Origin of the sequence: Pelomonas sp. Root1217, from assembly GCF_001425705.1 — a bacterium.
In the GTDB taxonomy this organism is placed as follows: domain Bacteria; phylum Pseudomonadota; class Gammaproteobacteria; order Burkholderiales; family Burkholderiaceae_C; genus Pelomonas.
The window spans coordinates 826643-884073 of the sequence record NZ_LMDC01000028.1; the positions used below are offsets into that span (position 1 = coordinate 826643).

Genomic DNA, 57431 nt, shown 5'->3' on the forward strand with positions numbered 1-57431 from the left:
TCGAAGGCCTGGGGCTACCCAGCCTGGAGCTGGACGACCCGGCTGCGCCGATCTGGCATGAGCTGGCTGCCTGGGCCGGCAGCGCCAACACCGAGCAGCTCCTCGTCGACATTGGCGCTGGCCGCAAGATTGCCACCATCATTGCCAAGAAGCTGGCCCGCCTGATGGCCGAGCAGGGGCAAAAACCCGACGCGCTGGCGCTGACGCTCGGCCGCTTCGCCGAGGCGCCGTCCAACCAGGGCAGCGTGACCATCGACGGCAACGAGGGCGCTTCCGTGCAGCTGGCCAGCTGCTGCCGACCCATTCCCGGCGACGAGGTACGCGGCTACCTCGGGCGCGGCGAAGGACTCATCGTGCACACCTGCGAATGCGCCATCGGCCGGCGCCTCTTCCAGCGCGACAGCGAGCACTGGATCCAGGTCGAATGGGCCGAGGAGCTGGGCCGCAGCTTCGAGGCCGGCATCGCGCTGCTGATGACCAACGGCAAGGGTGTGCTCGCCCAGGTGGCCCAGGCGGTGGCCCAGGCTGAGGCCGACATCACCCACATTTCGATGAGCGACGAGGCCCAGTTGCGGGAAACGGCGGAGATGACCCTGCTCATCGCCGTGCGGGACCGCCTGCACTTGGCCGACGTGCTGCGCGTGCTGCGCCGCACCGCGCCCGTTCAGCGCGTCTGGCGCGTCAAGCCGTAGGACGCGCGTCCGAGGGCGTTGCGGCCAATCACGGCCGTGACTGTTTCTATTCGCTTCCTGGGGTTAACCAGTGTTTCTGGGCCCGGTATTTCTTTTCGGGATAGCAAACGAGACAAAACGAATTTCTCCGAGTTACGGCGGCTGCTTAAGGTCGCGCCGCGGCCCGGGAAGACGGTGCAAAAGCGCCTCTATCCGGCCCGCAGCGACCGACCCACAACAAGCCCGGGATCCCACCGGAGCGCGGAGAAGACACGTGAACAAGTTCAACAAGCCTGCGGTGGCAACCGCCGTTTCCATGGCCCTGGCCCTGATGGCCCAGCAGTCCGCCCTCGCCCAGCAAAGCGGCGACGGCGCCAAGCCCGAAGACGCCAAGCCGGCCGCGCGCAAGCCGGGCGCCCCGGTGCAGGAACTTGAGACCGTGCTGGTGGTTGGCACGCGCCAGTCGCAGCAGTCCAGCATCAACCGCAAGAAGAACGCGGCGACGGCCCAGGATTCCATCGTGGCCGAGGACGTCGGCGCCTTCCCGGACCGCAACATCGGCGAGGCCATCTCCCGCATCGCTGGCGTGGCGCTGGACCGAGGCGATTACGGCGAGGGCGTCACCGTGTCCATCCGCGGGAACGGCCCGGAACTGACCCGCGTGGAACTGGACGGCATGGGCGTGAACTCCGGCGCCGGCACCAACCTACTGGGCCGCGGTCTCGAAGGCGGCGACGGCCGCGGCACAGAGTTCCGCGAGTTGCCCTCCGACCTCATCAAGAGCGTCGACGTCATCAAGGGATCCACGGCAGCCATGACCGAAGGCTCGCTGGGCGGCGGCATCATCATCACGACCCGCACCGGCCTGGACTTCGACAAGCCCTTCTACATGATCAAGGCCGAGGCCACGCAGAGCGACCTGGTCAAGAAGACCACGCCTCGCTACAACGTGATCCTGGCCGACAAGTTCCTCGACAAGAAGCTGGGCGTGCTGCTCAACTGGAGCAAGGCGCGCACGGTGAGCGAGAACCACTCGATCTCGCAGGGCGGCAGCAACAACAACCAGGGCCTCCTGCGTCTGGCCGACTTCGACAATTCGCCCGAGAAGACCTTCGCGTTCAACCCCAACACGCTGTTGCAGTCCGACCCGACGGCGACGGTGACGCTGCTGGCCTCGCCCAAGACGACCGCCGCCGGCGGTGGCTTCTTCAATGCCGCCACGCCGCTGGAGATCCTGACTCAGTCGGCCGCCGCGCAGACCAAGGCGGACTGCTTCACCGCTTTCCCCAACCTGACTGCGGCGCAAATCGCCTCCATCCAGCCAGGCACGCGCAACGCGACCGTCAACGCCGCGATCAACCAGCGCAACTCAGAGCAGATGACCTGCCTGAACCAGTGGAACGACTACCACCCGTCCAACGCGGGTGGCTTCCGCTACAACTTGCGTGGCCAGGATGACCGCCGCGACAACGCCGACATCCGCTTCGACTTCAAGGTCAACGACAAGCTGACCGTCTATACCAAGCTGGCCGCGGCCAAGCGCCATGTGGACGACACGGTGGGCTTCCTGGGTGTGGGCAGCACCCCGCTCTTCAACACCGCCGTCACCGACAACCTCACCACCGGCATCCGCACGATGACGCCGGGCGCCTCCGGCAGCACCCTGGCGAGCACTTATTCATTTCCGCTGGCCACGGCCAACAACGGTGTGACCCGGCCGCTGATGACCGGCGCGATGACCACCATCCTGCCGGGCTACACCGTCGACTCCTCGCACCATGTGACCAGCTATTCGGTGGACAACGGCAGCTACGGCACCGACACCATCTTCAGCACCATCGACACCGACTCGAAAACGCTGCTTGCCGGTGGCGAATACAACGATGGCCGGCTGAAGGCCCAGTTCATGGCCGGCCTGGTCAAGTCCACCGCCATGCGCTACGACCGACGCGCGTCGTTCGGCTACAACTACGGCATCGGCAACTTCGCCGTCCAGCCCAACGGCATCTGGGCTTTCACGCTGCCTGAGGGCAGCCAGAACGACCAGCTCAACTTCCCGCGGTACGCAACGCTGAACCCGGCCGTCGCTGGTGCGGCCTTCAACGCTTCCGCGACCAATCCGGTCAGCGTGCCGGCCTACACGGCCGCGCAGATGCCGCAGTACACCAACAGCACGCTGCTGAACGTCATCCGGTCCTTCGACAGCGAGAATTCCGAGAAGCAGGGCAAGCTCGACCTGTCGTACAACCTTGTCGACAAGGTGCCCTTCCTGACCGCGCTGAAGGGCGGCGTCCAGGTCCGCAAGAACGCCAGCGATTTCTGGACCGGCGCGGGCAGCACCATCAAGGAGCCCGTTGGCACCTACGGCACGGCCGGCTTCGTGCCGGGCGTCTACATGCCGCAGGTCAACACGCGCTTCAATCTCATCGGTTGCGAGAACACTCCCGGCTCCCTGGCTGCCGGCGGCAACCCCTGCGCGCCGTATGGCTACGTGCCCAGCAACCAGCTCAACCGCGGCATCGGCGGCGGCGTGGCAGGCACGACCACACTGACCCGCGCTCAGTACGAGGAGATCATCCGCCAGACGATGACGCTGGCGCCGGCCAGCCAGTACTACGCCAATGCCAAGGACCGGCCCGAATCGCTGCTGGATGGCTGGAACCAGATCGACGTCAACAAGCTCTTCAACCTGGCCGGCGTCCCGGTGCGCCTGGACTGCTTCCGCCAGTGCACGGCCACCGACGGCAAGGTCTACGACATGCCGGTGAGCCACGCGGTAGAAAAGGTGACGGCCGCCTACCTGATGACCGATTTCGAGGTCGACCGCGTGCCGTTCACGAACTGGTCCCTGCCCTTCGGCATGGAAATCGCCGGCAATATCGGGGTGCGTGTCGTGAAGACGGATGTGGAAGGCACGGGCTACGTGACGGTCCGCTCGAACCGCATCATCGCGGGCAGCTTCAACCCGGCAAACCCCTACGCCGCTGGCGGCCTGCAGGCCTACTCGCAGACCATGAACACGTCCGTCAAGGACAGCAACACCGATGTGATGCCCTCGCTGAACCTGGCGCTGTGGCCCATCGCGGACAAGCTGGTGCTGCGCTACAGCATCGGCAAGACCGTCGCGCGTCCACCGATCTCCAAGCTGCTGCCCGAGGGCACCTGCAACACGTACGAGTTCGCCACGGGAACCACGGAAGATGACGGCTCGGAAACAGACCAGGGCTGCGGCCGTTTCGGCAACCCGGCACTCAAGCCCCAGACCAACGTCAACCAGAACCTGTCGCTGGAGTGGTTCCCCAACCGCGACACGATGTTCTCGGCCGCCCTCTACAAGCAGCGGGGTCTGATCGGCGCGCCGACGTTGATCGCGTCGCGCAACGACGTCAAGCTGTTCAAGGACAGTAGCGCCTTGGACCCCTTCACCGGCAAGCCGCTGGCCGACTCGGAGTTCACGTACACCACCTGGGACAACCAGCCTGCCGCCACCCGCAGGGGCTTTGAAGTCGGCATGAAGACGGCGTTCACCTTCCTGCCCTCGGTCCTGCGCTACACGGGCCTCGACGCCAACTTCACCAAGGCCAAGTCCACGCAAGGCCAGCCGGTGCTGGACCTGATCAGCGGTGATGTGATGCCTGTCGCCGGCGAGCCCAAGTACTCGTGGAACGCCTCGCTGTGGTACGACGACGGCGGCTTCCAGGCTCGCGTCGCGATGCAGGTGGTCGCCAAGCGCTACGTAGGCTTCACGCCGGGCCAGAGCAACAGCGGCATTGCCGTCAACAACTACCCGTCCGTCGGCACCATCAACTGGCGCCTGCCCTACAACCCCGGCGCGCCGATCTTTGCTCCCCGCACGGCCTTCGTCGATGCCAAGATCTCCTACAAGTTCAAGAACGGCCTGGAGATCTTTGCCGACGCGCGCAACCTGACCGGCGAGCGCGGGCAGTCGAATACGGGCGGCTACCAGGACTACGCCGACGGCATCCCGAGCATCTATTCCGACAACTACAACGGCCGTCGCTACACCGTAGGCTTCACCCTCCGCAGCCCACGCTAAGTAGAACCAGGCAGACACGATGACCGGCAGCCACCGCCCACTCCTTCAACCGAACTGGGCGGCGGCACGTGCCGCCCTCGCCCTGCTCTTTGCAGCGCCGCTGGCCGGCGCACAACAGGCCGAGGTCGCTCAACCGGCGGCAGCACCCACGCAGAGCCTGGGCTCGGTCAGGGTGGCCGGGCAGCGCAACGGCGGTGTCGACCCCACGATCATCACCGCCGCCAAGGACAAGATCCTGGGCCGCCAGTTCGCGTCGTCCTGCGGCTTCCTGAGCGGCTACTCGGCCGCCGACGACGAGGTGACGCTGGCCTATATGCGCGACATGGGGATGATGGACAGCCCGTCCAACGAAACCGAGCGCTTCAGCGACCTGAGCCCAGCTGGCAATGCCAAGACGGGCACAGTCGGCAGCCCACTGGACGCCGCCACTCCCGACCCCAATGACATCAGCGGCACGTCCCCAGCCGTCGCCTGTGGTGGCGCCGACCGCCGCTTCTCCGCCGGCCGCAACTGGATCGCGCGCAAGGACAAGTCGCTGACCCAGGCCTTCGAAGCCTACGAGAACGGCAATTACGCCGAGGCACGCACCCGCTTCGAGGAAGGCTGGAAGAAGGTCGGCTACGAGGAAGCAGCCATGATGCTGGGTCGCATCCATCTGCTGGGACTCGGCACACCGGCCAGCACGCCCAAGGCCGTCGAATGGCTGCGGCAGGTCATCGACGCGCGCTACGACCCCGTCAATGACCGCCTGAGGTTCGATCCGAAGAAGCCCGACAACATCAACACTCGCGTCGAAGCCTCGCTGCTGCTGGCTCGCATCTATCTGAGCGGCCAGGGCATCAAGCGAGACCCCGAGCAAGCCTACAGGTGGTGGAGCAAAGCGCTGGACTACGGCTTCGAGCCTGCTGGAACACTGCTGGCCCAGGCCCATTTGAGCGGCGTCGGCGCAAAGCCCGATGCCAAGCGCGCACTAGCCTATCTGGAGACCGCCGGCGAGGCCGGCCACGTGCCCGCGCTCTACATGCTGGGCCAGCTCTACCACCACCAGGTGCCCCGCCAACCCGAAGGAGTGCCGTTGGACCTGAAGCGCGCCGGCGCCTACTACGGCGCCGCGGCCAAGGCCGGCAACATGGACGCCACATTGGCCGCCGCCCGCATGATGGACCTCGGCGAAGGCCTGCCGGCACCGGCGCCCGAACGCGCTGTGGTGCTCTACAAGGACGCCGCCCTGAAGGGCAACGCTGACGCGCAGAACGCACTGGCCACCTACTTCTATCGCGGCGAGGTCGTGCCGCAGAACCTCACCACGGCCCGCCAGTTCTTCCAGGCCGCGGCTCAGCGCCGCCAGCCCGATGCGATGTTCAACCTTGCCGTCATGCTGGCCCAGGGCCAGGGTGGCGACAAGGACATGGCTGCGGCCTACGCCTGGTGCAGCCTCAGCAAATCCATGGGCCACGAGCAGGCCGCGGTGGCCCTGCCCAGCATCGCGGCGCGGTTGAGCCCGGACGAAAAGGCCCGCGCCGACGCGATGCTCAAGCCGCCGGCCAAGAAGTCCTGATCAACCGCCTGCCGGCGCCGGATAGACGACCTCGACGACCTCGATCTTCTCCACGCCCACCGGCGTCACGAGATTGAGTTCGTCGCCAACGCGCGCCTTCAGCAGCGTGCGCGCGATGGGTGAGATCCAGCTGACCTCGCCGGCCAGGCTGTCGGACTCGTCGATGCCCTTGATCGTGATCGTCTTCTCCTCGCCCTTGGCGTTGGCATAGGTCACCGTCGCGCCAAAGAAGATCTGTTCGCTGCCGTAATGCACGCTCGGGTCGGCGACCTCGGCGATATCCAGCCGCTTGGTCAAGAAGCGCAGCCGGCGGTCGATTTCGCGCAGCCGCTTCTTGCCATAAAGGTAGTCGCCGTTCTCCGAGCGGTCGCCGTTCTTTGCCGCCCAGGACACCACCTCCACGACGCGCGGCCGCTCCACGTCCAGCAACTCCATGAACTCGGCGCGCAGCCGCGCATAGCCGGCCGGCGTCAGGTAGTTGCGCGTGCCGGCAGGAAGCGCCGGCAGCGATGGGCCGTCGCCATCGTCATCGTCGGCCGCGTCGGATTCCTTGGTGAAGGCCTTGTTCATGACAACATTGTCCGATGCAAGCTCCTCCCTCCGCCGGCCCGCTTGCCGGTCTGCGCGTCATTGAAATGGCCGGCATCGGCCCTTGCCCGCTGGCTGGCATGCTGCTGGCCGACCATGGCGCCGACGTCCTCGTCATCGAGCGCCCCGGCGGCCAGGTGCTCGACACCGGCGTGGGACTGGACCGGGGCAAACGACGCACCTGTCTGGACTTGAAGACCGCGGGAGGGCTGGCAGAAGCGCGTGCGTTGATCGAGGGCGCGGATGCGCTGATCGAAGGCTTTCGCCCGGGCGTCATGGAGCGCCTGGGCCTCGGGCCGGAGGTCTTCCAGGCCAGCCACCCGCGCCTGGTCTACGGCCGCGTCACGGGCTGGGGCCAGACAGGGCCGCTGGCCCAGGCTGCCGGCCATGACATCAACTACGTCGCGGTGACGGGCGTGCTGTCGGCAGCCACGCGTGCGGGCGTCGCTCCGAGCATTCCGGCCACACTGATCGGCGACATGGGTGGCGGCGCGATGTTCCTCGCCTTTGGCCTGATGGCCGCTTTATGGGAGGCCCAACGCAGCGGCCGCGGCCAGGTGGTGGACGCGGCCATGGTGGACGGCGTGAGCCTGCTGTCCAGCCTGCTGCACTCGCTGCACGCCGCGGGCCGCTGGAGCGACAAGCCCGAACAGAACTTCTTCCTGCACAGCTCGCCCTTCTACGACTGCTTCGAATGCGCCGACGGACGCTTCGTGTCGATCGGCGCGCTGGAGCCGCAGTTCTATGCCGAGTTGCTGCAGCGCCTGGGGCTGGATGACGTCGACCCCGCTGCCCAACAGGATCGCAGCCAGTGGCCAGCGCTGCGCGAGCGTGTGGCCGCTCGCATACGCGAGAAGTCGCGGGACGAATGGTCTGCCCAGCTGGAGGGGAGCAACGTCTGCTTCGCGCCGGTGCTTACCCTGACCGAAGCGCCGCTGCATCCGCATGCCTTGGCGCGCGGCAGCTTCACGCAGACCGAGGGCGGCCATTGGCAACCGGCCGCTGCACCGCGCTTTTCGCGCAGCCGCTGATTCGGCGCCACAAAGAAAAACACCTCAGAGGCTTGACCCTCTGAGGTGTTTCCATTTCTTCTTGTTTTGGTGCGGCTGGCAGGATTCGAACCCACGACCCCTTGGTTCGTAGCCAAGTACTCTATCCAACTGAGCTACAGCCGCTGAAGCCTCACAGTATAGCCAGATTTTCAGGGGTCCGACAAGACTTCGGCGCTTTTTTAGAAATAGTTTGAGCAGCCGCGATCAGGGCAGGCGTGCGGCGGCCTCGAAGCAGCGCGCACGGCGACTTTCATCGCCTTCCTGCTCGGCCAGCGCCGCCAGCGCCAGCCAGCTGCGACGGCGGGCCGGGCCGGGCATCGTCACGTCGTCGGCGGCGGCTTCGAGCATGAGCCGCGCCTTGCCCCAGAGCTGGCGCTCCGCAAGCGCATGGCCCAGCGCATAGGCCAGAGCGCGCTCGCGTGGGAAACGCGACTGCGCAGACTCGAGGCGCTGCAGCCAGTCAGGCCCGCAGCCAGCCAGCACCGGTACGAGCGCATTGGCAAGCGCGGCACGGTCGTCGGACTGCAATTCGGCCAGATCGTCGAAGAAGGGACGCAGCCAGCCGCGGCCGTCGTCCGGTGCGCCGAGCTGGCCGGCGCATTGCGCCGCACGTGCGGCAACGAGGGGATCACGGCGATCGGCCGGATCGAGCTGTTGCCAGATCGAGCGCAGTTGGTCGACATCACGCGCGCCGTCCAGCGCTTCGAAGGCCAGCGAGCGCAACAGTCCCTGGGCAGCCACCTTGGAGAAGGCCTGATGCTTGGCAAGCAGGCGTGCCGTGCGCAGTGCATCCAGCGGCTGGCGGGCCAGGCGCGACGCTTGCAGCCGCAGGCGCAGGGCCTGGGTGCGCCGGGCGACACCAGGAGCCAGCTCGCCAAGCACGCTGAGCGCACGCGTGGCGTCCCGGTCGTCCAGGGCCCATTCGGCGGCGAGCAGGCGGGCGCCGTCCTCCTGGGCACGCGCGCCGGCAGTGCGATGCGCGAGGTCGAGGGCACGCGCGAGCTGCTCGTCGCGATGGCGGCGGTCCTGCAGACGGTGAGCGCTGGCCGCGGCGAGCAGATGCGCCAGCGCCATGAAGGACTGGTCGGCCGCCAGTTCCGGCGTGGCGGATTGGATGTTGAGAGCCTTCTGCGCCGCCTTTTGCGCACGGCTGAAGCGGGCGCCGAAGAGTTCGACCAGGGCCTCACGCAGGGCGAGCTGGGCGCTGCGTTCACGCTGCGCCAGCCGCCACTCGCGGGCGCGTCTGGGCAGGGTTGTCAGCGCCTCGATGGCCTGGATAGCCGTGACGAGGGCGAAGCAGCCCGCCACCAGCAGCAGCAGGAAGAGGTTGAGGGAGATGTCCAACCGCCAGCCGCGCACGTAGAAGCTGGCGAGGCCGTCGTTGGCCCCCAGGTACAGCGCCGCGACGACGGCGGCGACGAAAAGCAGGACCAGCCAGATCACCAAGCGCATGATCAGCGCCCCGCGGCGGCAGCGGTCAGGGCAGCCAGCGTGTCATCCGGCCGCGGCACGCTGACATGGCGCGCCTGGCCCGACACCTGGCGCAGCAGCTCGGCCACGCTGGCAACCTTGCGCGAACGGGTGTCGAAGTAGCGGTTCAGCATTTCCTGGCTGTCACGCAGGTCGGACTGTGCGGTGTCGAACTGGCGGCTCAGCAGCGCCAGGCGGGCATTCAGCAGGCGCAGCTTGAGGTTCTCGCGCAGGAAAAAGCTCTGGTCGGGCGAGACCAGCGCCGCCTCGGGGTGGTCGATGCGGGTCACCCGCAGCAGCGTGCGGGCTTCGCCCCAGACCACACCGGTCCAGTTGGAAAGTTGTTGCGTGGCCTGCCACCACCACAACGAGACCTTGCCGTCCGCCGCTGCGGCGGCCTGCTCGCGTTGCAGCTTCAGTGCACGCTCGCGCTCCTTGGCGGCATCGCCATTGCGCTCGTCGCGCTGCTTGGGTGCGGCCTCGTTGCCCGAGATCAGCGGCAGTTCGTCGGCCATGCGCACGACTTCGTCGAGCTTGATGGTCAGCGTGGACACGTCGACGACGGCAATCGCCTTCACGCGGTCCAGGTCACGCGCGACGGCACGGCGTATGCCCTCCATGCGCGGTTGCTTGTAGCGCAGCAGGCGCTCGTCGGCCTGCTTGAGCGTAGCGACAAGAGGCTCGGCGCTGCCCGTGATCTGGGTCTGCTGAAGGGCCACACGGATGGCCGCCTCGATGTCACCGACGACGTTCTCGTCCCGCGAGCGGGACATCGACTGGATCAGCTCCTCCAACTGACCGCGCTGCAAGGCCACCTCGGCCAGGCGGGCGTCCAGCAGCGAGACCTTGGCGGCCGTGTCGCGCACCAGCTCGGCGGATTGCTTGGCAGCCAGCCGCGCCTCAGTGGCCTGGGCCTGGCTGACCTCCTGGCGACGCACCAGCTCCTGTTCCAGCGACTGTTGGCGCGACAGGCTCTGCCAGGCCAGCACGACGCAAAGCAGCACGGCGGCGCCCAAGAAGGCCAGCAGCCATGGCAACCAGACCGGCAGCGCGGGGGCGGATGCGGGCGGTGGCGGCGCGGCGGACTCGGCCGCGGCGACAACAGGGGGATTCAGCGCAGGCTCACTCACAGTGCGATGGATTCTGTCAGAGGCCTTTCAGGGCCTGAGTCACCGCTTCAGGGGCCGGTCGCGCCAAAACCACAGGCGCAAAACCCGCGGCGCGGGCGGCTTCGGCAATGCGGGCATGGGTGGCGATGGCGCGCTGCTGGGTCATGCCCATGCCTTGCAGATGGCCAACGGCCTCGGCACTGCTGAACAGCCATACAAAGGCTGAGGGCTCTGCGCGGATGGCGTCCAGCAACGCCTGCTCGGTCATGTCAAAGCGGGGGCCGGCACGGTGGTAGGTCGTCACGGCTTCGACACGGGCGCCGGCGGTGGTCAGTTGCTCGGCCAACCATTCGCGGCCGCCGTCACCGCGCAGCAGCAGCACTTGAGCGCCGGCCCAGGCTCGACGGGGTGACAGTTGTTGCCAGAGGTGTTCGGAATCCAGGCTGTCCGCGTCAGCGGCAGGTTGGACGATCTGGCCAGCGGGCACGCCGCGTTCGATCAGAGCCTGGGCGCTGCCCGGTCCGACGCAGGCGGCCAGCGTGTTAGCAGGCCAGGGGCGGTCGGCATGGCAAAAGAACTGTTCGACGGCGTTGGGGCTGACGAAGACGGCCAGATCCACGTCGGACAGGCTGGCCCAGGCCGCGACGACTGGTGCGGGATCGCGGGCCGGCAGGATCTCGATAAGAGGCAGCGCCACCGCCTCGACGCCGAGTTCGGCCAAGCGCGCCAGCCAGGCCGCGCACTGCGGTCGCGGGCGCGTGACGATGAGGGTCGTCATCCAGGAAGGTAAGAGCCGGCGCCCAGCTCGCGCAGGCGGGCGGCGGCCTGCTGGCCGAGGGCCCGGGCGGCTTCGACGTCCATCACGTCGCCGGCGACGCCGGTACGCAGCAACGCCGAGGTGTAGGCCTCGGCATGGCCCAGCGCTGCGTCCAGGCACAGCGTCGCGCCCTGCCAGCGGGCGTGGGCCGCCAGCGGCAGGCTGCAGCTGCCGCCCAGCGCACGCGACACGGCGCGCTCAGCCTCGCAGGCCAGCAGCGTTGGTCGATGGATGAGTTTGGCCAGGGTTTCGGCCAGGGCACCGTCATCGGCGCGGATCTCCAGGCCCAGGGCACCCTGCCCCGCGCACGGCAGCATCTGGTCGACCTCGAAGAACCCGCGTACGCGCTGTGCCAGACCCAGGCGCTTGAGCCCGGCCGCCGCCAGCACGATGGCGTGGTAGCCGCCCTCGTCGAGCTTGCGCAGCCGCGTGTCGAGGTTGCCGCGCAGCGGCTCGACGCGCAGGTCGGGCCGCAGGCTCAGCAGCTGGGTCACGCGGCGTAGGCTGGAGCTGCCCACCGCCGCGCCCTCGGGCAGTTCGGCCAGCGACGCGTAGTCGTTGGAGACAAAGGCGTCGCGCGCGTCTTCGCGCTCCAGCACCGCCGCGAGCATGAAGCCTTCGGGCAGCTCCATCGGCACGTCCTTCAGCGAATGCACGGCGAGCTGGGCGCGGCCTTCGGCCAGCGCCGTCTCCAGCTCCTTCACGAACAGGCCCTTGCCGCCGATCTTGGACAGCGTGCGGTCCAGGATCTGGTCGCCGCGCGTCGTCATGCCCAGCAGCGTGGCGGTGATGCCGAGTTCGTCGGCGAGGCGGGCCTGCACATGCTCGGCCTGCCACAGCGCCAGGCGGCTCTCGCGCGTGGCGATGGTGATGGAAGTGGTCATTCGGCGATTATCGAGGCGGGCTGCGGTAGGCCTGCGGCGGCTTGCCCACCAGGCGGCTGAAGTCGCGGGTCAGATGGGCCTGGTCGTAATAGCCCAGGCGTTGGGCCAGGTCGGCCAGGTCCAGCTCAGCGCCGTGGGCGAGCTGGTCGGCGGCCTCGTGCAGGCGGTAGCGGCGGATGACCCATTTGGGGCTGACGCCGATATAGTCGCTGAACCAGGCCTGCAAGGTGCGCATGCCGACACCCGCGTGCTCGGCCAGCTCGTCCACGCGGGTCAGCGTGGGGTCGTTCTGGGCCACGGCCAGGATGGCGTTGAGCCGGTCCACCTTGGGGTCGGGCTCGCCCAGCAGCGGGCGTAGTAAGCTTTCAGCGGCGGCGATCATGCCGGCGTCGTCGGGCTGGCTGAGCACCGAGTGTTCGGCCGCGGCGTCGTCCATCGGCAGCACGGCCGACAGCGGCAGGTGGATGTCGGTGATGGTGTGTAGCGGGCGCTTGAGCAGGCCTCGAAAGCCGCCTGGCCGAAAGCGCAGGCCCAGGCCGCGGTTGGCGCCCGTGAGCCGGTGCTCATACGAACCGCTGACGACACCAAAGATGGCGGTCAGCTCGGCGTCAAAGACGATGTTGACGACCGGATAGGGCAAGGTGCGCTGCACGAAGTCGGGCTGGCCGCGCAGGTCCCATTCGACGATCCAGTGGTAGTCCAGGAACGGCGCGAGATCGGGTGCCGGCTCATAGCGGGCGAGACGGAATTTGCGCTGCGCGGTCGCCGGGTCGACGACGCCCTTGGCCCGGCCGGTCACGGCGCGCAAGGGGGCGGTGGCTGTCATGCGTGTTTTTCCAAGACGTCGACGGGGGCCGCAGCCTACAACAGCGCCTCCTTCACTCCATCTCACGTTGCCATGAGCCGCTTCGTCACCCTCTTCCACGCACCCAACAGCCGCTCCGCCGGCGTGCGCATCCTCATCGAGGAGCTGCAGGCCGAACACGAGCTGCAGGTGCTCGACCTGACCAGGAAGCAGCAGCGCGAGCCTGCCTATCTTGACGTCAATCCGATGGGCAAGGTGCCGGCCCTGCTGCACAAGGATGTCCTCATCACCGAGCAGGCGGCCATCTATCTCTACCTGGCCGAGCTCTATCCCGAAAGCGGCCTGGTGCCACCGGTGGGCGACCCGCTGCGTGGCGCCTTGCTGCGCTGGATGGTGTTCTACGGCTCCTGCTTCGAGCCGGCGATGACGGACCGGGCGCTCAAGCGCGAGGACTGCCAGCCGTCCTGGTCGCCCTACGGCGACTTCGACAGCGTCGTACGCCTCGTGCAGCAACAGCTCGAAGACGGCCGCAACTGGTGGCTCGGCGAGCAAATGACGGTCGCCGACTTCCTGTGGGGCCATGCGCTCGCCGACATGCTGGCGTTCCAGATGATGCCGGCGACGCCGGCCGTGGAGGCTTACGCGGCGCGCCTGCGGTCCCACCCGGCAGCGCAGCGCTCCCTGGCGCTGGATGCCGAGCTGGCGGCTAGGCAGGCTGGCGGCTCTTGAAGAAGGCGTTGATGGTGAGGCGGCCCATGCCGGTCTGGTAGCCGGCCTTGGCAGCGGGCCAGTTGATGTCGCCGGTATGGAAGATGCTGCCGCTGTAGAAGATGGCTCGGTTCCATTTGGCGGGCACCCGGCCGATGACCTCGAAGTAGCGGTTGCTCTCGGTCATGTAGCCCGGCGCGATGCCGTACTTGTCGCTGAAGGCGCTGCCGTTCAGCATGTTGGAGTCACGCATGAACTGGCGCGTCTCGACGTCGGACATCAGCGAACGGAAGAACACGGTGCCACCCAATTGCTCGTCCTTGAACAGGTAGAGCACGGACGCCGAGATCACCTCGCCCGGCTCGATGGCGGAATCGTCCCGGTGGCAGATGCGCTGACGCGGGTCCAGCGTCGCGGCATCCTGCACGACACGCGAGAAACGGCCGAACATGCCCACCCCTGGGCCGGCGCCCAGTCGAGGACGCAGGTGCTGGTCGAAGAAGGCACCGAGCGGGCCGGCGACGCCGTCCGGCAGTGCCAGCTGCGGGCCGGGATAGGGATGGCCCGCAGGCGCCTGGAACTGGCCGGCCTGAGCTTGAGCGAACGCAACGAGGGCGTCGGGGTCTTGCGCGAAGTCGTCGATGACGTAGACCGCCGCGCCGTTGGACAGCTGCACCGTCTCCAGGCGGGCGTTGGGGTTGATGCACAGCTCAGGCCCTGCAGCCGGCTTGGCCATGGCCGCTTCGATCTTGGGCGCCGGGCAGAACTGATCGATGAACTGCTGGTGCTTGGGCAGCTTCATCAGCGTCCGTGCCACGTCCTTGCGGATGTCGCCTAGGAACTCCGCCAGGCTGCGGTCATCCATGTTGCGGGTGATCGGGTGGTGGCTGGCTGGAACGATGCCCTGCCCCATCATGACCTGCACCCACGAGTTCTCGGCGAACAGTTCGCCCTGGCTCAGCATGATGCGTGCGGTGTCGCGGAAATGCTGGATGCGGTGCTTGAGCAGCGGCGGCACGTCCATCTCGCGGCAGTCGCGCCAGAAGGTCGAGTCGGTGCGGTTGTTGACGTGGTAGTGCAGGATGATGAAGTCGCGGACGATCTCGATCGCCTCCTGCGACTGCCGGTTGTATTCGTCGATATCGCTCTGGCGCACGCCATCGGTCGGGAACAGTTCGATCAGACGGGTCAGGCCCTTCTGGATCAGATGAATGCTGGTGGATTCGATCGGCTCCAGGAAGCCGCTGGCCAGGCCGATCGCGACGCAATTCTTCTTCCAGACCTGCTCGCGCTGGCCCGGGGTGAACTTGATGACGCGCGGCTGGCGCAGTACCTCGCCCTCGATGTTGGCGAGCAGCGCCGCCTTGGCTTCGTCGTCGCTGATGTGCTTGCTGCTGAACACGACGCCGTTGCCGACGCGATGCTGCAGCGGGATGCGCCACTGCCAGCCCCAGGGGTGGGCGATGGCGCGGGTGTAGGGCACCGGCTCGCCGACCCGCGTGGTCTGCACGGCCAGCGCGCTGTCGCAAGGCAGCCAGTGCGACCAGCTTTCATAGGGCACGCCCAGCGTCTCGCCGATGAGCAACGCGCGCATGCCGGTGCAGTCGATGAAGAAGTCGCCTTCGATGAGCGCCCCGCCGTCGAGCTGCAGGCCGGTGATGTCGCCGCTGGCGGCATCGGTATGGACCTTGGCGATCTTGCCTTCGATGCGCTGCACGCCGAGGTTCTCGGAGAAGCGGCGCAGGTACTGGCCGTACAGCGTGGCGTCGAAGTGGTAGGCGTAGCTGATGCCGTTGTCGGGCAGCAGCGCAAAGCGCTTGTCCAGGCCCGCGCGCAGCTCCAGGCAGTAGTCGCCGTAGTCGCTCGCCAGGCCGCGCTTGCGGCCCTCCAGCCAGAAATGGTGGAAGCCGGCGGTCCAATGGCCCTTGCCGGTCTTGCCGAAGGAGTGGAAGTAGTTCTGGCCGACGTCGCGCCAGTTCTCGAAGCTGATGCCGAGCTTGAAGGTGGCCTGCGTGGCCTGGATGAACTCGCGCTCGTCCAGGTCCAGGATCTGGTGCATCAGGTGCAGCGTGGGGATCGTGGCCTCGCCGACGCCGACGGTGCCGATCTCCTCGGACTCGACGAGGCGGATGTCGTAGTGCTTGCCCAGGCACTTGGACAGGCCGGCGGCCACCATCCAGCCGGCGGTGCCACCGCCGGCAATGACGACGCGCCGAATGGGTTTGGGTACAGAGGTCATGGCTGGGATGAGCCTTATCGTTTGAGTCGATTCAACAGCATGCCGCGCAGCTGGCGGGCGCTGTCGTCGGTCATCGGCGCGAGGATGCCGCGCGCGTCGGATGGGATGTGAGCAGCCGTCTGTTCATCGGCATCGAAGACGTAGTGGTCGAACAGCACGCGCCAGGCATCGCGCTGGGCCGGCGGCAGGTCGCGCAGCGACAGCAGCGCCATCAGCAGCGTGTTCAGCGGCGTGTCCATGAAAGCGGGCGACTGGCGCCACCAGAAGTTGACGAGGCCGCTGATGGGTTCCAGCGACTCGACGCCGTGCCACCACTGGCTGGGGATGAAGAGTGCGTCGCCCGGCAGCAGCTCGAAGACCTGCACATGCTTGAGCGCCTCGGCGTAGCGCGGAAAGCGTTCGAGGTCGGGCCGCGCATGGTCCACGAGGCTGATGGGCTGGCCGGCGGGCGTCAGGTCCAGCGGGCCGATGTAGAGGTTGGCGACCTGATCTGGCGGAAACAGCGTGAAGCGGCGCCGACCGGCGACGGCGCAGGCGATGTTGTCGGGCAGGTCGAAATGCACGGCCACCTGCATGCGGTTGCCCAGCCAGATGCTCGCATGCGGGTTGAAGGGCGCCAGGGCAGGCAGGTCGTTGGGCGGGCGCAGGCCGGGGAAGCAGTGGTCGATGCCGGTAGAGCCAAGGTAGAGGGCGTCCGGCGTGCCGGCCAGCAGCTCGTCCAGCAGCGCGCCGAAGGTGTGGGTCTCGTGCCGGAAGTTGAAGCCGGTGAAGTCGGCGTTGTAGAAGAAGCGCCCGACGATCTCCGGTGCGCCGCGCCACAGGCTCAGGCGCGCGTCGGCACCGAAGCCGCGCAGGTAGTCGCAGAAGGCCGCGTCGGAACGCTGTGCCGCCTGCACCAGCGGCCAGTGCCGCACCAGGCCGCGCAACAGCACCGGCTCGGTGGACTGCAGCACATCGGCGGGGATGAACCCGGGGGCCGCGGCGCTCACGGGCCTCAGACCTCGCGGGCCAGGTGGCGCTTGATCAGCGCCGTGAAGTTGGAGAGCGAGGCGATGGCCATGTAGATGGGCTGCAGATAGTCGGCCTGGTGCAGCAGGCCCACGGTGCCCGAGTCCAGCGCGGCCAGGCGCTCCTCGTGGAGGATGTAGAAGCCCACCAGCTGGCCGCGCGAGCCGTCCGGGCGCTCGACGTCGAGCACGAAGGACTCCAGCAGCTCGTGCTGCATCAGCGTCTGCACGAAATCGGTCGTCGACTGCAGACCCTCGTGCAGCGTGTGCAGCACGGCGTTGGCGTTCTCGATGAAGTCGGTCGTGCCGCCGTGCGGCAGGAAGACGGCCTCGCCCTCCGCGCCGTGGCTGATGCGCTTGCTGTCCATGTCGACCATCATGCGGAGCTCGTCATCGGCGACGCCGATGGAGAACGGCAGGCGCTGCACGGACAGCGGCAGGTAGTCGGCCTCCCAGCCCTGCTCGTTCAGGAACAGGTTCTCGCCCTCCTGCAGGCCGAACAGCGCCGCCGGCACGAAGCCGCCCTTGCCATCGGGCTGGAAGACGATGGGGTAATGCGCCTGGAGCTTGCGGAACTCGTCCACCGTGACAGGCGCCGACATGATGTCGTCCCCCCACTTCGCGCCGCGCTGGGTGATGACGCGCAGATCCTTGTGCTGGATGTTGTTGAGCAGTTGCGGCATGGGTGGGCTCTGGAAATCAAGCGGCCGGCGGCATGCCGTGCTCGCGGATGTGTTGGATGAGATCGCGGTGGCGGGGCAGGCCGCCCAGCAACCGCCGGGTGATTGTCGCCACGTCTTTCATGCAGGCCTGGGCGGCGGCCAGCCTGTCCGCACGCAACGCGCGCGCCTCGGGCTCGAACTGCATGCCGTAAAGGACGTATTGGTAGCTCGCGGCGGGGAAGACCTCCTCGACGCGGTAGAAATCGTTGCGCGACGGCGCGCGGTGGCGCCACAGCTGCAGCAGTTCGCGCAGCGAATCCGGCTGCGTGGCAGGTGCGCGGTGCTCGCGCCAGTAGTCGGCGTCATCGCGGCGGCTCAGCACATAGTGCAGCTTAAGGAAGTCGATGATGCGCGACCAGCGGTAGGCGAAGGCCTCGTTGAAGCGCTTGGCCACCAGCGCCATGTCGGCGCGGCCAGCGGGCATCTCGTCGCGGATGAAGGCAGCCGACAGCTCGACCAGCGCCAGCGCCGACGCCTCCAGCGGCTCGATGAAGCCGGCTGACAAGCCCACGGCGACGCAGTTGCGGTGCCAGAACTGCTCGCGATAGCCGGGGCTGAAGCCCAGCCGTCGCGGCGCCATGTCGCCCAGCGACAGACCTTTGCGTTGCAGATGGCCCAGCAACGCGCGCTCGGCTGCCGCATCGTCGGTGTGGCTGCTGGAATAGACGAGGCCGACGCCACGCCGAGTCGGCAGGGCAATGTCCCAGGTCCAGCCTTCGGCATGCGCGGTGGAGACGGTGGCGGAGGCCAGCGGCACCTGCGCATCGGCATGTGGTACCTGCACGGCCAGCGCCCTGTCGTTGAAGAGCACGCCCTTCTCGGAGCGCAGGCCAACGCCGTAATGCTGGCCCAGCAACAGGCTGGCCAGGCCCGAGCAGTCGATGAAGAGGTCGCCCTCGATGTCGCCGTGCCCGCGGGTCGTCAGCGCGGCGATGTCGCCGTTCTCGTGCGAGCGCACCGTCGTGAAGTGATCGACGACGTGGCGCACGCCCAGCTTCGTCGTCGCGTGCCGCTGCAGCAGGTGCCCAAGCTTGACGGCATCGAAGTGGTAGCCGTAATTCATGACGCCACCGAAGTCCGGCGTCGTCGTCTGCTTGGGCGCCAGGTGGGCGTCGCACACCGGCGGCTGCCCACCCACGCTTTCTGCGAACGGCTGCTCGCGTCCACCCTGCAGCCAGGCGCCGGCAAGTTCGACGTCGCCCCAGCCATGCGGCAGCGTGAAGGGGTGGTAGTAGCGGTCGCCGTCGCCGCCATGCAGCCAGCCGTCGAAGCGTGAGCCCTGCTTGAAGGCGGCATCGCACTCGCGGATGAGATCGACCTCGCTGAGGCCGATGCGGTGCAGCGTGGCGCGCATCGTCGGCCAGGTGCCTTCGCCCACGCCGATGGAGGGCACGTCGGGGGATTCGATGAGCGTGATCTGCAGCGCGTCGGGGCCGTCACCGCCCAGTTCCGCCGCCAGGGTCGCCGCCGTCAACCAACCGGCCGAGCCTCCCCCCAGCACCACGATACGTCGAACGGCTGTCGTCACCTCGGAACTCATTCCGCAAAGTATGGCCGTGCGGGTGCCGGGCACGCCGCAAAGGCCGAGGAATTCTGAAAGGAAATTTGGCCGAGGTGGGCGTTGCGCGCCCGCCTCGGCCAATTTGGGTCGCCCGGCGAACGGCCCCGAGGGGCGTTTACCGGGCGGCGGTGCTCATCGCTCAGAAGCGATAGCGAGCACCGACCAGGTAACGGCGGCCCGTCTGGATGGCGGAGATGATCTCGTTCTTGCTGCGGCCATGGGTGCGGATGTAGCCATCGTTCAAGTTCAGCAAGTCGGCCTGCAGGGTCAGGTTCTTGCCAATCTTGTAGCCGATGGACGCGTCCACCTGACCATAGGCCTCGGTGTACCGCGGGTTGTTGCCGTTGTCGTTACCCAAGAGGAACGAATCGCGCCAGTTGTAGGCGGCACGAATCGACCACTGGTCGTTTTCGTAGAAGCCCACCACGTTGGCGGAATCGCTGACACCCACCAGAGGGGACTGCACATCGGTGCTTGACGCGTCGTTGCGGTACTTCAGGCCACTGCGGACCAGCGTGTAGTTGCCCGAGACGCCGAAGCCACTGGTGCTGAACATGTGCTGGAAGTTGAACTCCAGGCCCTTGATGTTGTCGCCACCGGCATTGGACGGCGTCGTGATGTCGAAGATCAGCGGCTGGGCGCCGGGGACCGTGCCCGCAATGTTGCCCTTCAGGAAGGTCGGGTCGCTGGCATCGGTGACCGTGACGCCCGGCTGGCCGTTGTAGTGCTGGAAGATGTAGTTGCGCAGCAGCTTGGGACTGTCAGCAGGAATACCCGACGCCCGGGCAGCGTCGAAATACGTGCCACTGGCAGGCTGGTTCAGGCCGGCGAACGTTTGCTGAACCGTTTTCGTGGTGAAGAAGTCGGACACCTTCTTGTAGAAGGCGCCGGCTGCCACATACGATGACTTGGCGTAGTAGTACTCGGCAGACAGGTCCAAGTTCTTGGACTTCAGCGGCTTCAGTGCCGGGTCACCGGTCGAACCGGCGCCGTGGATGTTGTAGCGGCCAGAGTTCGCGTTCAGAGCGACACCGCCCAGCATGTCGCCGAAGTTCGGGCGACCGATGTTGACACCGTAGCTCGCGCGCACCTTGATATCGGACGTCAGGTCGGCATCCCAGTCGATGCTGGGCAGCCAATAGCTGTACTTGCCGTCCTTGGTACCGAAGGTCGTGGTTGCGCCATCGAGCCTCACCTCGTTTTCCGCATACCAGGTGGTGGCGTTGTAGGAGGTGACTTGTGACGAGGACGTGATCTTCGTCTGCTCATAGCGCAGACCGACCGACAGGTTCATCGGGATCACGGTGTCGAAGGAGTGGTCCCACTGACCGTAGGCCGCGGTCGACTTCTCGGTGGTGCGCCAATCGTTGCCGTTGGTGAAGTCCGTATACGGCTTGAAGTAGGCATCTGCCTCTGCCGCGCTGAGCGGATTGCCCGCCGGGAGCGACGTCGGACGATACGACTGCGCGTTCTTGACGGCCTGCGCACGCAGTTGGTCGAAGTTCGGCACGAAGAACGTCGGGAACTGGCGTGAGTCGCCGCTGCCAGGAATCCGGCCGTAGAAGCTGGCGATGTTGTACTGGGCGACGGTCATGTCCTTGAACGAGCCTTGCGGGCCGATGCCACCCCAGTCGCCGTGGAAGTTGTTCGAGCCGGCGGAACGATTCTTCAGCTTGGTGAAACCGAGGCCAGCGAGCAGCTTGTCGTCGGCGCTGAGCTTGTAGGTGCCGCTGGCCTGGACCTGGTCGACGTCCTGATAGGAAATGTTGTTGGTGAACTGCGATCCCGTGACGGTGGTCTTGCTGGAGTCGTACTTCAAGCCGGGCGACTGCATGACCGGGAACTTCTGGTCGTAGTACATCGTCGTGTTGCCCTGGTTGAACATTGCCAGGTCAATGACGTTGGTGTCGCCGTAGGGGCTGTCCGGATTGGTCCGGGACGTCGAATGGTGAGCGTCGAGATCGATGTTCAGCTTCTCGCTGACCTTCCATGCCGCGTTGAAACCGGTGGAGTTCAGCTTGGTCTTGACTGCCTGCTGGGCAACGTACATCGCGTAGTCGTGCGTGCCGTCCCAGGTGGCCGTCTGGATGATCGGGTCGTAGACCTTGCCTGTCGCGGTGAACGTCGTGGGCGGCTGGCCATTCAACGGGCCCGAGTACGAGGGGCCGAACCAGGAGGAGTTCTCAATGGCGTTCTGCTTGGTCGCGTTGATGGCAATCGTGTGGTCCAGCGTGAACTTCACTTCCTTCGTCGGGGCGAACTGCAGGACGGCCTGACCGTTCCAGCGCTCGCGCTCCAGATCGGTCACGCGGTAACGCACGTCATTCGTGTGCGTGACGTAACCGCTGGTCGGGAAATTGACCAGGTTGCTGGCCGGAACGCCGTCATACGCCGTGTCTTTGGTACCGTTGGTAATGGGCTGTGTTTGCCAGCCGTTGCCGGTGAACGCGTTGTTGGAGCCCGAGTTGCGCTTCGAATAGTTGCCGCTGATCGAGATGCCGAGCGTGCGGTCCCCGAAGGACGTGCTGTAGATGCCGGAGATTTCTGGCGTGACCTTCGAGCCCGCAATCTCGCCCGGCAAGCGGCCGATCGACTCGTCATAGTTGGCCTTGATGCCGATGCTGGCGATGGTTTCGCGCACATCCAGCGGGCGGGCCGTCTTGACGTTGATGGTGGCGCCGATACCGCCCGTCGGCGACGAGGCACGAGCGGTCTTGTACACCTCCAGCGCTGAAACTGCGTCGGAGGACAGGTTGGCAAAGTCGAAGGCGCGGCCGGCACCATTGGAGGTCGGCATCTGCCGGCCGTTCAGCAGCACCATGTTGAACTGCGGGCCGACGCCGCGAACGGTGACTTGCGAGCCTTCACCGCTCATGTTCCGGTCGATGGACACGCCAGCGATGCGCTGCATCGACTCGGCCAGGTTGGTGTCCGGGAACTTGCCGATGTCTTCGGCCACGATGCCATCGACCAAGCCGCGTGAATCGCGCTTCAGGGTGACAGCGCTGTCAAGGGACCGGCGAATACCCGTGATGACCACGGTCTCCAGGGAGTTGGTAGCAGCCGACGCTGCAGATGCAGGTGCCGCAGCGCCAGCCTGCTGCGCATGCACGGCCGCGGCACCCGTAAGCAACGCGATCGACGAGGCCCACGCAACGGGCTTGAGCCGGATGGCCCGCACGGGACCACGCCGAACTTTGGAAATCTGACGGTATTTCATTTGTCTCCTTACTTGCTTTAAGCGGCTCTAGCGCCGATGGATGACGACTCTATGGCCCACTGATGCCCAGCGCTTGGTAGCGTTACCAGCACTCCTCAAAAAAGAGAGTGCCCGTTGCAGGCGCCTGCGTACTGTACGTTTTGGCCTCCCCATGACTCCTGGGGTTTACGCGAGTTGATCTTGCCGTGTGCGCAATCAACAACACCTGCGAAAGCAGCTCTTTCCGGGGTGGCCGGACAGCGAATCGTGCGCTTGCGCGCAACCATAGGGATGAGCTTTGGTAGCGATCTCAGCATCCTTGCTGAGAGCACATCGATCTGCGGGTCAATTCAAATAGACAACGCTGTCAACGATAGCCCAATGTGGCGGAGGATTCAATTGCAGGAGCAGTCTGGTTTTCCCGGAATGGGGACAGAAAGCCCATGATGGGTCACTCGGGCACCAGAGGAGTGCCTCTGGTTTCAGCGCAGGTACGGCGCCGTGATGAGTTGCCCAAAAGCAACGCTGCGGAAAATGCGGGCTCAGGCCAGGTCCAGCCGGTAGCCCACGCCATACACCGAAGCGATGCATTCCTGGGCCGGCTCCAGCGCCGCCAGCTTGCGGCGGATGTTCTTGATGTGGCTGTCGACAACCCGGTCCGACACATCCCGGAAGTCCTCGTGGATGAGGTCCAGCAGCTGCGACCGCTCGAAAACGCGCCCCGGCTGCTGCAGCAACTGGCGCAACAGGCGGAACTCCACCGGCGTCAGCGACAGCACCTGCTCTCGCCAGACAATGCGCTGGCCCGCCTCATCCACTGCAAAGCCGCCGCCTGCCGGCACCAGTGTGGCCGGCGCCAGCCGTCCCTGGGCGCGGCGCAGCAGGGCCTTCACGCGGGCAACGAGTTCGCGCGGGCTGAAGGGCTTGCAGACGTAGTCGTCCGCGCCCAGTTCCAGGCCAAGCAGCCGGTCCAGTTCCTCGACACGGGCGCTGTTGATGAGGATGGGCACGTCGCTGAACATGCGCACGGCGCGGCAGACCTCCAGGCCGTCCAGCCCGGGCAGCATGACGTCCAGCAGCACCGCCGCCGGTTGGTTGGACGTGTTGTGCCCGCTCTTCAGCCTCTCCAACGCTTGGCGGCCATCGGCCAGCCATTCGCTGCGGTAGCCTGCGGCCTGCAGATAGTCGCGCACCAGGGCCGCCAGCTTGGGCTCGTCCTCGACGATCAGGATGAGATCGCTCATAGGCTATTTACCGCGGGTTTGAGCGGCAAGGTCAGCACCATGGCCAGGCCGCCCAGGGCCGAGGCCTCGGCGTGCAGGCCGCCGCCATGGGCCAGCGCGATGGCGCGAGCAATGGCCAGACCCAGGCCAGAGCCGCCAAAGGCTCGACTGCGCGAGGGGTCGACGCGGTAGAGCGGGTCGAACAGACGGTCCAGCTCGGCCTCCGCCACGCCGGGCGGTGTGTCTTCGATGCGCACCTCGATGGCAGTGCCCAGCGAGCGCGCGGACACCTGCAACAGGCCGGGCGCCTCGGTGTAGCGCAGGCTGTTCTCAAGCAGATTGGCCAGCAGTTGAGAGATTCGCACTGCATCCCAGTACGCGGCCGGCAGCACCTGCGGCAGGGTGGCCTCGATGACCAAGCCCCGCGCCCTGGCACGCGGCGCGATGCGCTCAAGGGCCGCCTGCAGCAGCGCAACCGGCGCCACGGGCTCGAACTCGCAAGGCAGGGACCGCAGCTCGGAGGTGGCCAGCAGATGGAAGTCTTCAACCAGGCGGGAAAGGCGCTTGATCTCTTCCTGCAGCGAGGTAAGCGCCGTGCTGTCCAGCGGCCGTATGCCGTCCACCAGCGCCTCGACCTCGCCACGCAGCACGGCCAGCGGCGTGCGCAACTCGTGGGACAGCTCGGCGATCCAGCGCTGGCGGCTGCTCTCCAGTCGCTGCAGCGCCTCGGCCATGCCGTTGATGTCCGCGTGCAGGCCTGTGATCTCGCTGGCGCCGCCGCCATCGCGGGGCGCGGGCAGGCGCACGTCGAACTCGCCCGCCGCGATCCGCCGTGCCGCAACCTGGGCCTCGGCCAATGGCCGCGCCCAGCGCACGGCGAGCAGCCGTGCCAGCACCAGCGCGATGGCAAGGACGCCGCCGGCCACTGCGGCCAGCCCGATGTACTGGCGTTGCAGGAAACTGGCGTCCACCCCTTCGGCCGGCCCTGCACGTTCCGCCAGGCGCAGCACGGCCAGCGTCTGACCATCGAGCTTGATGGCGCGGGTCTGGCCGGGGCGGCCCAGCGTCTCGCGGCGGCCTGCCAGCAGGGTGATGCCATCGGCAGCCAGCACAACGACACGTGGGCCGAAATTGGAAGGATCGCGGCGCGGCGGTGGTGGGTCGCGGCGCGGGTCAGGCGGCGGGCGACGGCCCTCGGGCTCGCCGCGCTCCGGTGGCGGCGGATCATCGGGCCGGCCGCCCGGCGGTGGCCCCTCGGCGGGGCCGCCACGCGCCGCCGACACGCGCACGGCGTCCAGCCAGTCACGCAACGCCGGACGCCAGTCCTGCGGCGCCCCGCCGCGCCGGGCCAGGTCGCGCTCGGCGGCTTCCATCAGTCGCGTCAGGTGCTCGCCGTCCTGAGCCTGCAGATAGTCGCTGAAGCCGACTCGCAGATTCCACACCACGAGACCGGCCACGGCGGCGACAGCGGCCAACGCGATGGTGATGAGAAGCAGAGACAACTGGTGGACGAGACGCATGCGCGCATCTTGCCGGGCAACTGTGGAGCCGGCCTCCACAGTTTCTCCATGCTGGGCCCACGCTCGGCCGGGAAGCTCGCGGCGTGCAAACAAAGGAGACTGCCATGCTCCCCCGCCAAATCCTGCTTCCGGCCATGCTGCTGTGCCTGCTCGTCGGCTGCGGCGGCGGCACAGCTGCGACGGCAGTTGCCGACGACGCCAGCGCCGATGCCGCCGCCCAGCGCCCGCCCCGCACGCCCTTGCCAGCGCCGTTTCCTGCGCCGACGCTCGCCCAGGTCGGCGACCGGTTGTTCGAGGACATCAGCCTCTCGGCCAGTGGCAAACTGGCTTGCGCCAGCTGCCACGTCGAGGCGCGCGGCCATGCGGACGCGTCCGGCAGCTTCCTTCCGCTGGGTGGCATTGACGGCACCCACCAGGGCCTGCGCAGCTCGCCCAGCGCCCGCTATCTCGACCAGGCTGCCACTTTTGGGTTTGATGCCCAAGGCCGGCCGCGCGGCGGGTTGTTCTGGGATGGCCGTGCAGGCAACCGCAGCGAGCAGGCGCGCGGGCCGCTGTTCAATGCCGACGAGATGGCCAATGCTGACGTCGCCGCGCTGGCGACCCGGTTGCGCGCCCTGCCCTATGCAGCCGATCTGCGCGCCGCAGCCGACCTGCCGGCCGCCGCGACCGATGCGCAGCTCGTGGACGCTGCCGTCATCGCACTCGCCCGCTACCAGGCCGACGACGCCAAGTTCCACCCGTTCACCAGCAAGTTCGACGCGGTGCAGGACGGCCGCGCCACCTTCACCGCCCAGGAGCAGCGCGGCCTCAATCTGTTCAACGACCCACAGCGCGGCAACTGCGCCAGGGCCCGCACCCAATCAAGCAGGCCTGAACCGCGCCCTCTTCACCAACTTCAGCTATCACGCCCTGGGCGTGCCGCGCAACCAAAGCAAAGCGACGGCCGATCCTGCCTTCTTCGACCTCGGCCTGTGCGGCCCGCAGCGCAGCGACCTCGCCGGCCGAGACGATCTCTGCGGCATGTTCCGCACCCCGACGCTGCGCAACGTCGCCTTGACGGCGCCGTACTTCCACAACGCCCGCTTCGCCACGCTCGAAGACGTCGTCGCCTTCTACGCCACGCGCGATCTCGACCCGGCGCGCTGGTACCCGACCGTCAACGGCCAGGTCCAGGCCTACAACGACCTGCCCGCCCTCTACCGCGGCAATGTCCACCAAGGTGCACCCTTCCGGCGCGCCGGCCAGCCGCCGGCCTTGACCGTCCAGGACGTGAGCGACGTCGTTGCCTTCCTGCGCACGCTCAGCGACGGCTTCACGACAGCGCCGGCAGCGCAGTGAAGGGGTTCGTTCCGCAGAAGAAACTGCTAGAGTCGAGCAGAAGTAACTCTGTTACTTCTCCTATAGCAATTCCTTCTCGGACGACCCGCCATGCGCTCACGAGCCGCTCCTGCCCGCCAAGACTTCGACAAGAAGGCCGACAAGAACGAACCCCTGGTGGCCGACATCCGGCTGCTCGGCCGCATCCTCGGCGACGTCATCCGTGAGCAGGAAGGCCGCGAGGCCTACGAGCTGGTCGAGCGCATCCGCCAGCTGTCGGTGGCCTACCGCCACAAGCACGACAAGGAAGCCGGCAAGCGCTTCGACAAGCTGCTCAAGAGCCTGTCCGGCGAGCAGGCCGTCAGCGTCATCCGCGCCTTCAGCTATTTCTCGCACCTGGCCAACATCGCCGAGGACCGCCATCACATCCGCCGCCGCGACGTGCACGAGCGCGCTGGCAGCTTGCAGCCTGGTTCGCTGGTCTATTGCCTGGAGCACCTGCACGAGGCCGGTATCCGCCCGAACGAGATCGCCGAGGTGCTCAAGCGCGGCTTCATCTCGCCGGTGCTGACGGCGCATCCGACCGAGGTGCAGCGCAAGAGCATCCTGGACGCCGAGCGCGCCGTGGCCGGCCTGCTGGAGGCACGTGACCGCGCGGGCACCGAGCGTGAGCTGCGCGACACCGAGGGCCTGCTGCGCGCCCGCATCACCCAGCTCTGGCAGACCCGCATGCTGCGCTACTCCAAGCTGACGGTGGCCGACGAGATCGAGAACGCGCTGTCCTACTACCAGTCCACCTTCCTGCGCCAGATTCCCAAGCTCTATGCCGAGCTGGAGGAGCACCTGCCCGGCGAGCAACTGCCCAGCTTCCTGCGCATGGGCAACTGGATCGGCGGCGACCGCGACGGCAACCCCAACGTCGGCGCCGTGACGCTCAAGCGCGCCATGCAGCGCCAGAGTGAGGTGGCGCTGCGCCACTACCTGACCGAGCTGCACGAGTTGGGCGCGGAGCTATCCATCTCGCTACACCTGACAGGCGTTTCTGCCGACATGCAGAAGCTCGCCGAGCGCAGCCCCGACCAGAACGTTCATCGCATGGATGAGCCTTACCGCCGTGCGCTGACGGGCATGTATGCCCGCCTGGCCGCCACCCTGCATGCGCTGACCGGCACCGAGGCGTTGCGCCATGCCGTCGCGCCGCAAGACCCCTATCGCACACCCGATGAGCTGCTGGCCGACCTGCGCATCATCGAGGCCTCGCTGAAGAGCCACCATGCCGAAGCGCTGATCGCACCGCGGTTGAGCCCGCTGGTCCGCGCCGTGCAGGTGTTCGGGTTCCACCTCGCCACGCTGGACCTGCGCCAGAGCAGCGACCAGCACGAGCTGGTGCTGGCCGAGCTGCTGGCCGTGGCCCGCATCGAGAGTGACTACTCGGCGCTGGATGAAGCCGCCAAGCGCGAGCTGCTGCTGAAGCTGCTCAACGACGCCCGTCCGCTGCGCGTCATCGGCGCCAGCTACACCGACAAAGCGCTGTTCGAACTTGCTACCTTCGAGGCCGCCCGCGAGGCCCTGGCCCGCTTCGGCCGTGAGGCGCTGCGCCACTACATCATTTCGCACACCGAGTCGGTGAGCGACCTGCTGGAAGTGGCCCTGCTGCTGAAGGAAACGGGCCTGCTGCGCGGCGTGCTGGCCGAGTACGCCGTCAGCGACCTCATCATCGTGCCGCTGTTCGAAACCATCGGCGACCTGCGCATCGCGCCGGACATCATGCGCGAGTTCTACGCCCTGCCCGGCGTGCGCGGCCTGGTGGACCGGTCGGGCGGCGAGCAGGACATCATGCTGGGCTACTCGGACAGCAACAAGGACGGCGGCATGTTCACATCGTCCTGGGAGCTCTATCGAGCCGAGATCGCGCTGGTCGAGCTGTTCGACGAATTGAAGCGCGTCGGCCCCATCACGCTACGCCTCTTCCACGGGCGTGGCGGCACCGTCGGCCGCGGCGGCGGCCCGAGCTATCAGGCCATCCTGGCCCAGCCCCCCGGCACCGTGAACGGCCAGATCCGCCTGACCGAACAGGGCGAAGTCATCGCCTCCAAGTACGCCCACCCGGAGATCGGCCGGCGCAACCTGGAAACGCTGGTGGCCGCCACGCTGGAGGCCACGCTGCTGCATCCGACGCAAAGTGCACCCAAGGGCTTTTTGCAGGCTGCACAGGCGCTGTCGGACGCAAGCTTCGACGCCTACCGCGGTCTCGTCTACGACACGCCCGGCTTTGCCGACTACTTCTTCGCCAGCACGCCCATCCGCGAGATCGCCGAGCTGAACATCGGCTCACGCCCGGCCTCGCGCAAGGCCACGCGCGCCATCGAAGACCTGCGCGCCATCCCCTGGGGCTTCTCCTGGGGCCAGGCCCGCGTCGCCCTGCCCGGCTGGTGCGGCTTCGGCTCCGGCGTCGAGGCCTTCCTTGGCGAAGAGCCTGCACAGCGCGCCAAGAACCTGGCCCTGCTCAAGCGCATGCTCAAGGGCTGGCCCTTCTTCCGCGCGCTGCTGTCCAACCTCGACATGGTGCTGGCCAAGACCGACCTGGCCCTGGCCGAGCGCTACGTCGAACTCGTCGAGGACAAGAAGCTCGGCAAGCGCATCTTTGCAGCCATCCGCGCCGAGTTCGAGCGCACGCAAGAGGCGCTGAGCCTCATCACCGGCGACGACAAGCGCCTGGCGGCCAACCCGTCGCTGGCCCGCTCCATCGAGCACCGCTTTCCCTACATCGATCCGCTCAACCACCTGCAGGTCGAGCTGATGCGTCGCTACCGCCGCACCCAGGCGGACGATCCGGCCATGGAGCGCGTGCAGCGCGGCATCCACCTGTCCATCAACGGCATCGCCGCGGGGCTGCGCAATACCGGTTAAAGCGCACGCCCTGACCCCTTCGACCGGGTTCCCCCGGACACCCAGGCCCCGTCGATCCCACGAACAATGGCGGCATGGGGTTCAAGTGGCGTTTCGAGTACAGCCTGCTGCTGCTGTTGCTGCTCAGCGTGGCGGCGGTCCGGTTCTCTGATGCGCTATTGCAGCAGGTGCGGGTCATCACGCCGGACGGTGCCATCCGCGTGGAACCGATGTCCGACCGCCGCAACGGCGGCAACACCGAGGTCAGTCGCGGCCCGGGTCAGGGTTTCGAACTGCGCTGCACCCTGCATGATCGCTTTCGCTATCCCTACTGCGGCGTGGCGGTGCGCTTTGACCCGCAACTGGTCAAGGGGCTGGACCTCAGCGAGGTCCGCCGCATCCGGCTGTGGCTGGACTATGCCGGCCCCGCCAGCACGCTGAAGATCCAGCTGCGCAATGCCAGCCCCGCCTACGGCCTTCCGCAGCAGGAGGAAGACGCCGCCAAGTACAACCACATCGAGATCAACACCGCCTCCATCCAGGGCGGCATGGTCGAGGTAGACCTGCGCAACTTCGTTGTCGCCAACTGGTGGATGCAGCAGTTCCATATCGCGCCGCAGTTGGGCCGCCCGGAGTTCGACAACGTCGTCACGCTCGAAGTCGTCACTGGCACCGAGGCGCCGCTGGGAGACTACCGCTTCGTGCTCAAGAAGATCGAGTACGACGTGCAGTACCTGTCCACCGAGCACTGGTACCTCCTCATCATGAGCATCTGGCTGGGGCTGGCGCTGCTCTACCTGCTGATGCGTCTGGTCCATCTGCAGACCCGCAGCCAGCAACTCGTGCAGATGGCGACGACCGACGCGCTGACCGGCGCCTACAACCGCAAAGGGCTGGAGGACGTTTTGCAGCAGGCTGTGGCCGACTGGCGCGAGCACCGCCATCCTCTGTGCCTGGTGCTCCTCGACATCGACCATTTCAAGGCCGTCAACGACACCCGCGGCCATCAGGCCGGCGACCGGGTGCTGGCGGGCCTCGCAGAGCTGGTGCGCAGCCACGTGCGCGGCCAGGACCTGCTCGGACGCTGGGGCGGCGAGGAGTTCCTGCTGGTCTGCCGGGACACCGGCCTCATGCAGGCTGTGGCCATCGCCGAGAAGCTGCGCGCCCTGGTGGCAGAGCACGACTTCGGCGACGGCCTGCGCGTCACTGCCAGTTTCGGCGTGGCGGCCATGAACAGCGAGCGCCCGCTGGACCAGCTCTTTGCCGCCGCGGACACGGCCCTTTACCGCGCCAAGGCGGCGGGCCGCAACCGCGTCACCTCGGACGCTTAGCGTTGGTAGGCGGCCAGCGTGTCGCCCACGACGCGCACGGTGTCGCCCACGCGGAAGGACGGCGGGTCGGCATAGACGACCGTGCGCTGCAGGCCGTCGTTCATGCGCACCACCACTTCGTACTGCGTGCGCTCGCTGTTGCGCTTCTGGATCTCACGGCCCAGCAGCGCGCCACCCACCGCACCGGCCACGCCAGCGGCCGTGCGGCCGTCGCCCTTGCCGAACTGGCTGCCCACCACCGCGCCCAGCACGCCGCCGGCCACCGTGCCCAGCACGCGGCCTTCGCCGTCGACCTGCACGGCATTCACGGCCTGCACGGTTGCGCAGTCATAGCACGAGGCCTCGGCGCGGCGCGGCGGCAGGTTCACACTGGCATACGCATTGGGCACGCTGCTGCGCACGCTGCGATCGCCCAGGCGCAACTGCGCCGTCAAAGGTCGCTCGGTATCCACCCAGGCGCCGCGCGGCAGCACATAGGTGCCGGCATATTCGCCGGGGCGGATCTCCTCGAGGATGATGTTGCGGGTCTCGCTGCCCTGCAGCAGCACGGAGGCCTGGCCACCAGGGGTGCCACGCAAGGTATAGCGCAGCGCATCGGCGCGGCCACGACCGCGTTCGCGCACAACGTCCATGGACTGGATCTCCGGCCGCAGCGCCGTCTCGCCCGGCACCGGCCAGCCCACCTGCAGCGCTTCGCCCAGCAGCGCTGTCGTGACCCGGTTGTCACGGCGCAGATTGGCATGCACCCGCGAATCCGGCCCGATGCGGTCCGAGCGGCCGATGATGTAGCTGCCCTGATAGCGGCCCGCGCTGGTCTCGTCCAGGCGCACCGTGCGGCGGCTGCCGTCGATCTGCAGCAGCACCGTCGCCCCCGGTGTGCCCCAGACCGTGAAGTTCAGCTCGGCGCCCGGCTCGAGGCGGTCGACCTGCTCAACGTCGAACCCCGTCACGCGCATCGCCACCTGGCTGCTGCGCTGCGCCTGGGCTGGCTCGGCCAGGAAGGGAGTGCCGGCCACCAGCGCGCAGGCCAGGGCCGTTGCAGAGAAATGCTTGGCGTGCTTCATTGCGCGCTCCTGTTGATTGGGAGCCCCAGCCTAGGCGCCACCGCAGTGCAGCAAACATCGGCCTGCGGCCTGCTCACGGGTAGGCCCATACCTACATGCGAGTGGGTTCGTGATCCCCTGCGTCGAGCTCCGGCGCGGCGGCCTGAAACGAATGAAACAAACGCCCGGCTCTCCGCAGCCCGCTTGAAACACGGGCACCGGAGGATGCCGCCACACACCGGAGATCGCCATGACCGAGCCCCACGCCACCCACGTCGTCTGCCTGCACTCCAGCGCCGCCAGCGGCAAGCAATGGCGCCGCCTCGTTGCCCAGGGTGGTGACGCCTGGCAGTGGCACACGCCCGATCTCTACGGCCATGGCGGCCGGCCCGACTGGCCGGAGCTGATGCCCAGCCAGTTGTCCGTCGAAGCCAACGGCGTGCTGGCCGGCTTGCCGTTCGCAACCAACCAGGGCTTTCATCTCGTCGGCCACAGCTATGGAGGTGCCGTCGCTCTGCAGATGGCCCTGCAGCAGCCGCAGCGCGTGCTGTCGCTGACCTTGTACGAACCCGTGGCCTTCGGCGTGCTGCCAGCCCTGGGTCCGAACGAGCCGGAGTGGGAGGAAATCAGCGCGGTCGCCGCCACGCTGGGTGCCGCACTCGACCGCAGCGACGATTTCGGCGCCGCGCGCGGTTTCTGCGCCTATTGGCAGGGCCGCGACGTCTGGCCCGAGATGGACATCGCCGCGCAGCTGCGTATCGCCGAAGCCATGCCGACGGTGCGCCGCCATTTCGAGGCCCTGTTCGCCGCGCAATGGAGCGACAGCTTGCTGGACCTGCTGCGCATGCCGGTGCAACTGATCTGCGGCGGCGCCACCCGCGCCAGCGCCCGCCGCGTGGCGCAGAGCCTGTCAGTGCGCCTACCGCTGGTGAAGCTGCAGATGCTGGAAGGCGCCGGCCACATGGCGCCGATTGCCGAGGCGGGGCGGGTCAATGCGCTGATCCTGGAGAGCCTGGGGGCGATGCAGCGGGTACCAGCAGGTTGACTCAACCCTTGCTGGCTGAGGCTGGCTGGCGCGGCGTGGCCATGATGCGCGCCAGGATGGCCGCACCGGCACTCGACGCCGCCGGTAGGCCGTCACCCCGGCTGCCACGATCCCACCCCAGCGATGCGTCCGTGCAGTCATGCCGTCGGCATACGCAAGGCCGGCCGCCTCAGGGCGGCGCGGATGCCGGCCTGTCCTTCATCACCGTGCGGGCATAGGCCAGCTCGCCCTGGCGGGCCAGCAGGGCGAGCTGTCGCCCCATGCGGCTGAGGCTGCCACAACTGGGCTCTTTCAACCACCGCATCGAGTCTGCCGCCATCGCCTCAAGGACCCGATTGCCCTCATCGCGCTGCAGAGCCTTGGCGCTGTGCGCCAGGCCGACGCGCTCCTCCAGCCTGTACAGCAGGCTGGCTTCGATGAGCTCCGTCGTCATCTCGGGCAGGCGTCGCACGGCCTGCTCGCAAAGCTGGCGCCGGTTGGCATCACCGAGCGTTTCGGGGCGGCACGCGCGCGAGATCTCGAAGTGCGGGCTTTGCATGATGACCATGTCTTTCCCGAGCACCATCATCAGAGCCATGGCCTCCTCCGGCGTCGGCTCGGCCGCCGCGACTTCGGCCATGGCGATGGATAGCGGCCTGAATGGCGGGGCCGTGCGGGCACGCTGGGCGAATTGATAGAGGGCCTGGGAAACACCCGCTGCGTCGCCACGCTGCTGGCTGTCCTGCATGCGGGCTTGCCAGGGCCAGGCATCGCCGGGGTTAAGCAGCTCCAGCCTTTCCAGGGTCAGTGCCGCACAGGCCGTCGGCAGAGGACCGGGGGCCTGCGGTTCTGTCAGGAACACACCACTGGGATTCGACGCCGGCGGCAAAGGCGGCCTGGCGAAAGCAAATCGGCGGGTTGCATCGTTGCGGCAGGCGCTCAGTGCCAGGCGATAGGCTGCCGCGTCGGTGGTCGTGGCCGCGAGCGCGGCGGCCGCCTGCACGTCGTCACGCAGCACGGCGGCGGAGATGCGCTGCCCCGGGCTACCCGCCTCCAGACGCCTGAGCAGGCTGGCCCTGCCCTCCTCGGCCTGCCGCTCCCAGACCTGCGCCCAAGGCGGCGGCTCCTCGCTCTTGCCATCCATGTCGGCGCGCTTCACGCGGCCGAAGCCGCAGACCTCGACGAACTCCTTCGACTCGGCGCCCGCCGACCCACTGGCCTGTGGCTGCACCGCGGAGGCCGCGATGGACCGCGCGGCCTCAGCCGCCAGCGCTGGCACGGACGTCGAGCTGGCCGCGACCCATGGCGCGGCGACTGGCGCCGCCGAGCCGGCCTGCGGTGGCCGCAACACCCGCCACCCGGCCAGGCCGCAGGCAGTCGCCAGCATCAGCAGGCCCAACGCCAGCCACCTCCTGCCTCGCCTCAACGCGCCTGCCCCGCCAGTGCCTCGCGCACGGCCGCTACCTGGCGGCGCGACACGGCCAGCCATTCGTCGACATGGACGACGCGCACCGCCCAGCTGTCGGCTACCTCAGTGGAGTCACCGCCATCCAGCTCGCCGAAGGACGTCGGCGCGTGGCGCTCCAGTTCGCGCACGGCCCAGCGCGCCACCAGCGCGTTGCGGTGCACGCGCAGGAAGCGCTCGCCGAAGCGCTGCTCCAGGTCGGACAGCGCTCCGTCCATCACATGACTTTCGCTGGCGGTGCGCAGCGTCAGGTATTTCAGTTCGGCCTTGAAATACAGCACCTCCGCGATCGGCACGCGCAGCAGGCGGCCCCGGTCGGTCAGCGTGACGAAGTCGGCCGTGTCGGGTGCAGAAGGCGCATCCAACGGCTGCTGGGCCTGGGCGGCCCCCCGCTCGGCCAGGCGCTGGGCGGCGCGGGCCAGGGCGGCCTGCAGGCGCTCCCGGCGCACCGGCTTGGTCAGGTAGTCGAGCGCGTCAAGCTCGAAGGCGCGCAGCGCATGCATGGCGTGGGCCGTGACGAAGATGATCAGCGGCGCCGGCAGGCCAGGCTGGTCCGCCTGACGCTGGACGAGGCTGTCGGCGAATTGCAGGCCGTCGGCGCCGGGCATCTGCACGTCCAACAGCACGATGTCGCAGCCATGCTCACGCAGCCAGGCCGCGGCCTGGGAACCGGTGGCCGCCTCGGCGACAACCTCGCAGCGCGGTTCCTGGATGGCGTCGACCAGGCCGCGCAGGCGCAGCCGGGCCAGAGGTTCGTCGTCGACGAGAAGGACGCGCAGGGCTGTGGTCATAACGGCACCAGGATACGCAAGGAAAAGCGCTGCTCGGTGGATTCGATCTCGAAGCGCGCGGCGACATCGTGCATCAGCTTCAGCCGCTGGCGCACATTGCGCAGGGCCAGGCCATGGCCGGCCGTTCGCGTCGGCCCGCCGACGGTGTTGACGATGCGGATCTCGACCTCGGCGCCGCGGCGCACCGTGGTGACCTCCAGCTCGCCACCCTCGTCATTGGGCTCGACGCCATGGCGCACAGCGTTCTCCACCAGCGGCTGCAGCAGCAGCGGCGGTACGCGCACGCTGTTCGCCTCAGGGTCGAGGTGCCAGACGATGCGCAGCCGCTTGCCGAAGCGGATCTGCTCGATGGCGAGGTAGCGGCGCGCCAGTTCGACCTCCTCGGCCAGCGTGACCGAGGTGCTGGCGTCGGCCAGGGCGACGCGGAAAAGCTCCGCCAGGTCCTCCAGCACGCTCTCGGCGCGTGCCGGGTCGATCTGCACGAGGGCGATGGCACTGTTCAGCGTGTTGAACAGGAAGTGCGGCCGGATGCGCGACTGCAGCTCGACGAGCTGGGCCAGAGCGTCGGCCGGGCGCTGGGTGTGCTCGCGCATTTTCAGCCAGGCCAGCAGCAGGGCCGCGCCGCTGGCGCCGCAGGCAGCGATGCTGGCGATGCGCCAGGCGCTGGACGGGTCTTCGCTCGTCAGGCTCAGCAGGCCAAAGCCCATCAAGGCACCGACGGCGCCGAGCAGCATCAGCGCGCCCCACTGCACCGGCTCGGGCAGGCGCGGCCACAGCCGCTTGGCCGCGCAGACGACGAGCAGCCAGGACAACACGGCGAACATGGTCACGACCGTGCCGTTGGCCGTCAGCGTCAGCCACTGGCCGGCATCGCGTGCGACGACGGCCGCCCCCAGGGCCAGCAACAGCTGCACGCCAAGCACGGCGCGCAGCACCAGGCCAACGTGGCAGACGTCGAAGGCGCGCGTCGGGTCAAGCAGCGGCGCCTTGTTGAGTTCGGGCAGTTCAGGCAGCTCGGTGGCCGCGAAGCCCAGCCATTGGCTGAGCTGCATGGACTCGTGCCAGACGCTGTGATGCGCCGGCGCGCGGCGCTTGAAGAAGGGCATGTGGGGCTCGGATTTGTTGGCGTTCGATAATCCCGGGCTGCGCGTGCATTTTGCGCGCTGAAATCCAGCGCCAGCCCATCTCAGTCATGTCAGACAACCAACTCGCCAACAAATCCCAAGCCTGGTCCGCCCTCTTCTCGGAGCCGATGAGCGATCTGGTCAAGCGCTACACGGCCAGCGTCGGCTTCGACCAGCGCCTGTGGCGGGCCGACATCGCCGGCAGCCTCGCTCATGCCGAGATGTTGGCGGCGCAAGGCATCTTGAGCACCGAGGACCATGCCGCCATCCAGCGCGGTCTGGGCGAAATTGCCGCCGAGATTGAAGCCGGCCAGTTCGAGTGGAAGTTGGACCTGGAGGACGTGCACCTCAACATCGAGGCGCGGCTGACCGAGCGCGTCGGCATCGCCGGCAAGCGCCTGCACACCGGGCGCAGCCGCAACGACCAGGTGGCCACCGACGTGCGGCTGTGGCTGCGCGGCGAGATCGACGAGATCGGCGGCCTGCTCAAGGCCCTGCAGACCGTGATGGTGGAAAAGGCCAGCGAGCATGCCGACGTCATCCTGCCCGGCTTCACCCACCTGCAGGTGGCGCAGCCGGTCAGCTTCGGCCACCACCTGCTGGCCTATGTCGAGATGTTCGCCCGCGATGCCGAGCGCATGGGGGACACCCGCAAGCGCGTCAACCGCCTGCCGCTGGGCGCTGCCGCCCTGGCTGGCACCAGCTACCCGCTGGACCGCGAGCGCGTCGCGAAGACGCTGGGCATGGAGGGCGTCTGCCAAAACAGCCTGGATGCGGTGAGCGACCGTGACTTCGCGATCGAGTTCTCGTCGGCGGCCACGCTGGTGATGCTGCACATCTCGCGGCTGTCCGAGGAACTGATCCTGTGGATGAGTCAGAACTTCGGCTTCATCGCCCTGCCCGATGCCTTTTGCACCGGCTCGTCGATCATGCCGCAGAAGAAGAACCCCGACGTGCCCGAACTGGCGCGCGGCAAGACGGGCCGCGTCGTCGGCCACCTCGTCGGCCTGGTGACGCTGATGAAGGGCCAGCCGCTGGCCTACAACAAGGACAACCAGGAGGACAAGGAGCCCTTGTTCGACACGGTGGACACGCTGAAGGACACGCTGCGCATCTTTGCCGACATGCTGGCCGGCCTGACCGTCAAACCCGAGGCCATGCGCGCCGCCGCGCTGAAGGGCCATGCCACCGCGACCGATTTGGCCGACTACCTCGTCAAGAAGGGCGTGGCCTTCCGTGACGCGCACGAGGTGGTTGCGCATGCGGTGAAGACGGCGACGGCCAAGGGTGTCGACCTGGCCGCACTGACGCTTGAAGAGCTGAAAACCTTCGATGCGCGCGTTGAGGCGGATGTGTTCGACGTGCTGTCGCTGGAAGGCTCGCTGAACGCCCGCAATGTGCTGGGCGGCACCGCGCCGGCCCAGGTACGCGCGCAAGTGGCTCGCCACCGCGCGCGGCTGGTTTGAGCTGGCTCAACACGCGTTTGGCGCGCTTCACTAGCATCACCGCATGACCACGCTTGCCTGGACCGACACACTGGTCCTGAACCAGCCCACGCTGGACACCACCCACCAGGAATTCGTCGACCTGCTGAACGCCTTTGGCGCCGCACTCGACGATGGCATGGACGCCCTGCCCGCTTACCACGCGCTGTTGGCCCACACCGAGGCCCACTTCGCGATGGAAGAGGACTGGATGGCGCGCTGCGGCTTCGAGGCGCAGAACTGCCATGCCAGCCAGCACGCCATGGTGCTCAAGGTGATGCGCGAGGCACTGCGCTATGCCAACGAGCTGAACGACCGAGAGCCGCTGAACATCCTGCGCACGGAGCTGGCGGGCTGGTTTCCGCAGCACGCCGAGATGATGGACGCGGCCTTGGTCTGGACGATGGAGCAGCGCGGGTTCGACCCGGTGACGGGCGAATGCCGTCAGCCAGCCACTGAGACCGCCGCGAGCCACAGCTGTGGCTCGGGCAGCTGCGCCTGATTACTTCTTCAGGTACTCGAAGAACGCCTGCGAGTTGGACTCGCGGCCGAGGAAGTCCTTGACCAGCTCCGGCGCGGGCTTCTGCGCGCCCTGGCCCAGCACCAGCTCGCGGTAGCGCTTGCCGACTTCGGGGTTGAGCTTGCCGGCCGCAAATGCCGTGCGCAGGTCCATCGCCACCACCAGGCTCCACAGATAGCCGTAGTAGCCCGCGCCATAACTGCCGGCAATGTGAGCGAAGCCGGCCGGGAACATCGTGCCCTGCACATGGCCCAGCGGCGTGGCGCCTTCCATCTTGGCCCACAGCGGCATGGGCTCGGGCTTGGCTTGCTGGTGCAGCGTGATGTCGTAGCTGGCGTACAGGTGCTGGCGGCCGAACAGCCCGCCCTTGCCGTAGTGCTTGGCGGCCTGGGCCTGGTCCACCATCGCATCGGGCACGGGCTTGCAGGTCGGGCAGACCTCCTGCATGAGCTTCAGCACCTTCTTGTCGTAGACCCAGTCCTCCAGCATCTGCGACGGCGCCTCGACGAAGTCGTGCATGACAGATGTGCCGGCCGTGGCCGCATAGCGCGTGTTGGACAGGTCTACATGCACCGCGTGGCCCAGCTCGTGCAGCAGGGTCTCGACCTCGTCCAGCGTCAGGCCGTTGCGGTCGAAGTTGACGACAAGGGCCGCCGCCGGCGTGCGGCCGATGCGCGTGGCGCTGCCGCGCAGCGGCCAGACGGCCGCGTGGTTGTACTTGCCGTCGCGCGGGTAGAGGTCCACATACAGCTGGGCGATGGCCTTGCCCGAGGCCGCATCGCTGACCACATAGGTCTGCGCCTCGTCCTGCCACAGCTTGTTGTCGATGCGCGTGTACTTGACGCCCATCATCTTCTCGATGACATGCAGCGCGAACTCCAGGCTGGCTTGCGGCGGGAAATAGGGGCGGAAGGCGTTCTGGTCGACGCTGAACTTCTGCAGCTTGACGCGCTCGCTGTAGAAGGTCGCGTCCCAGCGCTCGACCTTGGTCTGCTCCAGCGGCGTGCCCAGGTGCTTGGCCTTGTCGGCACGCAGCTCCTGCAGCTCGGTGGCCTCACGCGCGTTGACGGCGCCGGTCACGGAGTCGAGGAAGCGCGTCGCCGTCGCGCCGTCCTTGGCCATCTGGCGGCGCAGGTTGAAGTCGACATAGTTGTCAAAGCCGAACAGCTTGGCGTATTCACCACGCAACGTGACGATCTGCGCCAGCAGGTCGAGGTTGGACTGGCCGCCCTCGTTGACCTTGGCTAGCCACATGCGCTGGCGCGCTTCGCCGCTCTCGGCGCTGCGCATGACCGGGACATAGCTCGGGTAGTCCACGCCAAGCAGGATGCGGCCCTGCTCGTCGCGCTTGGCCTTTTCCCACACGCTCGCGGGCACGCCCTTGAGCTCGGCCTCCGTGAAGGCGACGCGGGTGCCGGCGTCACGGATCTTCTTGTTGAACTGCTGGTCCAGCTCGGTCAGCTTGTCCAGGATCTGCTTGGCGCGCTCGCGTTTGCCATGGGCCAAGGCCACGCCGCTGTCCTCGAACTGGCCCGAGGCCAGGCGCACCAGCTCGGCATCGATGGCGTCCTTCTTGGGCGCCTTCTGCAGCGCGCGGTAGACCTTCTCGTTCTGGCCGAAGCTGGAGCCGAAGTCAGCCCAACGCAGTGAGCAGGCCTGGGCGGCGTCGCGCACGGCTTTGTCGGGATGGACGTTGAGGACGAAGTCGTTGGGGCCCTGGTTGTCCTCCAGATAGACGGTCAGGTCGTCATAGGCGGCCAGCCAGCCGGTGTCGACCTTGCGCTTCTCCAGCTGCGCAACGCGCTGCCTGGCGCCCTTGAGGCCGGTGTCGCAGCGAGTCTGCACATCGGCAACGCTGCCGAAGGTCGGGAAATTGGGGTCAGGCAGCTTGGGTTGAGCGTGCGCGGTGGCGAGCAGCGCCAGGGTGGCGAGCGTGGTCAGGACGGGTTTCATCGCGTCTCCTTGTGGGAAGGGCGCGATTCTCTCGGCCGGATCGGCGTCAGCCGTTCGGCACTCCCCTATTTCTGCAGCAGGGTTTTTACCTGGGCAAGCGCGGAGGGGTCGTCCAGCGTCGTCAGGTCGCCCGGATCACGCCCCTCGGCCACGGCCTGCAGCGCGCGGCGCAGCAGCTTGCCCGAGCGGGTCTTGGGCAGCAGCGTCACGAAATGCACGCGAGCCGGCCGCGCCACGGCGCCCAACTGGGCGTCGACATGCTTCATGACCTCGCCCTCCAGCGTGAGCGAGGCCTGGCCGGGGTCGCGCAGCACCACGAAGGCGATGGCGACCTGGCCCTTGAGCTGATCGGCCACACCGACGACGGCTACCTCGGCCACCGCCTTGTGGCCGGAAATGCATTCCTCGATCTCACGCGTGCCCAGGCGGTGGCCGGCCACGTTGATGACGTCGTCCGTGCGGCCGAGGATGAAGGTGTAGCCGTCGGCGTCGCGAGAGGCCCAGTCGAAGGTGGAGTACACCTCGCGGCCCGGCACGCTCTTCCAATAGGTGTTTACGAAGCGCGCGTCGTCGCCCCAGACCGTCTGCAGCGTGCCCGGCGGAAGCGGATGTTCAATGACGAGCACGCCCTTCTGGTTGGGCTCGGTGAGCTCGGCACCGGTGTTCTCGTCGAGCAGCTTCACGTCATAGCCATACATCGGCACGCCGGGTGAGCCCAGGCGTGTCGGCACCGCCTCGACGCCGGGGATGTGATGGGCGACCGTCAGCAGCGGCCAGCCGGTCTCGGTCTGCCAGTAGTTGTCGATGATTGGGACGCCAAGCCCGTCGGCGATCCAGCTCGACGTGGGCTCGTCCAGCGGCTCGCCGGCCAGGAAGAGCGCTCGCAGCGACGACAGGTCATGGCGCTTGAGCAGCGCGGCATCGTGCTTTTTCAGCACGCGCACCGCGGTCGGGGCGCTGAACATGACGGTCACCTTGTATTTCTCGACCAGGCTCCACAGCACGGCGGCGTCAGGGTTGACCGGCGTGCCTTCGTACATCAGCGTCGCCATGCCGGCGATCAATGGCCCGTAGACGATGTAGCTGTGGCCCACGACCCAGCCGATGTCGCTGGTGGAGAAGAACGTCTCGCCGGCCTTGCCGCCAAAGATCCAGTCCATGCTGGTGGCCAGAGCGACCGCATGGCCGCCAACGTCGCGCTGCACGCCCTTGGGCCGGCCCGTTGTGCCGCTGGTGTAGAGGGTGTAGCTTGGCGCGTTGGACTCGAGCCAGACGCAGGGTACGCAAGCGTCGGCATGTTGGCGGCGCAGCGCGGCGTAGTCCAGGTCGCGGCCAGCCACACGCTCGAAGGGCGCCAGGCCGCGGTCCACCATCAGCACCGCGGCCGGCTTGTGCGCGGACAACTGCACGGCCTCGTCGAGCAGCGGCTTGTAGGGCAGCGTCTTGCCAGCGCGGCTGCCCGCGTCGGCGCTGACGATGAGTTTCGGCGTCGCGTCCTCGATGCGGCTGGCCAGGCTGACCGAGGCGAAGCCACCGAACACGACCGAATGGATAGCGCCGATGCGCGCGCAGGCCAGCATCGCGAACGCGGCCTCCGGAATCATGGGCATGTAGATCAGCACGCGGTCGCCCGAGCCCACACCCTGCGCGATCAGGATGGCGGCCATCACCTCGACCTCGGCCTGCAGTTCGGCAAAGCTGAAGACTTTTTCCTGCCCGACTTCGGTCGACACCCAGATCAGCGCACGGTCCTCGGGCCGCACCGCAGCATGCCGATCCACCGCGTTGTGGCAGAGGTTGGTCGTGCCCCCCACGAACCAGCGCGCGAACGGCGGCTGGCTGGCGTCGCAGATCTGCTGCGGTGGCGTCCGCCAATCAATGCGCCTGGCCTGCTCGGCCCAGAAGGCGTCGCGCTCGCTCAAGGAGCGTCCGTGGAATTCGGCATAGGACTTGGTCATGCGCGGAGTGTGGATCCGGGGCACTGACGGCAATCTGACCTTTCGCAACACCTTGGCGTGATGAATTGCAGGGTTTTTACGGGGTTCGCCGTCGGCAAAGCCGGGGTTTGCCCTGAAAATCGCGCCCTTTACGCCCGCTTCGATTGACGGTGCCGGGGTGCCCCCCTAACCTCCGCGCCGCTGTCCCACTCCGCTATCGCGACCGCCCACGGTCCGCCCCGGTTTCTCTCGTTCCTGAATGCACTTGTCCACTGCCCTGCTGAACCGCATCGCTGTTGCCGGCCTCCTGGTCGTCAGCTGTGCCGCGCATGCGCAGGGCGTAGCGCAAGCCGCGACGATCATGCCGCCGCCGGGCACGATGACCGGCGCCTATGGCCAGAGCCTGCAGCAGCAGGCGGCCGTGGACAAGGCCGCGGCACAACCGACCACCGCGACTAAGCCGGCAACGCCCCAGGACGCCGTCAGTCGCTTCCTCAGTGATCGCGGCCTGCTGGCCAGTGCCGAGCAAGGCGGGTCATCTCGCCTGCTGGCCAGCGTGCGCGACACCGCGTCGGACCTCGTGCTGTCGGCCATGAACTTCCTGGGCGTGCGCTACACCCGTGGCGGCAATTCGGTCGAGAACGGTTTCGACTGCAGCGGCTTCACCCGCCACATCTTCGAGATGAGCGTGGGCCTGGTGCTGCCGCGCCGCGCCGACGAGCAGGCCAAAGACGACAGCCTGTTGCCCATCGGCAAGAGCGAACTCAAGCCCGGCGACCTGGTGTTCTTCAACACCATGAAGCGCACCTTCAGCCACGTGGGCATCTACGTGGGCGAAGGCAAGTTCATCCACGCACCGCGCACCGGCAGCGCCGTGCGGGTGGAAGACATGCGCGATTCCTACTGGGCCAAGCGTTTCACCGGCGCGCGCCGGGCTGACCTGAAGGCGGCTGCGGGCGAAGGCCCGGTCACTCGCTAACTTCAGGCGTCCGGTCCGCCGTTCTCGCGCCAGGACTGCGCGAGCAACGCCTTGACGCAGCCCGGCCTGGCATTCGCGAGCAACAGCTTTACGCCGCAGCGCTTGGCGCCCCAGAACAGCGGCTCGACGACGCCCGCCTCACGATCGATCCACGCATCCCGAGAATCCTCGTCCTTGATGAAGACGCGCAGCTCGGTGCCGTCCGGCGTCATGGTCGCGAAGATCCTGCCCTTGGCACCCGGCAGGCGGAAGGAAGTCAGCTCGTGATGCGGCTTCTCGACCGCGCCGGGCAGGCCCAAGGCGAGCGCCCGGGCCTGCTGGGCGTTCATCCCGCGACGCGCTTGGCCACCAGCGTCAGGATCTCGTAGCTCGCGCATAGCTCGCCGCGCTGGTTGGTCACCGCCACGTCCCAACCGATGACGCCTTGCGCCGGCTGGTCGTCGCGCGGCGGGCGATCAATCTTGCGCTTGGCGGTCAGGCGCGCCTGGATGGTGTCACCGATGGCCACCGGCGTGACAAAGCGCAGGTTCTCTAGGCCGTAGTTGGCCAGCACCGGGCCGGGCGCCGGGCTGACGAAGAGGCCTGCCGCCGCCGACAGCACGAAGTAGCCGTGGGCGATGCGCTGGCCGAACGGCGACTCCCTGGCCGCGACTTCGTCGAAGTGCATGTAGAAGTAGTCGCCCGACAGGCCGCCGAAGGCGACGATGTCGGCCTCGCCGACGGTGCGGCGGTGCGTCAGCAGGCTCATGCCCACCTCGACGTCCTCGAAGTAGCGACGGAACGGGTGGATCTCGCTCTCGGTGACCGCGCCACCGCGCTGGTACTCGCCGGTGATGGCCGAGATCATCGTCGGCGAGCCCTGCACGGCGCAGCGCTGCAGGTAGTGCTTCACCGCGCGCAGGCCACCCAGTTCCTCGCCGCCGCCCGCGCGGCCAGGGCCGCCGTGCTTGAGCTTGGGCAGCGGCGAACCATGGCCGGTGTTCTCCAGCGCGGCTTCGCGGTCCAGCACCAGCATGCGGCCATGCCAGGCGGCAAAGGTCGGCACAGCTTGCGCAGCGAGCGCCGGCGTCTTCGTGCAGATGGTGCCGACGAGGCTGCCGCGGCCCAGCGTCGCCAGGTGCAGGGCCTCCTCGAAATCGCCGTAGGGCAGCAGCGTCGTCACCGGGCCGAAGGCTTCCAGGTGATGGGCGTCGCTGGCCGCGGAGTCGCGTGCCAGCAGCAGCGTCGGGGCGAAGAACGCGCCGTCGCTGACACCTTCGCCCTTGGGCGCAAAACCGTCGCGCCCGGACAGCAGCAGCTCGCAGTTCTCGGCCAACTGGGCGACGCGTTCGGTCACGTCGGCCTGCTGCGCCTTGCTGGCCAGCGCGCCCATGCGCACGCCTTCGACAGCCGGGTCACCCACCACCGTCTTGGACAAGCGCGCCTTCAGTGCAGTGGCCACCGCATCGACGAGCGAGGCCGGCACGATGGCGCGGCGGATGGCCGTGCACTTCTGGCCGGCCTTGGCCGTCATCTCGCGGGCCACTTCCTTGACGAAGAGGTCGAACTCCGGGTCGTCCGGCGTCACGTCCGGCGCCAGGATGGCGCAGTTCAGGCTGTCGGCCTCGGCGTTGAAGGGGATGCTCTTTTTCAGCAGGTTCGGATGGGCCTTCAGCATCAGCGCGGTATCGGCACTGCCGGTGAAGGTGACGACGTCGGACTCGTCCAGCCGCTCGAACAGGTCGCCCGTGCCGCCGATGATGAGCTGCAGTGCGCCGGCCGGCACCAGGCCCGAGTCGACAATGAGGCGCACGCAGGCCTCGGCCACATAGCTGGTCGCCGTGGCAGGCTTGACCAAGCAGGGCATGCCAGCCAGGAAGCTTGGTGCGAACTTCTCCAGCATCCCCCACATCGGGAAGTTGAAGGCGTTGATGTGCAGGGCCACGCCACGCTTGGGCACCATCACATGGCTGCCGATGAAGTGGTTGTCGGCACCCAGCCGCATCGGCGGGCCTTCGTGCAGCACGTTGCTGCTGGGCAGGTCCTTGCCGCCGATGGAGGCGTAGGCGAACAGCGTGCCAATGCCACCTTCAATGTCGATCCAGGAGTCGCTGCGCGTCGCACCGGTGTGGGCGCTGATTGCGTAGAGCTCTTCCTTGCGCTCCATCAGGTAGGCGGCCAGCGCCTTCAGCACGCGGGCGCGGTCCTGGAAGTGCGTGCGCAGCAGGCTGGGCAGAGCCGTGCCGCGCGCGAAGGCCATGGCCTCGGCGAAATCCAGGCCCTCTTCATGCGTGTGTGCGACGACACGGCCGTTGATGGCGCTGGCCAACGGCTTGGCGGCGCGCTCGCCGACCCAGCGGCCGGCGATATAGCTCTGCAGCGTGCTCACTTCAGCAACACCCACTGGCCGTCCTTGATCTGCACCATCACGCGAGCGCGCTGGTCCAGGCCCAGGTGATCACCCGAGGACATGGTGTAGACGCCATGCGCGCCGGCCAGGTTCTTCACGTTCTCCAGCGCATCGCGCAGCGCGGCGCGAAAGGCGGGCGTGCCAGGTTGCGCCTTCTTCAGCGCCTCGGGCGCGGCGGCGGCGAGCAGCAGGCCGGCGTCCCAGGCATGGCCGCCAAAGGTTGAGACCGAGCCTTTGCCGTGGGCGGCCTCGTATTTGGCGATGTAGTCCTGGGCGCTCTTCTTCACCGGATGGTCGGCCGGCAGCTGGGCCGCGACCAGCACCGGGCCGGCGGGCAGCAGCGTGCCTTCGACATCCTTGCCGCCGACGCGCAGGAAGTCGTTGTTGGCAATGCCGTGGGTCTGGTAGATCTTGCCGGCATAGCCGCGCTCCTTCAGCGCCTTCTGCGGCAGCGCGGCGGGCGTGCCTGAGCCAGCGATGAGGATGGCATCAGGCCTGGCGGCGACGAGCTTGAGCACCTGGCCGGTGACGGAGGTATCCGTGCGGTTGTAGCGTTCGCTCGCAACGATGTTGAGCTTCTTGGTCGCGGCAATCTTGTTGAACTCGCCCCACCAGCCTTCACCGTAGGCATCGGCAAAGCCGATGAAACCGGCCGTCTTGATGCCGTTGTCGACCATGTGGGTCACGATGGCCAGGGCCATCATGATGTCGTTCTGCGGCGTCTTGAAGACCCAGCGCTTCTTGGCGTCCACCGGCTCAACGATGCGGGCCGAAGCCGCCATCGAGATCATCGGCGTGCCGGACTCCGACACCGCGTCGATCATCGCCAGCGAGTTGGGCGTGACGGTGGAGCCGATGACGATGTCGACCTTGTTCTCGGTGATGAACTTGCGCGTGTTGGCGACGGCCGTCGTTGTGTCCGAGGCGTCATCCAGCACGATGTAGTTGACCTTCTGGCCGCCGAGGGCCGTCGGCATCAGCGCGACAGTGTTCTTTTCCGGGATTCCGAGCGAGGCCGCCGGGCCGGTGGCAGACAGCGTGACGCCGACAGTGATGTCAGCCTGGGCCGCCAGGCTCAGCGTGGCGGCCAGGGCCAGGGCGAGTTGTTTGAATGGCTTCATGGGGTCGTCTCCTCGGGATGTCATCGGGGTTATGGAACGAGGGCGGGCTGGCGCAGTTGCACCGCGCCGAGGCCACCAAAGAACAGATCGCTGACCAGGGTAGCGAGTGCCTCGTGCGTGAGCTCGCCGTCGGGCCGCAGCCAGGTGAAGGTCCAGTTGATCATGCCAAAAAGCAGCATGGTCAGCGGCTTGTGCAGCTTGGCTTCGCGCAGCTCGGGCCGCAGCAGGCAGATGGCCGCGGCGAACTCGCTGACGACGCGGCGCTCCACGTCGAGCAGGCGTTCACGTTCGACGTCGGCGAGAAACTTGATCTCGCTGGTCAGCACGCGGTGCTGGGCCTGGGCGTCGGCATAGGAACGCGTGAAGCGCTCGATGAGGGCGCGCAACTGCGCGTCGGGCGCCAGCTGCCGCGCCTTGACCTCTTCCACCAGCGCCAGCAGCGCATGCACATGGCTGTCGCAGATCTGGGCCAGCAGCTCCTGTTTGTCCTGGAAGTAGTGATACAGCGTCGGCTTGGCCACGCCGCAGGCCTCGGCGACCTGGTTCATGGATGTGGCGCTGAAGCCCTGCTCGGCGAACAGGCGGGCGGCAGCGGCGAGGATGTCCTCACGCTGGGCTTCGAAGCCAGGGGCGCGTTTGCGGGCCATCAGCGCTCGTCGAAAGAGATGACGACCTTTTCGGTCAATGGATGCGCTTGGCAACTGAGGATGAAGCCGGCAGCCACCTCCGCCTTGTCGAGCGCGAAGTTCTTGTCCATGCGCACCTCGCCCTCGATGAGTTTGCAGCGGCAGGTGGAGCAGACGCCGCTCTTGCAGGAGAAGGGCACGTCCATGCCTTCGCGGGCGGCGGCGTCGAGCAGGCTGGGGTCGCTGGAATGGAACTCGATCTCGCGCGAGAGGCCGTCGCGGATGACGGTCACCCGGGCTTGCGGCGCATCGCCGGGCTTGACCTCGTGCGGCACCGGCCGGCCGGACAGCGTCTCCGGCGTGCCGAAGCGCTCGATGTGGATTCGCTCTGCCGGGATGCCCGCGCCCCGCAGCGCGGCCTCGGCCTGGTCGTTCATCTCGAAGGGGCCGCAGACGAAGACCTCGTCCACGCTGCCTGGCGGCACCGGGCCGGCCAGGAAGGCGCTGAGCTTGCCGGCGTCCAGGCGCCCGCCGTACAGCGGCGCATCGACCACCTCGCGGCTGAAGATCAGGTGCAGCGACAGTCGCGTCATGAAGCGGTTCTTCAGGTCTTCGAGTTCTTCCTTGAACATCGTCGACGCGGTGCGGCGGTTCGAATAGATCAGCGTCGCCCGTGCCGCCGGCTCACGCTCCAGCAACGCCGTCAGGATGGCAATGATCGGCGTGATGCCTGAGCCGCCGGCGATGAAGAGTACGTGACGACCGTCCTCGGACTTGGGCAGGACGAAGCGACCTTGCGGCGGATACGACTCGATCACGTCACCGGGCTTCAGCTGATCGTGCACCCAGCTGGAGAAGGCGCCGCCATCGACGCGGCGAATGCCGACCTGCAGGCGGCGGTCGGAGCAGATGGAGTAGCTGCGACGCAGTTCCTGGCCGCCGACGCTGGCGCGCAGTGTCAGGTACTGACCTGGCTCGAACGCAAAGCCCTCGGGCGGGGCGTCGAAGCCGACGACCATCGCGTCGTCGGTGTCGCGTTCGACGCTGCTCACGCGCAGGGGGTGGAAGTGAAGTGCCATCTCAGATGGGTTTGAAGTATTCGAAGGGTTCGAGGCACTCGATGCAGCGCCACGTGGACTTGCACGCGGTGGAGCCGAAGCGCGACAGCTGTTCCGTGCGGCCGCTGTCGCAGCGCGGGCAGCGCAGCCGCGGCACGATGCGGATGGCCTGCTCGCCGCTGCACTGCGGCGGCACGATGCCGTACTGCTGCAGCTTCGCGCGGCCCTCGGGCGTGATCCAGTCGGTGCTCCAGGCCGGCGCGCGCCGCATCGTCACCGTCACGTCGCCGAACTCGGCCAGCGCCGCACGCACGTCGTCGGCGATCAGCTCGGTGGCCGGGCAACCGCTGTAGGTCGGCGTCAGCACGACCTCGACGCCCGAAGCTGTCTCGCGCAGGTCGCGCACGATGCCCAGCTCCACCAGGCTGACCGCCGGGATCTCGGGGTCGGGCACGGCGGCGAGCTTGGCGCGGGCGGATTCCAGGTTCACCACACGCCTCCGGGATACATGCGTTGCAGGTGCTGCATCGTCGCCAGCATGCGGCCCATGTGCTCGCTGTGGATGCCGTCGATGCCGTGCGGCTGCATCGCGCTTTCACGTGGCAACGTCAGAGTCGCTTCCTGCATCAGCGTGGCCCAGCGGGCGCGCCATTCGGGCTCCAGCACGTTCCACGCCGGGCCTATGCCGTCCACGCCATCAGCGGCGAACAACTCGTTGAAGTAGGGCCACAGCACGTTCAGCGCCGCCTGCATGCGTGCCTTGGATTCGTCCGTGCCGTCGCCCAGGCGCACGACCCAGTCGCTGCTGTGCTGGCGGTGATAGCGCACTTCCTTCAGCGACTTGGCGGCGATGCCGGCCAGTTCGGTGTCGAGGCTGGTCTGCAGGCGGTCGTACAACAGCTCCAGCCAGATCGCCACAGCCGCGTTGCGCACGACGGTCAGTGCGAAGTCGCGCCCGCCGCCACCGTCGCTCGGGCTGGCCGCCGCGTTGGGCAGTTCGACAAGCACGATGTTGCGGTAGTCGCGTTCCTCGCGCAGGAAGGCGAGCTGGTCCTCATCGCGGCCGGTACCTTCCAGTTGGCCGGCGTGGGTCAGCAGCGCACGCGCCTGTCCGAGCAGGTCCAACGCGATGTTGGACAGCGCAAGGTCTTCCTCCAGCACCGGTGCGTGGCCGGCCCATTCGGACAGGCGCTGGCTGTGGATGAGGCAGGTGTCGCCCAAGCGCAGGACGTAGGTGGTCTTGGCGTCCATCACATGTGGTTCAGTTCGTCCGGCAGTTCATAGAACGTCGGATGGCGGTAGACCTTGTCGTCGGCCGGATCGAACAGGCTGCCCTTCTCCGTCGGGTCGCTGGCCACGATCTGCTCGGAGCGCACAACCCAGATGCTGGTGCCTTCCTGGCGGCGCGTGTAGACGTCGCGCGCCATCTGGATGGCCATGGGCGCATCGGCCGCGTGCAAGCTGCCGCAGTGCTTGTGGTCCAGGCCCGCCTTGCTGCGCACAAAGACCTCCCAGAGAGGCCACTCGTTTTTCGGATTGCTCATTTTCTATTGTCCTCAGGCGGCTTGCGCCTTGGTGGCCTGCTTGCGCGCATGGACCAAGGCCGCGTCACGCACCCAGGCGCCGTCGCCCCAGGCCTTGTTGCGAGCGGCCAGGCGCTCACGGTTGCAGGGGCCTTCGCCGCCCACCACGCGCCAGAACTCGCTCCAGTCGATGTCGCCGAAGTCATAAGCGTCGCGCTCGGCGTTCCATTTCAGCGCCGGGTCCGGCACGGTCACGCCGAGGATGTCGGCTTGGGGAATGGTCGCGTCGACGAACTTCTGGCGCAGCTGGTCGTTGGTGACGCGCTTGATGCCCCAGCGCATGCTCTGCTCGGAGTTCGGCGAGTCCTTGTCCGCCGGGCCGAACATCATCAGCGACGGCCACCACCAGCGGTTCACGGCGTCCTGCACCATGGCCTTTTGTTGGTCCGTGCCCTTCTGCATCATCGTCAGCAGGCTTTCATAGCCCTGGCGCTGATGGAAGCTCTCCTCGCGGCAGACGCGGATCATGGCCCGCGCATACGGCGCATACGAACACCTGCACAGCGGCACCTGGTTCATGATGGCCGCGCCGTCCACCAGCCAGCCGATGACGCCGATGTCGGCCCAGGTCAGCGTCGGGTAATTGAAGATGGAGCTGTACTTGGCCTTGCCCGACAGAAGCGCCTCGGTCATCTCGTCGCGGCTGGTGCCCAGGGTCTCGGCCGCGGCGTAGAGGTATAGGCCGTGGCCGCCCTCGTCCTGCACCTTGGCCAGCAGGATGGCCTTGCGCTTGAGCGTCGGCGCACGCGTGATCCAGTTGCCCTCGGGCAACATGCCGACGATCTCGCTGTGCGCGTGCTGGCTGATCTGGCGCACCAACGTCTTGCGGTAGTGCTCGGGCATCCAGTCCTTGGCCTCGATGAAGTCGCCGGCGTCGATGCGGGCTTCAAACGCCTCCTCGCGCTGCAGGTCCTCCGCGGACTTCACGACCTTGGGCTTAGCTTCACGAGCCATCAGGTCCATCGCTTGCGTGTACATCGCTCGCTCCTTACTTCTTGCGTTGGTCCACCACGCGCCGGGCCTTGCCGACCAGCGTGCGTTCGATGGAGTTGTTCGGCTCGACGCTGATCGTGGCGGTCACGCCGATCAGGTTCTTGATGCGCTCGGACAGGCGGCGGCCGATGCCGTCATCGGTGGCGCCCAGCGCCAGCTCGCAGCGGATCAGCAGTTCGTCCAGCGGCCCGTTGCGGCTGACGACGAGCTGGTATTGCCCACCCAGGCCCTTCTCCTGCAGCACCAGCTCCTCCACCTGCGTGGGGAACAGGTTGACGCCGCGGATGATGAGCATGTCGTCGCTGCGGCCGACGATCTTGCCCATGCGGCGCATGCTGCGCGAGGTGGGTGGCAGCAGGCGCGTCAGGTCGCGCGTGCGGTAGCGGATGACGGGCATCGCTTCCTTGGACAGCGACGTGAAGACCAGTTCACCTTCGGACCCGTCGGGCAGCACCCCGCCGGTCTCGGGGTCGATGATCTCGGGGTAGAAATGGTCTTCCCAGATGACGGGGCCGTCCTTGCTCTCGATGCATTCGCTGGCCACGCCCGGGCCCATCACTTCGGACAGGCCGTAGATGTCGACCGCGTCGATACCGGCGCTGGCCTCGATGTCGCGGCGCATGGCCTCGGTCCAGGGCTCGGCGCCGAAGATGCCGACCTTCAGCGACGACTCGCGCGCGTCCAGGCCCTGGCGGATGAACTCCTCCACCAGCACCTGCATGTAGCTCGGCGTCACCATGATGATGTCGGGCTTGAAGTCGGTGATCAGCTGCACCTGCTTCTCGGTCTGGCCGCCGCTCATCGGGATGACGGTGCAGCCCAGCCGCTCGGCGCCGTAGTGCGCGCCCAGGCCCCCAGTGAACAGGCCGTAGCCATAGGCCACGTGCACCAGGTCGCCCGCGCGGCCACCGGCGGCGCGGATGGAGCGCGCAACCAGGTTGGCCCAGTGGTCGATGTCCTTCAGCGTGTAGCCCACCACCGTCGGCTTGCCCGTCGTGCCCGACGAGGCATGAATGCGCGCCAGCTTTTCGCGCGGCATGGCGAACATGCCGAACGGGTAGTTGGCACGCAGGTCGTGCTTGGTCGTGAAAGGGAACTTCGCCAGGTCGGCCAGCGTCTTCAGGTCGGACGGGTGCACGCCGGCTTCGTCGAACTTCGCCTTGTAGTGCGGCACGTTGTCGTAGGCGTGCTGCAGGCTCCAGCGCAGGCGCTCGAGCTGCAGCGCCTGCAACTCGTCGCGGCTGGCGGTTTCGATGGGCTCGAGGTCGCCGGGGGCAGGTGTCTTGACGGTCATGCTTCGAACACCTTTCGTTCACCAAGCCGGCAGGAGCGGCCGCGGAACATCGCGATCAGGTCGCCGTTCTGGTTCTTCACTGCAATGTCGTACAACCCGGTGCGGCCCGCCAGCGAGGTTTCCTCGGCCGTCGCGGTCAACACGTCGCCCAGCTTGGCGCTCTTCAGAATGTCGATGCCAAAGCCCGACGCCACCGTCAGCGCATTGCGGGCGTTGCAGGCGAAGGCAAAGGCGGAATCAGCCAGCGTCGCAATCAGGCCGCCATGGCAGATGGCGAATCCGTTCAGCATGTCGGCACGCACCGTCATCGTCACGACCGCGCGGCCGGGGCCGACCTGGGTGATCGCCATGCCCAGCATCTTGGTCGCGGCATCGTCCGCCAGCATGACTTCACGGACCTTTTCCGCTACGGCTTGCGCATCCATCACCGATCCTTGAACTCGGGCTTGCGCTTGTCCATGAAGGCCGCCACGCCTTCCTGGTAGTCGTAGGAAAAGCCCAACTGGCTTTGCAGCGCTGCCTCGAGCTTGAGAGCGGGCTCGAAGTCGAGCTTCAGCGCTTCATCCAGCGCGCGGCGGGTCTCCACCAGCGCCCGCGTGGGCATGCCGGCCAGCTTCTGCGCGATGGTCATGGCGGTGTCCTGCAACTCGGCATCTGGCACCACGCGCGAGATCAACCCCAGCCGCTCGGCCTCCACCGCCTTCAGCTTGTCGCCCAGCAGCGCCAGCTCCAGCGCCTTGGCACGGCCGACGAGGCGCGGCAGCAGCCAGGTGCCGCCGCAGTCCGGCAGCAGGCCGATCTTGGAGAAGGCCTGGATGAAGCTGGCGCTTTCGCCCGCCAACACCAGGTCGCAGCCGAAGGCCATGTTGGCGCCTGCGCCGGCCGCCACGCCGTTGACGGCGGCCACCACCGGGACCGGCATGCTGCGCAGCCGCAGCGCCAGCGGGATGTAGTAGTGGTCCAGCATGTGGCCAATGTCCTTCGGCGCCGTACCGGCCTCCCGGCTGGGCGCCACATGCGGGTCGGCCAGGTCCTGGCCGGCGCTGAAGGCGCGGCCGGCGCCGGTGATCAGCACGCAGCGCGTCGTGCCGTCCTCGGCAGCACCTTCCAGCGCCTGGCGGAGCTGGCCCAGCATGGCCGCCGTGAACGCATTGAGCGCCTCGGGGCGGTTCAGGCGCAGCAGGCGCACGGCGCCGTGCTGTTCAATCTGGATCAGGTGTTCGGACATGGAATTTCTCTACCGACCGGTCGGTTAATCGTAGGAGCGACCTTGATTTGGATCAAGTGCGCCGCGGGAAAACCCTAGTCTTTGATGATTTCGACGGCGTCGACCAGGGCGGCGACATGGCCCGACCGAGGCGGTGCAAAGCCCGAAGCCGTGCAGGCCGCGGCGCCGGCCGCCAGCGCCCAGCGCAGGTGGTGTTCGGCCGGTGCGCCGGCGTTGCGCATGAGGCTGTCCAGCAGGCCGGCCAAAGTCGAATCGCCGGCGCCCACGGTGTCCACCACGTCCACTCGGGGCGGCCTGCCCGTGGCCTCCTCGACGCCGTGATACAGCGTCGCCTCCGCCTTGCCGCGCGTCAGCAGCAGCCAGGCGCCGGGGTTCCAGGCGGCGATCTGCGCCAGGCCGGAACGGTAGTCGGGCAGGCGGAACAAGCCGCGCAGGTCCTCGTCGGACACCTTGATGACGTCGGCCAGCCGGCACATCTGCTCCAGCGTGTCGTCGTAGCTGGCGTCCATCGGCGGCGCGCGGAAGTTGGGGTCATAGCTGATCAGCCGGCCTTCCGCCTTCAAGGCCTCGGCCAGCGACAGCAGCCGCGCGGCAAGCGGCTGGCGCACCAGGCCCAGGCTGCCGAAGTGCGCCCAGCGCAGCCCACGCGTCCAGCCCACGGGCAGGCCCTCGGGACGGAAATGCAGGTCGGCGCTGTCCTGGCCAATGAAGAAATAGCGCGGCGGGTCGACCTCGTGCACCACGGCGAGCAGCGGCGGTCGCGGCAGTTGCTGTATGAAGCGCATGTCAAGGTTGGCTTCCTGACTGCATTGCCAGATCTCGGCACCAAAAGGGTCCTGGCTGATGGCGCCCGCAAAGGCGCTCAGCTGGCCCAGCGCCGACATCGCGACCGCCACATTCCAGGGTGCACCGCCGCAGGCGCTGCGCCAACGGTCCGGCCCGATGCGGATCAGATCGGTCAGCGCTTCGCCAAACGCAATGAACTGCGGCAAGTCGGGGTGAAGGATCTCGGCCATCCGTGCCGATTCAAACGCGCCCGGGCAAGCACCGCAAGTGCCAGGAGATTCGCCCGCTGACACAATCCCGGCATGACCGCCCGCGTGATTCCCCTGCACGACGCCCGCCCGCTACGCGTCGCGCCGCCGGCCTTGGCCAGCCAGACCGGTCTCCCACTGGCCGACGTGCTAGGCCGGCCGCTGCGTGACCTGCGCATCTCGGTCACGGACCGCTGCAATTTCCGCTGCGGCTACTGCATGCCCAAGCAGGTTTTTGACAAACACCATGAATTCCTGCCCCATGCCGATCTCCTCAGTTTTGAGGAGATCGAGCGGCTGGCCCGGGTCTTCGTTGGCCTGGGCGTCGAAAAACTGCGCATCACCGGCGGCGAACCGACGCTGCGCCGCCACCTGGAAACCCTGATCGGGATGCTGGCCCAGCTGCGCACGCCCGATGGCCGCGAGCTGGACCTGACGCTGACCACCAACGGCTCCACGCTGGTGAAGAAGGCCGCCGGTTTGCGAGCCGCCGGGCTCAAGCGCCTGACCGTCAGCCTGGACGGGCTGGACGACGCCGTCTTCCAGCGCATGAACGACGTCGGCTTTCCCGTGGCGGACGTGCTTGCCGGCATCCACGCGGCGCAGGCCGTGGGCCTAGGGCCGATCAAGGTCAACATGGTCGTGCAACACGGCGTCAATGACGACCAGATCCTGGCGATGGCGCGCCACTTCAGGCACACCGGCATCGTGCTGCGCTTCATTGAATACATGGACGTCGGCGCCACCAACGGCTGGCGCATGGACCAGGTGCTGCCCAGTAGCGAAGTGCAGCGGCGCATCGCCGCCGAGTTCCCCATCACACCGCTGTCGCACAGCGCGCCGGGCGAGACCGCCGAGCGCTGGGCCTATGCCGACGGCGCCGGTGAGATTGGCTTCATCTCCAGCGTGACCCGGGCCTTCTGCGGCGACTGCAACCGCGCCCGGTTGTCGACCGAAGGCCGGCTCTACACCTGCCTGTTCGCACACCGCGGGCATGACCTGCGCGGTTTGCTGCGCGGCGAAGCTCCGGTCACCGATGGGCAACTCGCCAGCGCCGTCGCTGGTGTCTGGAGCGGCCGTGCGGACCGCTATTCGCAGTTGCGCAGCCAGGGCGATCCGACGCCAGATGGCGAACGTCGCGTCGAGATGCATTACATCGGTGGATGAGCTTCACGCCGTCATCCTGGCCGGTGGCCGCGGCACACGGATGGGTGGCGCGGACAAAGGGTTGCAGTTGCTGGACGGTCGTCCGCTCGTCAGCCACGTCATCGGACGCCTGGCACCACAGGCGCGCCGCGTGCTGATCAGCGCTAATCGCAATCTCGACGCCTACGCCGCCCTCGGTCACCCGGTCGTCAACGACCCGCACGGCCTCGAGTTCGCCGGCCCGCTGGCCGGCATGCTTGCGGGCCTCAATGCCATTCCCGACGACGCCTGGCTGCTGACCGCGCCCTGCGACTGCCCGCACCTGCCACTCGACCTGGCCGAACGCCTGCTGGCAGCCGCCCTGCCCTGCGGCCTCGCGTTTGCCCAGGCCGCGCGCGAACACCCGACGCATGCGCTGCTGCACGCCCGCCTGCGCGAGCCGCTGGCCACCCATCTGCAGGCTGGCGGCCGCGCCGTGCTGGGCTGGATGCGCTCGCAGCCGCATGGCGTCGCCCGCTTTGACGACGAGACTGCCTTTGCCAACCTCAACCACCTCACCGACCTGCATGGCTGAACTTGTGATTCGCCCCATGGCCGAACCCGACCTGCTCGCCTACAAGGCGCTGCGCGACGCGATGCTGGCCGGCCACCCAGACGCCTTCACGTCAGACGCCGAGACCGAAGGCCAGCGCGACCTGTCCAGCTACCGCAACCGCCTGGCCGGCGGCAGCAATGGCGGCACGCTGTTCACGCTGGTGGCGCTGGATGACGCCCGCCTCGTCGGCGCGCTGACCTGCGAGCGCGAACCGCGCGTGAAAGTCAATCACATCGCCCACCTGATCGGCATGATGGTGTCCGACACCCATCGCGGCCGCGGCATCGGACGGGCCCTGCTCGTCGCCACCATCGGCAGGCTCAGGGCCACGCCCGGCCTGGCGCAGGTCACGCTGAGCGTCACGGCCACGAACCGCAACGCCATCGGCCTGTACGAGAGCCAGGGCTTCACGCGCTATGGCAGCCTGCCAGACGCCATACGGCTGCCCGATGGCCGCAGCCTCACCAAGGATCTGATGCGGCTAAGGCTCGATTAGATCGAACTGCACCACCAGCGCGTCCTGCACCGCCAGCAGCCCGCCCAGCACCGTGAAGGGCTGGATACCGAACTCGCTCTGCGGGATGACCACCTCGCCGCGAGCACGCTTGGCTGCAAGCTCGACGACGAACCAATGCCGACGCGTGACGCCATGCAGCGTGATCTCGGCCTCGACGGCGCGCCGATCGCCTTCCCCGAGCAGCTGCAGCGTGCGAACGACGACCTCGGGATGGACGGCCGCCTCGAGTGCCTTGAGCAGATTGGCCCGTGTGCCGGCTCGCGCCTCGGCGTCCACAGCGCTGGCAAACGCCGGCCCCAGTTGGTCACGCAGGCCCTGGGGATCAATGTCCAGCGCGTCCAGCCGAAAGCTCAGCACCGGCCCGGCCGCCGGCCAGCCCACCCGCAAGTCACCGGCGCGCAGCACGTGGTTGTGGCCCAGGCGCGCCGCCGTGCCGCCGCGAAAGACGAGGATGCGCAGCTCGTTTCCGGCGGCCGCCGCCGGCATGCGGGCGGGGGGCGGGCTGGCGCAACCGGCCAGCGTGGCCAACGTCACCATCAGCAACAGCCGGCGCTTCGGTGTCGTTTGCACACTCAACTCAGGGGTTCTCCGAGGGATTTTGTAAGCCGGCGCACAACGATGCTGCGCCGGGCTGGACTAGCATAGCCACCATCCTCCTCAACGGAGCCTGCCCATGGCCAGCCTGTTCCGCCCCGCCCTCGATCTGATGGCGCAATACGCCGCCTACCACCGCGACCGCCGCAACATCGCGACCCATTTCGTCGGCATTCCCCTCATCGTCTTCGCCATCAGTGCCTTGC

General features: G+C 67.6%; 49 protein-coding genes, 1 tRNA gene and 1 pseudogene (2 of these 51 running past the window's edge). 17 read left to right on the top strand and 34 right to left on the bottom strand.

The features are described 5' to 3' along the window. The 3 genes from ASC95_RS23825 to ASC95_RS23835 form a co-directional block, all read left to right on the top strand. Positions 1-692: the final stretch of a bifunctional (p)ppGpp synthetase/guanosine-3',5'-bis(diphosphate) 3'-pyrophosphohydrolase gene (locus tag ASC95_RS23825; protein ID WP_057300145.1), read on the top strand. The gene continues 1567 nt to the left of window position 1, outside the view; only the last 692 of its 2259 coding nucleotides appear in the window; the start codon falls outside the window, past its left edge; its stop codon occupies positions 690-692. 253 nt (positions 693-945) lie between these two features. Beyond that, complete coding sequence (locus ASC95_RS23830; protein WP_057300146.1) at positions 946-4728, top strand: TonB-dependent receptor; 3783 nt, start codon at positions 946-948, stop codon at positions 4726-4728. Positions 4729-4747: 19 nt separating this feature from the next. Continuing rightward, positions 4748-6286 carry a tetratricopeptide repeat protein gene (locus ASC95_RS23835; protein WP_057300147.1) on the top strand — a complete coding sequence of 513 codons (1539 nt, stop codon included), beginning with the start codon at positions 4748-4750 and terminating at the stop codon, positions 6284-6286. Here ASC95_RS23835 and greB read toward each other — a convergent pair whose 3' ends face one another. After that, positions 6287-6856 (bottom strand): transcription elongation factor GreB, encoded by a 570-nt coding sequence (greB, locus tag ASC95_RS23840; protein WP_057300148.1) that lies wholly within the window; start codon positions 6854-6856, stop codon positions 6287-6289. Between the two features lie 14 nt (positions 6857-6870). On the opposite strand from greB, the gene ASC95_RS23845 reads away from it, so the two are divergent. Beyond that, the gene (locus ASC95_RS23845) at positions 6871-7905 is read left to right on the top strand and encodes a CaiB/BaiF CoA-transferase family protein (RefSeq protein WP_057300149.1); all 1035 of its coding nucleotides are present in this window, start codon (positions 6871-6873) and stop codon (positions 7903-7905) included. 67 nt (positions 7906-7972) lie between these two features. On the opposite strand, the gene ASC95_RS23850 is transcribed toward ASC95_RS23845, so the two are convergent. From ASC95_RS23850 to ASC95_RS23875, 6 genes are all read right to left on the bottom strand, one after another. Continuing rightward, positions 7973-8049: transfer RNA gene (locus ASC95_RS23850), tRNA-Arg, on the bottom strand. Between the two features lie 81 nt (positions 8050-8130). Further along, on the bottom strand, positions 8131-9378 hold the full coding sequence (locus ASC95_RS23855) for a heme biosynthesis HemY N-terminal domain-containing protein (RefSeq protein WP_057300150.1): 1248 nt from the start codon (positions 9376-9378) through the stop codon (positions 8131-8133). Positions 9379-9380: 2 nt separating this feature from the next. Continuing rightward, positions 9381-10526 carry a uroporphyrinogen-III C-methyltransferase gene (locus tag ASC95_RS23860; protein WP_235538029.1) on the bottom strand — a complete coding sequence of 382 codons (1146 nt, stop codon included), beginning with the start codon at positions 10524-10526 and terminating at the stop codon, positions 9381-9383. A 16-nt stretch (positions 10527-10542) separates the two neighbouring features. Further along, a complete protein-coding gene (locus ASC95_RS23865; protein WP_057300151.1) occupies positions 10543-11283 on the bottom strand; it encodes a uroporphyrinogen-III synthase in 741 nt (246 codons plus the stop codon). Then, positions 11280-12206: a hydroxymethylbilane synthase gene (gene hemC, locus ASC95_RS23870; RefSeq protein ID WP_057300152.1), complete on the bottom strand. Its 927-nt coding sequence runs from the start codon at positions 12204-12206 to the stop codon at positions 11280-11282. Before hemC ends, ASC95_RS23865 begins: the two co-directional genes overlap by 4 nt. Before the next feature lie 7 nt (positions 12207-12213). Then, positions 12214-13032 carry a helix-turn-helix domain-containing protein gene (locus tag ASC95_RS23875; RefSeq protein ID WP_057300153.1) on the bottom strand — a complete coding sequence of 273 codons (819 nt, stop codon included), beginning with the start codon at positions 13030-13032 and terminating at the stop codon, positions 12214-12216. A 72-nt stretch (positions 13033-13104) separates the two neighbouring features. Between ASC95_RS23875 and ASC95_RS23880 the strand changes: the two genes are divergently transcribed. Then, the gene (locus tag ASC95_RS23880) at positions 13105-13740 is read left to right on the top strand and encodes a glutathione S-transferase family protein (protein WP_057300154.1); all 636 of its coding nucleotides are present in this window, start codon (positions 13105-13107) and stop codon (positions 13738-13740) included. On the opposite strand, the gene ASC95_RS23885 is transcribed toward ASC95_RS23880, so the two are convergent. From ASC95_RS23885 to ASC95_RS32600, 7 genes are all read right to left on the bottom strand, one after another. Continuing rightward, on the bottom strand, positions 13718-15958 hold the full coding sequence (locus tag ASC95_RS23885; protein ID WP_082568046.1) for a DUF6445 family protein: 2241 nt from the start codon (positions 15956-15958) through the stop codon (positions 13718-13720). The two genes, ASC95_RS23880 and ASC95_RS23885, sit on opposite strands and share 23 nt — an antisense overlap. A gap of 14 nt (positions 15959-15972) precedes the next feature. Further along, the gene (locus tag ASC95_RS23890; protein ID WP_235538030.1) at positions 15973-16947 is read right to left on the bottom strand and encodes a cupin-like domain-containing protein; all 975 of its coding nucleotides are present in this window, start codon (positions 16945-16947) and stop codon (positions 15973-15975) included. Between the two features lie 5 nt (positions 16948-16952). Beyond that, positions 16953-17648 (bottom strand): SapC family protein, encoded by a 696-nt coding sequence (locus tag ASC95_RS23895; protein WP_057300156.1) that lies wholly within the window; start codon positions 17646-17648, stop codon positions 16953-16955. A gap of 16 nt (positions 17649-17664) precedes the next feature. Further along, positions 17665-19227, bottom strand: a complete 1563-nt coding sequence (locus ASC95_RS23900; protein WP_057300157.1) for a tryptophan halogenase family protein — start codon at positions 19225-19227, stop codon at positions 17665-17667. A 160-nt stretch (positions 19228-19387) separates the two neighbouring features. Continuing rightward, the gene (locus ASC95_RS23905) at positions 19388-22468 is read right to left on the bottom strand and encodes a TonB-dependent receptor (RefSeq protein ID WP_082568047.1); all 3081 of its coding nucleotides are present in this window, start codon (positions 22466-22468) and stop codon (positions 19388-19390) included. A gap of 521 nt (positions 22469-22989) precedes the next feature. Next, complete coding sequence (locus ASC95_RS23910) at positions 22990-23691, bottom strand: response regulator (RefSeq protein WP_057300159.1); 702 nt, start codon at positions 23689-23691, stop codon at positions 22990-22992. Then, complete coding sequence (locus tag ASC95_RS32600; RefSeq protein ID WP_082568048.1) at positions 23688-25190, bottom strand: ATP-binding protein; 1503 nt, start codon at positions 25188-25190, stop codon at positions 23688-23690. The genes ASC95_RS23910 and ASC95_RS32600 overlap by 4 nt, the downstream gene beginning before the upstream one ends. A 134-nt stretch (positions 25191-25324) precedes the next feature. Here ASC95_RS32600 and ASC95_RS32605 point away from each other — a divergent pair. The 4 genes and pseudogenes from ASC95_RS32605 to ASC95_RS23935 form a co-directional block, all read left to right on the top strand. Further along, positions 25325-25906: pseudogene (locus ASC95_RS32605) on the top strand (cytochrome c peroxidase); the annotation flags it as partial. A gap of 199 nt (positions 25907-26105) precedes the next feature. Further along, a complete protein-coding gene (locus ASC95_RS32090; protein ID WP_057300162.1) occupies positions 26106-26528 on the top strand; it encodes a hypothetical protein in 423 nt (140 codons plus the stop codon). Between the two features lie 90 nt (positions 26529-26618). Continuing rightward, entirely contained in the window at positions 26619-29417 is a 2799-nt protein-coding gene (gene ppc / locus ASC95_RS23930; RefSeq protein ID WP_057300163.1) for a phosphoenolpyruvate carboxylase, read from the top strand. 74 nt (positions 29418-29491) lie between these two features. Beyond that, on the top strand, positions 29492-30727 hold the full coding sequence (locus tag ASC95_RS23935) for a GGDEF domain-containing protein (protein ID WP_057300164.1): 1236 nt from the start codon (positions 29492-29494) through the stop codon (positions 30725-30727). On the opposite strand, the gene ASC95_RS23940 is transcribed toward ASC95_RS23935, so the two are convergent. After that, on the bottom strand, positions 30724-31791 hold the full coding sequence (locus ASC95_RS23940; protein ID WP_057300165.1) for a glycine zipper 2TM domain-containing protein: 1068 nt from the start codon (positions 31789-31791) through the stop codon (positions 30724-30726). The two genes, ASC95_RS23935 and ASC95_RS23940, sit on opposite strands and share 4 nt — an antisense overlap. Positions 31792-32020: 229 nt before the next feature. Between ASC95_RS23940 and ASC95_RS23945 the strand changes: the two genes are divergently transcribed. Then, positions 32021-32815, top strand: coding sequence for an alpha/beta fold hydrolase (locus ASC95_RS23945; RefSeq protein WP_057300166.1), 795 nt, complete (start codon positions 32021-32023; stop codon positions 32813-32815). Between the two features lie 169 nt (positions 32816-32984). Here the strand turns inward: ASC95_RS23945 and ASC95_RS23950 are convergent, their stop codons facing one another. Genes ASC95_RS23950 through ASC95_RS23960 form a run of 3 tightly spaced genes read right to left on the bottom strand, consistent with a single transcriptional unit; the run spans position 32985 to position 36156 of the window. Next, on the bottom strand, positions 32985-34193 hold the full coding sequence (locus ASC95_RS23950) for a hypothetical protein (protein WP_057300167.1): 1209 nt from the start codon (positions 34191-34193) through the stop codon (positions 32985-32987). A 23-nt stretch (positions 34194-34216) separates the two neighbouring features. Continuing rightward, positions 34217-35050, bottom strand: coding sequence for a LytTR family DNA-binding domain-containing protein (locus ASC95_RS23955; protein WP_057300168.1), 834 nt, complete (start codon positions 35048-35050; stop codon positions 34217-34219). After that, on the bottom strand, positions 35047-36156 hold the full coding sequence (locus ASC95_RS23960) for a sensor histidine kinase (protein ID WP_157256476.1): 1110 nt from the start codon (positions 36154-36156) through the stop codon (positions 35047-35049). Before ASC95_RS23960 ends, ASC95_RS23955 begins: the two co-directional genes overlap by 4 nt. A gap of 86 nt (positions 36157-36242) precedes the next feature. Here ASC95_RS23960 and argH point away from each other — a divergent pair, with 86 nt between their 5' ends. Together argH and ASC95_RS23970 are read left to right on the top strand one after the other, a co-directional pair. Beyond that, positions 36243-37640, top strand: a complete 1398-nt coding sequence (gene argH / locus ASC95_RS23965) for an argininosuccinate lyase (RefSeq protein WP_057300169.1) — start codon at positions 36243-36245, stop codon at positions 37638-37640. Positions 37641-37683: 43 nt separating this feature from the next. Then, positions 37684-38160, top strand: a complete 477-nt coding sequence (locus tag ASC95_RS23970) for a hemerythrin domain-containing protein (protein ID WP_057300170.1) — start codon at positions 37684-37686, stop codon at positions 38158-38160. Here the strand turns inward: ASC95_RS23970 and ASC95_RS23975 are convergent, their stop codons facing one another. Beyond that, positions 38161-40131 (bottom strand): M3 family metallopeptidase, encoded by a 1971-nt coding sequence (locus tag ASC95_RS23975; protein WP_057300171.1) that lies wholly within the window; start codon positions 40129-40131, stop codon positions 38161-38163. 65 nt (positions 40132-40196) lie between these two features. Then, the gene (locus ASC95_RS23980; RefSeq protein WP_057300172.1) at positions 40197-42089 is read right to left on the bottom strand and encodes a propionate--CoA ligase; all 1893 of its coding nucleotides are present in this window, start codon (positions 42087-42089) and stop codon (positions 40197-40199) included. A 244-nt stretch (positions 42090-42333) separates the two neighbouring features. On the opposite strand from ASC95_RS23980, the gene ASC95_RS23985 reads away from it, so the two are divergent. Continuing rightward, a complete protein-coding gene (locus ASC95_RS23985) occupies positions 42334-43047 on the top strand; it encodes a C40 family peptidase (protein WP_235538031.1) in 714 nt (237 codons plus the stop codon). Between the two features lie 2 nt (positions 43048-43049). On the opposite strand, the gene ASC95_RS23990 is transcribed toward ASC95_RS23985, so the two are convergent. From ASC95_RS23990 to ASC95_RS24050, 13 genes are all read right to left on the bottom strand, one after another. Next, positions 43050-43376 (bottom strand): MmcQ/YjbR family DNA-binding protein, encoded by a 327-nt coding sequence (locus tag ASC95_RS23990; RefSeq protein ID WP_057300173.1) that lies wholly within the window; start codon positions 43374-43376, stop codon positions 43050-43052. After that, positions 43373-45415: a phenylacetic acid degradation bifunctional protein PaaZ gene (gene paaZ, locus ASC95_RS23995; protein ID WP_057300174.1), complete on the bottom strand. Its 2043-nt coding sequence runs from the start codon at positions 45413-45415 to the stop codon at positions 43373-43375. Before paaZ ends, ASC95_RS23990 begins: the two co-directional genes overlap by 4 nt. Next, positions 45412-46557, bottom strand: a complete 1146-nt coding sequence (locus tag ASC95_RS24000) for an ABC transporter substrate-binding protein (RefSeq protein ID WP_057300175.1) — start codon at positions 46555-46557, stop codon at positions 45412-45414. The genes paaZ and ASC95_RS24000 overlap by 4 nt, the downstream gene beginning before the upstream one ends. A gap of 29 nt (positions 46558-46586) precedes the next feature. Continuing rightward, positions 46587-47204, bottom strand: coding sequence for a TetR/AcrR family transcriptional regulator (locus tag ASC95_RS24005; RefSeq protein ID WP_057300176.1), 618 nt, complete (start codon positions 47202-47204; stop codon positions 46587-46589). Then, entirely contained in the window at positions 47204-48262 is a 1059-nt protein-coding gene (gene paaE, locus ASC95_RS24010; protein ID WP_057300177.1) for a 1,2-phenylacetyl-CoA epoxidase subunit PaaE, read from the bottom strand. The genes ASC95_RS24005 and paaE overlap by 1 nt, the downstream gene beginning before the upstream one ends. Before the next feature lies 1 nt (position 48263). Beyond that, on the bottom strand, positions 48264-48734 hold the full coding sequence (gene paaD / locus ASC95_RS24015) for a 1,2-phenylacetyl-CoA epoxidase subunit PaaD (protein ID WP_057300178.1): 471 nt from the start codon (positions 48732-48734) through the stop codon (positions 48264-48266). Beyond that, positions 48728-49492: a 1,2-phenylacetyl-CoA epoxidase subunit PaaC gene (gene paaC, locus ASC95_RS24020; RefSeq protein WP_057300179.1), complete on the bottom strand. Its 765-nt coding sequence runs from the start codon at positions 49490-49492 to the stop codon at positions 48728-48730. Before paaC ends, paaD begins: the two co-directional genes overlap by 7 nt. Continuing rightward, positions 49492-49785: a 1,2-phenylacetyl-CoA epoxidase subunit PaaB gene (gene paaB / locus ASC95_RS30915; RefSeq protein WP_057300180.1), complete on the bottom strand. Its 294-nt coding sequence runs from the start codon at positions 49783-49785 to the stop codon at positions 49492-49494. The genes paaC and paaB overlap by 1 nt, the downstream gene beginning before the upstream one ends. 12 nt (positions 49786-49797) lie before the next feature. After that, positions 49798-50802, bottom strand: a complete 1005-nt coding sequence (gene paaA / locus ASC95_RS24030) for a 1,2-phenylacetyl-CoA epoxidase subunit PaaA (protein WP_057300181.1) — start codon at positions 50800-50802, stop codon at positions 49798-49800. Between the two features lie 10 nt (positions 50803-50812). Then, entirely contained in the window at positions 50813-52111 is a 1299-nt protein-coding gene (paaK, locus tag ASC95_RS24035; protein WP_057300182.1) for a phenylacetate--CoA ligase PaaK, read from the bottom strand. Next, positions 52108-52536, bottom strand: a complete 429-nt coding sequence (gene paaI, locus ASC95_RS24040) for a hydroxyphenylacetyl-CoA thioesterase PaaI (RefSeq protein WP_057300183.1) — start codon at positions 52534-52536, stop codon at positions 52108-52110. Before paaI ends, paaK begins: the two co-directional genes overlap by 4 nt. Next, positions 52536-53339, bottom strand: a complete 804-nt coding sequence (locus ASC95_RS24045; protein ID WP_057300184.1) for an enoyl-CoA hydratase-related protein — start codon at positions 53337-53339, stop codon at positions 52536-52538. The genes paaI and ASC95_RS24045 overlap by 1 nt, the downstream gene beginning before the upstream one ends. Positions 53340-53413: 74 nt before the next feature. Further along, positions 53414-54355 carry a carbohydrate kinase gene (locus ASC95_RS24050; RefSeq protein WP_057300185.1) on the bottom strand — a complete coding sequence of 314 codons (942 nt, stop codon included), beginning with the start codon at positions 54353-54355 and terminating at the stop codon, positions 53414-53416. A gap of 72 nt (positions 54356-54427) precedes the next feature. Here ASC95_RS24050 and moaA point away from each other — a divergent pair, with 72 nt between their 5' ends. Genes moaA through ASC95_RS24065 form a run of 3 tightly spaced genes read left to right on the top strand, consistent with a single transcriptional unit; the run spans position 54428 to position 56610 of the window. Continuing rightward, the gene (gene moaA, locus ASC95_RS24055; RefSeq protein WP_057300186.1) at positions 54428-55540 is read left to right on the top strand and encodes a GTP 3',8-cyclase MoaA; all 1113 of its coding nucleotides are present in this window, start codon (positions 54428-54430) and stop codon (positions 55538-55540) included. After that, positions 55533-56093 carry a molybdenum cofactor guanylyltransferase MobA gene (mobA, locus tag ASC95_RS24060; protein ID WP_235538033.1) on the top strand — a complete coding sequence of 187 codons (561 nt, stop codon included), beginning with the start codon at positions 55533-55535 and terminating at the stop codon, positions 56091-56093. The genes moaA and mobA overlap by 8 nt, the downstream gene beginning before the upstream one ends. A gap of 16 nt (positions 56094-56109) precedes the next feature. Next, on the top strand, positions 56110-56610 hold the full coding sequence (locus ASC95_RS24065) for an N-acetyltransferase (RefSeq protein WP_057300188.1): 501 nt from the start codon (positions 56110-56112) through the stop codon (positions 56608-56610). Here ASC95_RS24065 and ASC95_RS24070 read toward each other — a convergent pair. Further along, on the bottom strand, positions 56596-57201 hold the full coding sequence (locus ASC95_RS24070) for a YceI family protein (RefSeq protein ID WP_157256478.1): 606 nt from the start codon (positions 57199-57201) through the stop codon (positions 56596-56598). The genes ASC95_RS24065 and ASC95_RS24070 overlap by 15 nt on opposite strands. A 103-nt stretch (positions 57202-57304) precedes the next feature. On the opposite strand from ASC95_RS24070, the gene ASC95_RS24075 reads away from it, so the two are divergent. Continuing rightward, on the top strand, positions 57305-57431 hold the 5' portion of the coding sequence (locus ASC95_RS24075; protein ID WP_057300190.1) for a DUF962 domain-containing protein. 413 nt of this gene lie beyond the right edge of the window; the window shows 127 of its 540 coding nt (coding positions 1-127); its start codon is at positions 57305-57307; its stop codon lies off the right edge, out of view.

Bases quoted from the DNA above. Each gene is read 5' to 3' on its own strand.
- ASC95_RS23835 (WP_057300147.1), top strand. From the start codon at position 4,748: ATGACCGGCAGCCACCGCCCACTCCTTCAACCGAACTGGGCGGCGGCA.
- greB (WP_057300148.1), bottom strand. From the start codon at position 6,856: ATGAACAAGGCCTTCACCAAGGAATCCGACGCGGCCGACGATGACGAT.
- ASC95_RS23845 (WP_057300149.1), top strand. From the start codon at position 6,871: ATGCAAGCTCCTCCCTCCGCCGGCCCGCTTGCCGGTCTGCGCGTCATT.
- ASC95_RS23855 (WP_057300150.1), bottom strand. From the start codon at position 9,378: ATGCGCTTGGTGATCTGGCTGGTCCTGCTTTTCGTCGCCGCCGTCGTC.
- ASC95_RS23865 (WP_057300151.1), bottom strand. From the start codon at position 11,283: ATGACGACCCTCATCGTCACGCGCCCGCGACCGCAGTGCGCGGCCTGG.
- hemC (WP_057300152.1), bottom strand. From the start codon at position 12,206: ATGACCACTTCCATCACCATCGCCACGCGCGAGAGCCGCCTGGCGCTG.
- ASC95_RS23875 (WP_057300153.1), bottom strand. From the start codon at position 13,032: ATGACAGCCACCGCCCCCTTGCGCGCCGTGACCGGCCGGGCCAAGGGC.
- ASC95_RS23880 (WP_057300154.1), top strand. From the start codon at position 13,105: ATGAGCCGCTTCGTCACCCTCTTCCACGCACCCAACAGCCGCTCCGCC.
- ASC95_RS23885 (WP_082568046.1), bottom strand. From the start codon at position 15,958: ATGACCTCTGTACCCAAACCCATTCGGCGCGTCGTCATTGCCGGCGGT.
- ASC95_RS23895 (WP_057300156.1), bottom strand. From the start codon at position 17,648: ATGCCGCAACTGCTCAACAACATCCAGCACAAGGATCTGCGCGTCATC.
- ASC95_RS23900 (WP_057300157.1), bottom strand. From the start codon at position 19,227: ATGAGTTCCGAGGTGACGACAGCCGTTCGACGTATCGTGGTGCTGGGG.
- ASC95_RS23905 (WP_082568047.1), bottom strand. From the start codon at position 22,468: ATGAAATACCGTCAGATTTCCAAAGTTCGGCGTGGTCCCGTGCGGGCC.
- ASC95_RS23910 (WP_057300159.1), bottom strand. From the start codon at position 23,691: ATGAGCGATCTCATCCTGATCGTCGAGGACGAGCCCAAGCTGGCGGCC.
- ASC95_RS32600 (WP_082568048.1), bottom strand. From the start codon at position 25,190: ATGCGTCTCGTCCACCAGTTGTCTCTGCTTCTCATCACCATCGCGTTG.
- ppc (WP_057300163.1), top strand. From the start codon at position 26,619: ATGCGCTCACGAGCCGCTCCTGCCCGCCAAGACTTCGACAAGAAGGCC.
- ASC95_RS23935 (WP_057300164.1), top strand. From the start codon at position 29,492: ATGGGGTTCAAGTGGCGTTTCGAGTACAGCCTGCTGCTGCTGTTGCTG.
- ASC95_RS23940 (WP_057300165.1), bottom strand. From the start codon at position 31,791: ATGAAGCACGCCAAGCATTTCTCTGCAACGGCCCTGGCCTGCGCGCTG.
- ASC95_RS23945 (WP_057300166.1), top strand. From the start codon at position 32,021: ATGACCGAGCCCCACGCCACCCACGTCGTCTGCCTGCACTCCAGCGCC.
- ASC95_RS23955 (WP_057300168.1), bottom strand. From the start codon at position 35,050: ATGACCACAGCCCTGCGCGTCCTTCTCGTCGACGACGAACCTCTGGCC.
- ASC95_RS23960 (WP_157256476.1), bottom strand. From the start codon at position 36,156: ATGCCCTTCTTCAAGCGCCGCGCGCCGGCGCATCACAGCGTCTGGCAC.
- argH (WP_057300169.1), top strand. From the start codon at position 36,243: ATGTCAGACAACCAACTCGCCAACAAATCCCAAGCCTGGTCCGCCCTC.
- ASC95_RS23970 (WP_057300170.1), top strand. From the start codon at position 37,684: ATGACCACGCTTGCCTGGACCGACACACTGGTCCTGAACCAGCCCACG.
- ASC95_RS23975 (WP_057300171.1), bottom strand. From the start codon at position 40,131: ATGAAACCCGTCCTGACCACGCTCGCCACCCTGGCGCTGCTCGCCACC.
- ASC95_RS23980 (WP_057300172.1), bottom strand. From the start codon at position 42,089: ATGACCAAGTCCTATGCCGAATTCCACGGACGCTCCTTGAGCGAGCGC.
- ASC95_RS23990 (WP_057300173.1), bottom strand. From the start codon at position 43,376: ATGAACGCCCAGCAGGCCCGGGCGCTCGCCTTGGGCCTGCCCGGCGCG.
- ASC95_RS24000 (WP_057300175.1), bottom strand. From the start codon at position 46,557: ATGAAGCCATTCAAACAACTCGCCCTGGCCCTGGCCGCCACGCTGAGC.
- ASC95_RS24005 (WP_057300176.1), bottom strand. From the start codon at position 47,204: ATGGCCCGCAAACGCGCCCCTGGCTTCGAAGCCCAGCGTGAGGACATC.
- paaE (WP_057300177.1), bottom strand. From the start codon at position 48,262: ATGGCACTTCACTTCCACCCCCTGCGCGTGAGCAGCGTCGAACGCGAC.
- paaC (WP_057300179.1), bottom strand. From the start codon at position 49,492: ATGGACGCCAAGACCACCTACGTCCTGCGCTTGGGCGACACCTGCCTC.
- paaB (WP_057300180.1), bottom strand. From the start codon at position 49,785: ATGAGCAATCCGAAAAACGAGTGGCCTCTCTGGGAGGTCTTTGTGCGC.
- paaA (WP_057300181.1), bottom strand. From the start codon at position 50,802: ATGTACACGCAAGCGATGGACCTGATGGCTCGTGAAGCTAAGCCCAAG.
- paaK (WP_057300182.1), bottom strand. From the start codon at position 52,111: ATGACCGTCAAGACACCTGCCCCCGGCGACCTCGAGCCCATCGAAACC.
- paaI (WP_057300183.1), bottom strand. From the start codon at position 52,536: ATGGATGCGCAAGCCGTAGCGGAAAAGGTCCGTGAAGTCATGCTGGCG.
- ASC95_RS24045 (WP_057300184.1), bottom strand. From the start codon at position 53,339: ATGTCCGAACACCTGATCCAGATTGAACAGCACGGCGCCGTGCGCCTG.
- ASC95_RS24050 (WP_057300185.1), bottom strand. From the start codon at position 54,355: ATGGCCGAGATCCTTCACCCCGACTTGCCGCAGTTCATTGCGTTTGGC.
- moaA (WP_057300186.1), top strand. From the start codon at position 54,428: ATGACCGCCCGCGTGATTCCCCTGCACGACGCCCGCCCGCTACGCGTC.
- ASC95_RS24065 (WP_057300188.1), top strand. From the start codon at position 56,110: ATGGCCGAACCCGACCTGCTCGCCTACAAGGCGCTGCGCGACGCGATG.